The organism is Streptomyces sp. NPDC002265, from assembly GCF_040296125.1.
Lineage (GTDB): Bacteria > Actinomycetota > Actinomycetes > Streptomycetales > Streptomycetaceae > Streptomyces.
In genome coordinates, this window is sequence record NZ_JBEOWS010000016.1 from 1 (window position 1) to 57,671 (window position 57,671).

Annotated in this window: 47 protein-coding genes and 4 pseudogenes; 25 read left to right on the forward strand and 26 right to left on the reverse strand. The window is 72.2% G+C overall.

All coding sequences use genetic code 11. The annotated features are described in order from the left end of the window. Nucleotides 1–77: 77 nt before the first annotated feature. Nucleotides 78–1,466, reverse strand: a complete 1,389-nt coding sequence (locus ABT085_RS04850) for an enolase C-terminal domain-like protein (RefSeq protein WP_502982631.1) — start codon at nucleotides 1,464–1,466, stop codon at nucleotides 78–80. 275 nt (nucleotides 1,467–1,741) lie between these two features. On the opposite strand from ABT085_RS04850, the gene ABT085_RS04855 reads away from it, so the two are divergent. Together ABT085_RS04855 and ABT085_RS04860 are read left to right on the forward strand one after the other, a co-directional pair. Further along, nucleotides 1,742–2,455 (forward strand): FadR/GntR family transcriptional regulator, encoded by a 714-nt coding sequence (locus ABT085_RS04855; RefSeq protein ID WP_351602288.1) that lies wholly within the window; start codon nucleotides 1,742–1,744, stop codon nucleotides 2,453–2,455. 157 nt (nucleotides 2,456–2,612) lie between these two features. Further along, on the forward strand, nucleotides 2,613–3,956 hold the full coding sequence (locus ABT085_RS04860; protein WP_351602160.1) for an amidase: 1,344 nt from the start codon (nucleotides 2,613–2,615) through the stop codon (nucleotides 3,954–3,956). Nucleotides 3,957–4,079: 123 nt separating this feature from the next. Here ABT085_RS04860 and ABT085_RS04865 read toward each other — a convergent pair whose 3' ends face one another. Further along, nucleotides 4,080–4,253, reverse strand: coding sequence for a hypothetical protein (locus tag ABT085_RS04865; protein WP_351602163.1), 174 nt, complete (start codon nucleotides 4,251–4,253; stop codon nucleotides 4,080–4,082). A 461-nt stretch (nucleotides 4,254–4,714) separates the two neighbouring features. Here ABT085_RS04865 and ABT085_RS04870 point away from each other — a divergent pair, with 461 nt between their 5' ends. Then, entirely contained in the window at nucleotides 4,715–5,164 is a 450-nt protein-coding gene (locus ABT085_RS04870; protein WP_351602166.1) for a hypothetical protein, read from the forward strand. Nucleotides 5,165–5,265: 101 nt separating this feature from the next. Beyond that, nucleotides 5,266–6,075, forward strand: a complete 810-nt coding sequence (locus ABT085_RS04875; protein ID WP_351602169.1) for an SDR family oxidoreductase — start codon at nucleotides 5,266–5,268, stop codon at nucleotides 6,073–6,075. Here the strand turns inward: ABT085_RS04875 and ABT085_RS04880 are convergent. The 5 genes from ABT085_RS04880 to ABT085_RS04900 form a co-directional block, all read right to left on the reverse strand. Then, nucleotides 6,054–7,547, reverse strand: coding sequence for an SDR family NAD(P)-dependent oxidoreductase (locus ABT085_RS04880; RefSeq protein ID WP_351602171.1), 1,494 nt, complete (start codon nucleotides 7,545–7,547; stop codon nucleotides 6,054–6,056). The two genes, ABT085_RS04875 and ABT085_RS04880, sit on opposite strands and share 22 nt — an antisense overlap. 104 nt (nucleotides 7,548–7,651) lie before the next feature. Then, a complete protein-coding gene (locus ABT085_RS04885) occupies nucleotides 7,652–8,992 on the reverse strand; it encodes a wax ester/triacylglycerol synthase family O-acyltransferase (protein ID WP_351602174.1) in 1,341 nt (446 codons plus the stop codon). A gap of 226 nt (nucleotides 8,993–9,218) precedes the next feature. Next, on the reverse strand, nucleotides 9,219–10,439 hold the full coding sequence (gene glgC, locus ABT085_RS04890) for a glucose-1-phosphate adenylyltransferase (protein ID WP_351602177.1): 1,221 nt from the start codon (nucleotides 10,437–10,439) through the stop codon (nucleotides 9,219–9,221). Nucleotides 10,440–10,548: 109 nt separating this feature from the next. Continuing rightward, nucleotides 10,549–11,709 (reverse strand): glycogen synthase, encoded by a 1,161-nt coding sequence (glgA, locus tag ABT085_RS04895; protein ID WP_351602180.1) that lies wholly within the window; start codon nucleotides 11,707–11,709, stop codon nucleotides 10,549–10,551. A gap of 40 nt (nucleotides 11,710–11,749) precedes the next feature. Then, the gene (locus tag ABT085_RS04900) at nucleotides 11,750–12,613 is read right to left on the reverse strand and encodes a (2Fe-2S)-binding protein (protein WP_502982632.1); all 864 of its coding nucleotides are present in this window, start codon (nucleotides 12,611–12,613) and stop codon (nucleotides 11,750–11,752) included. 252 nt (nucleotides 12,614–12,865) lie between these two features. Here ABT085_RS04900 and ABT085_RS04905 point away from each other — a divergent pair, with 252 nt between their 5' ends. Further along, on the forward strand, nucleotides 12,866–14,263 hold the full coding sequence (locus ABT085_RS04905; protein ID WP_351602183.1) for a DMT family transporter: 1,398 nt from the start codon (nucleotides 12,866–12,868) through the stop codon (nucleotides 14,261–14,263). On the opposite strand, the gene ABT085_RS04910 is transcribed toward ABT085_RS04905, so the two are convergent. Continuing rightward, entirely contained in the window at nucleotides 14,253–15,500 is a 1,248-nt protein-coding gene (locus tag ABT085_RS04910; RefSeq protein ID WP_351602190.1) for a transglycosylase family protein, read from the reverse strand. The genes ABT085_RS04905 and ABT085_RS04910 overlap by 11 nt on opposite strands. Before the next feature lie 299 nt (nucleotides 15,501–15,799). On the opposite strand from ABT085_RS04910, the gene gnd reads away from it, so the two are divergent. Beyond that, nucleotides 15,800–17,239 carry an NADP-dependent phosphogluconate dehydrogenase gene (gene gnd / locus ABT085_RS04915; protein ID WP_351602193.1) on the forward strand — a complete coding sequence of 480 codons (1,440 nt, stop codon included), beginning with the start codon at nucleotides 15,800–15,802 and terminating at the stop codon, nucleotides 17,237–17,239. Nucleotides 17,240–17,398: 159 nt separating this feature from the next. Here gnd and ABT085_RS04920 read toward each other — a convergent pair whose 3' ends face one another. The 4 genes from ABT085_RS04920 to panD all read right to left on the reverse strand — a co-directional run bounded on the left by ABT085_RS04920 (nucleotide 17,399) and on the right by panD (nucleotide 20,053). Beyond that, nucleotides 17,399–18,049, reverse strand: a complete 651-nt coding sequence (locus tag ABT085_RS04920) for a LysE family translocator (protein WP_351602196.1) — start codon at nucleotides 18,047–18,049, stop codon at nucleotides 17,399–17,401. 495 nt (nucleotides 18,050–18,544) lie between these two features. After that, nucleotides 18,545–19,183, reverse strand: a complete 639-nt coding sequence (locus tag ABT085_RS04925) for an aspartate/glutamate racemase family protein (protein WP_351602199.1) — start codon at nucleotides 19,181–19,183, stop codon at nucleotides 18,545–18,547. Between the two features lie 7 nt (nucleotides 19,184–19,190). After that, the gene (locus ABT085_RS04930; protein ID WP_351602201.1) at nucleotides 19,191–19,538 is read right to left on the reverse strand and encodes a GNAT family N-acetyltransferase; all 348 of its coding nucleotides are present in this window, start codon (nucleotides 19,536–19,538) and stop codon (nucleotides 19,191–19,193) included. 95 nt (nucleotides 19,539–19,633) lie between these two features. Beyond that, nucleotides 19,634–20,053, reverse strand: a complete 420-nt coding sequence (gene panD, locus ABT085_RS04935) for an aspartate 1-decarboxylase (protein ID WP_162468873.1) — start codon at nucleotides 20,051–20,053, stop codon at nucleotides 19,634–19,636. Between the two features lie 496 nt (nucleotides 20,054–20,549). Between panD and ABT085_RS04940 the strand changes: the two genes are divergently transcribed. The 9 genes from ABT085_RS04940 to ABT085_RS04980 all read left to right on the forward strand — a co-directional run bounded on the left by ABT085_RS04940 (nucleotide 20,550) and on the right by ABT085_RS04980 (nucleotide 28,630). After that, complete coding sequence (locus tag ABT085_RS04940) at nucleotides 20,550–21,626, forward strand: methyltransferase domain-containing protein (protein WP_351602209.1); 1,077 nt, start codon at nucleotides 20,550–20,552, stop codon at nucleotides 21,624–21,626. 921 nt (nucleotides 21,627–22,547) lie between these two features. Continuing rightward, nucleotides 22,548–23,483, forward strand: coding sequence for a PP2C family protein-serine/threonine phosphatase (locus ABT085_RS04945; protein WP_351602212.1), 936 nt, complete (start codon nucleotides 22,548–22,550; stop codon nucleotides 23,481–23,483). Nucleotides 23,484–23,987: 504 nt separating this feature from the next. After that, nucleotides 23,988–24,680 carry a TetR/AcrR family transcriptional regulator gene (locus tag ABT085_RS04950; protein WP_351602214.1) on the forward strand — a complete coding sequence of 231 codons (693 nt, stop codon included), beginning with the start codon at nucleotides 23,988–23,990 and terminating at the stop codon, nucleotides 24,678–24,680. Between the two features lie 44 nt (nucleotides 24,681–24,724). Next, complete coding sequence (locus ABT085_RS04955) at nucleotides 24,725–25,396, forward strand: enoyl-CoA hydratase-related protein (RefSeq protein WP_152890261.1); 672 nt, start codon at nucleotides 24,725–24,727, stop codon at nucleotides 25,394–25,396. Between the two features lie 27 nt (nucleotides 25,397–25,423). After that, nucleotides 25,424–25,837, forward strand: a complete 414-nt coding sequence (locus ABT085_RS04960) for a molybdopterin dinucleotide binding domain-containing protein (protein ID WP_351602217.1) — start codon at nucleotides 25,424–25,426, stop codon at nucleotides 25,835–25,837. 55 nt (nucleotides 25,838–25,892) lie between these two features. After that, entirely contained in the window at nucleotides 25,893–26,336 is a 444-nt protein-coding gene (locus tag ABT085_RS04965) for a PaaI family thioesterase (RefSeq protein WP_351602220.1), read from the forward strand. Nucleotides 26,337–26,419: 83 nt separating this feature from the next. Beyond that, nucleotides 26,420–26,599, forward strand: a complete 180-nt coding sequence (locus ABT085_RS04970; RefSeq protein ID WP_351602223.1) for a hypothetical protein — start codon at nucleotides 26,420–26,422, stop codon at nucleotides 26,597–26,599. 194 nt (nucleotides 26,600–26,793) lie between these two features. Then, nucleotides 26,794–27,471 carry a hypothetical protein gene (locus ABT085_RS04975; protein WP_351602226.1) on the forward strand — a complete coding sequence of 226 codons (678 nt, stop codon included), beginning with the start codon at nucleotides 26,794–26,796 and terminating at the stop codon, nucleotides 27,469–27,471. Between the two features lie 76 nt (nucleotides 27,472–27,547). Continuing rightward, entirely contained in the window at nucleotides 27,548–28,630 is a 1,083-nt protein-coding gene (locus ABT085_RS04980; protein WP_351602229.1) for a DNA polymerase III subunit beta family protein, read from the forward strand. A gap of 215 nt (nucleotides 28,631–28,845) precedes the next feature. On the opposite strand, the gene ABT085_RS04985 is transcribed toward ABT085_RS04980, so the two are convergent. Further along, complete coding sequence (locus ABT085_RS04985) at nucleotides 28,846–31,611, reverse strand: ADP-ribosylglycohydrolase family protein (RefSeq protein ID WP_351602232.1); 2,766 nt, start codon at nucleotides 31,609–31,611, stop codon at nucleotides 28,846–28,848. Between the two features lie 541 nt (nucleotides 31,612–32,152). On the opposite strand from ABT085_RS04985, the gene ABT085_RS04990 reads away from it, so the two are divergent. After that, entirely contained in the window at nucleotides 32,153–32,614 is a 462-nt protein-coding gene (locus ABT085_RS04990) for a restriction endonuclease subunit S domain-containing protein (RefSeq protein WP_351602235.1), read from the forward strand. An 18-nt stretch (nucleotides 32,615–32,632) separates the two neighbouring features. Here ABT085_RS04990 and ABT085_RS04995 read toward each other — a convergent pair. The 7 genes and pseudogenes from ABT085_RS04995 to ABT085_RS05025 all read right to left on the reverse strand — a co-directional run. Further along, nucleotides 32,633–32,794 (reverse strand): annotated as a pseudogene (locus ABT085_RS04995) (DUF2398 family protein); the annotation flags it as partial. A gap of 55 nt (nucleotides 32,795–32,849) precedes the next feature. Further along, on the reverse strand, nucleotides 32,850–33,824 hold the full coding sequence (locus ABT085_RS05000; RefSeq protein WP_351602238.1) for an antibiotic biosynthesis monooxygenase: 975 nt from the start codon (nucleotides 33,822–33,824) through the stop codon (nucleotides 32,850–32,852). 6 nt (nucleotides 33,825–33,830) lie between these two features. Then, nucleotides 33,831–36,548 (reverse strand): molybdopterin-dependent oxidoreductase, encoded by a 2,718-nt coding sequence (locus tag ABT085_RS05005; RefSeq protein ID WP_351602241.1) that lies wholly within the window; start codon nucleotides 36,546–36,548, stop codon nucleotides 33,831–33,833. After that, a complete protein-coding gene (locus ABT085_RS05010) occupies nucleotides 36,545–37,372 on the reverse strand; it encodes an FAD binding domain-containing protein (RefSeq protein ID WP_351602244.1) in 828 nt (275 codons plus the stop codon). The genes ABT085_RS05005 and ABT085_RS05010 overlap by 4 nt, the downstream gene beginning before the upstream one ends. Before the next feature lie 325 nt (nucleotides 37,373–37,697). Beyond that, nucleotides 37,698–38,390, reverse strand: coding sequence for an HhH-GDP family DNA glycosylase (locus ABT085_RS05015; RefSeq protein ID WP_351602247.1), 693 nt, complete (start codon nucleotides 38,388–38,390; stop codon nucleotides 37,698–37,700). A 255-nt stretch (nucleotides 38,391–38,645) separates the two neighbouring features. Beyond that, complete coding sequence (locus ABT085_RS05020) at nucleotides 38,646–38,954, reverse strand: hypothetical protein (protein ID WP_351602249.1); 309 nt, start codon at nucleotides 38,952–38,954, stop codon at nucleotides 38,646–38,648. Further along, nucleotides 38,944–40,167 (reverse strand): RNA-guided endonuclease InsQ/TnpB family protein, encoded by a 1,224-nt coding sequence (locus ABT085_RS05025; RefSeq protein WP_351602252.1) that lies wholly within the window; start codon nucleotides 40,165–40,167, stop codon nucleotides 38,944–38,946. The genes ABT085_RS05020 and ABT085_RS05025 overlap by 11 nt, the downstream gene beginning before the upstream one ends. 191 nt (nucleotides 40,168–40,358) lie before the next feature. On the opposite strand from ABT085_RS05025, the pseudogene ABT085_RS05030 reads away from it, so the two are divergent. After that, a pseudogene (locus ABT085_RS05030) lies at nucleotides 40,359–40,742 on the forward strand (transposase); the annotation flags it as partial. A 123-nt stretch (nucleotides 40,743–40,865) separates the two neighbouring features. On the opposite strand, the pseudogene ABT085_RS05035 reads toward ABT085_RS05030, so the two are convergent. Together ABT085_RS05035 and ABT085_RS05040 are read right to left on the reverse strand one after the other, a co-directional pair. After that, nucleotides 40,866–41,510 (reverse strand): annotated as a pseudogene (locus tag ABT085_RS05035) (amidohydrolase family protein); the annotation flags it as partial. 206 nt (nucleotides 41,511–41,716) lie between these two features. Continuing rightward, nucleotides 41,717–42,661: an Lrp/AsnC family transcriptional regulator gene (locus ABT085_RS05040; RefSeq protein ID WP_351602255.1), complete on the reverse strand. Its 945-nt coding sequence runs from the start codon at nucleotides 42,659–42,661 to the stop codon at nucleotides 41,717–41,719. A 244-nt stretch (nucleotides 42,662–42,905) separates the two neighbouring features. On the opposite strand from ABT085_RS05040, the gene ABT085_RS05045 reads away from it, so the two are divergent. Together ABT085_RS05045 and ABT085_RS05050 are read left to right on the forward strand one after the other, a co-directional pair. After that, nucleotides 42,906–43,913, forward strand: a complete 1,008-nt coding sequence (locus ABT085_RS05045) for a C-terminal binding protein (protein WP_351602258.1) — start codon at nucleotides 42,906–42,908, stop codon at nucleotides 43,911–43,913. Next, nucleotides 43,910–44,704, forward strand: coding sequence for a class II aldolase/adducin family protein (locus ABT085_RS05050; RefSeq protein ID WP_351602261.1), 795 nt, complete (start codon nucleotides 43,910–43,912; stop codon nucleotides 44,702–44,704). Before ABT085_RS05045 ends, ABT085_RS05050 begins: the two co-directional genes overlap by 4 nt. A gap of 52 nt (nucleotides 44,705–44,756) precedes the next feature. On the opposite strand, the gene ABT085_RS05055 is transcribed toward ABT085_RS05050, so the two are convergent. Next, a complete protein-coding gene (locus ABT085_RS05055) occupies nucleotides 44,757–46,775 on the reverse strand; it encodes an ABC transporter ATP-binding protein (RefSeq protein WP_351602294.1) in 2,019 nt (672 codons plus the stop codon). A gap of 171 nt (nucleotides 46,776–46,946) precedes the next feature. On the opposite strand from ABT085_RS05055, the gene ABT085_RS05060 reads away from it, so the two are divergent. Further along, complete coding sequence (locus ABT085_RS05060; RefSeq protein WP_351602264.1) at nucleotides 46,947–47,879, forward strand: lysylphosphatidylglycerol synthase transmembrane domain-containing protein; 933 nt, start codon at nucleotides 46,947–46,949, stop codon at nucleotides 47,877–47,879. 115 nt (nucleotides 47,880–47,994) lie between these two features. Further along, a complete protein-coding gene (locus ABT085_RS05065; protein ID WP_351602267.1) occupies nucleotides 47,995–48,759 on the forward strand; it encodes a crotonase/enoyl-CoA hydratase family protein in 765 nt (254 codons plus the stop codon). Between the two features lie 67 nt (nucleotides 48,760–48,826). Here the strand turns inward: ABT085_RS05065 and ABT085_RS05070 are convergent, their stop codons facing one another. Together ABT085_RS05070 and ABT085_RS05075 are read right to left on the reverse strand one after the other, a co-directional pair. Next, nucleotides 48,827–50,140, reverse strand: coding sequence for an NAD(P)/FAD-dependent oxidoreductase (locus ABT085_RS05070; RefSeq protein WP_351602270.1), 1,314 nt, complete (start codon nucleotides 50,138–50,140; stop codon nucleotides 48,827–48,829). After that, nucleotides 50,137–51,591, reverse strand: coding sequence for an FAD-dependent oxidoreductase (locus ABT085_RS05075; protein ID WP_351602297.1), 1,455 nt, complete (start codon nucleotides 51,589–51,591; stop codon nucleotides 50,137–50,139). Before ABT085_RS05075 ends, ABT085_RS05070 begins: the two co-directional genes overlap by 4 nt. Before the next feature lie 21 nt (nucleotides 51,592–51,612). Here ABT085_RS05075 and ABT085_RS05080 point away from each other — a divergent pair. After that, nucleotides 51,613–51,846, forward strand: a pseudogene (locus ABT085_RS05080) (pentapeptide repeat-containing protein); the annotation flags it as partial. A gap of 85 nt (nucleotides 51,847–51,931) precedes the next feature. On the opposite strand, the gene ABT085_RS05085 reads toward ABT085_RS05080, so the two are convergent. Beyond that, the gene (locus tag ABT085_RS05085; RefSeq protein ID WP_351602273.1) at nucleotides 51,932–53,371 is read right to left on the reverse strand and encodes an FGGY family carbohydrate kinase; all 1,440 of its coding nucleotides are present in this window, start codon (nucleotides 53,369–53,371) and stop codon (nucleotides 51,932–51,934) included. Between the two features lie 301 nt (nucleotides 53,372–53,672). On the opposite strand from ABT085_RS05085, the gene ABT085_RS05090 reads away from it, so the two are divergent. From ABT085_RS05090 to ABT085_RS05100, 3 genes are all read left to right on the forward strand, one after another. Beyond that, nucleotides 53,673–54,656: a hypothetical protein gene (locus ABT085_RS05090; RefSeq protein ID WP_351602276.1), complete on the forward strand. Its 984-nt coding sequence runs from the start codon at nucleotides 53,673–53,675 to the stop codon at nucleotides 54,654–54,656. Between the two features lie 54 nt (nucleotides 54,657–54,710). Then, a complete protein-coding gene (locus ABT085_RS05095) occupies nucleotides 54,711–56,303 on the forward strand; it encodes an amino acid permease (protein WP_351602279.1) in 1,593 nt (530 codons plus the stop codon). Nucleotides 56,304–56,543: 240 nt separating this feature from the next. Beyond that, a complete protein-coding gene (locus tag ABT085_RS05100) occupies nucleotides 56,544–57,635 on the forward strand; it encodes a mechanosensitive ion channel family protein (protein ID WP_351602282.1) in 1,092 nt (363 codons plus the stop codon). The last annotated feature ends 36 nt before the right edge of the window (nucleotides 57,636–57,671 follow it).

Genomic DNA, 57,671 nt, shown 5'->3' on the forward strand with positions numbered 1-57,671 from the left:
GGCGAGGAGTTCCGCGGTGGCCCGGCCGATGCCGGAGGCGCCGCCCGTCACCAGCGCCTTGAGCCCGTCGAAGTCGTTCATACGGCCTGCCCCTCGCGCGCGCCGGGGTCGGCGGCCCAGAAGGTGCCGCCGGGGTAGGTGTACCGCTCGATCGAGCCGGGCCGCAGGGCGGCCGAGAAACCCGGCGCGGTGGGTGCCGTGTAGTGGCCCTCGCGGACGGCCACCGGGTCGACGAAGTGCTCGTGCAGATGGTCGACGTACTCGATGACCCGGTCGTCGGTGGTGCCGCAGAGCGCGACGTAGTCGAACATCGACAGGTGCTGGACGAGTTCGCACAGCCCGACCCCGCCGGCGTGCGGGCACACCGGCACCTCGAACTTGGCCGCGAGCAGCAGCACGGCAAGGTTCTCGTTGACACCGCCGACCCGGGCCGCGTCGAGCTGCACGATGTCGACGGCGCCGGCCTGGAGCAGCTGTTTGAAGACGATCCTGTTCTGGACGTGCTCGCCGGTGGCCACCTTCACCGGGGCGACGGCCCGGCGGATCGCCGCGTGGCCGAGGATGTCGTCGGGGCTGGTGGGCTCCTCGATCCAGTAGGGGTCGAACTCGGCCAGCGCCTTCGTCCAGGCGATCGCCTCGCCGACGTCCCAGCGCTGGTTGGCGTCGATCGCGATCCGGATTCCGGGGCCCACCGTCGCGCGGGCGACCCGGCAGCGGCGTACGTCGTCCGCCAGGTCCGCGCCGACCTTCAGCTTGATCTGCCGGAACCCGTCGGCGACGGCCCGCGCGGCGAGCCGGGCGAGCTTGTCGTCGTCGTAGCCGAGCCAGCCCGGGGACGTGGTGTAGGCGGGGAAACCGCGCTCCAGCAGGCGGGCCCGGCGCTCGTCCGCGCCCCGCCTGCCCCGGCGCAGCAGTTCCAGGGCTTCGGCGGGGGTCAGCGCGTCCGAGAGGTAGCGGAAGTCGATCTGGTCCACGAGCCAGGCCGGGTCCGCGTCGGCGAGGAGCCGCCACAGCGGCTTGCCCGCGCGCTTGGCCGCGAGGTCCCACGCGGCGTTGACGACGGCCCCGATCGCCATGTGCATCACGCCCTTCTCGGGCCCGAGCCAGCGCAGCTGGCTGTCGCCGGTCAGGTCGCGGCTGAGCGTGCCGGGGTCGGCGCACAGATCGGCGACGTCCCGTCCGACCACCTGGGCGCGCAGCGCCTCGATGGCGGCGACCTGGACCTCGTTGCCCCGCCCGATGGTGAAGGCGAATCCGTGGCCCTCGTCGCCGTCGGCCGCGTCGGTGCGCAGGACGACGTACGCCGCCGAGTAGTCGGGGTCCGGGTTCATCGCGTCGGAGCCGTCGAGCTCGCGCGAGGTGGGGAAGCGGATGTCGTAGGTGTCGACCGCGGTGACACGGGCGCGGAACGGGGGCGCGGGGGACGATGGGGACGCCGGGGACGCCGGGGACGACGCAGAGGACACGGCGGGCCTTTCGGTCGGCTGCGGGACGGGGAGCACGAGGGACGCGGTTCGGCTCCTGGCGGTGTGCGGTCGAGCGGCTGCCCGCATAATTATCGGACCACTCCGGGAAAAAGACCCCTTGTGGTGCCGGATGTCCTTGTTTTCGAGCCACAGTGGTCGGACCACCTCCGTGGTCGGATCGCGGCGCGTACGACAGGAGGAGCGGCGTGGACGAGACCGGGGAGCGGCCCGGCGTACCGGAGACGGCGGCCGGGGCGCAGGAGGCGGGGGCCGCGGTGCGGGAGACGGCGGCCGGGGCCGGCCGCTCCCGGGGGACGGTGACCCAGCGCGCCATCGAGCGGATCAAGGCGATGATCGGCCAGGGCCTGCTGGAGCCGGGCCAGCGGCTGCCGACGGAACGCGATCTCGCCGCCGAGCTGGGCATCTCGCGCAGCTCGATGCGGGAGGCGATCCGCGCGCTCACGGTCATGGGCGTGCTGGAGGCCCGGCACGGCTCCGGCATCTACGTCACCCGGCTGGAGGCCGGCGACCTGCTGGAGACCTTCGGTGTCGTCGCCGGTCTCTCCCGCGGTCCGCGGCTGGTGGAGCTGCTGGAGGTGCGCCGGGTGCTGGAGTCCACGGCGGCCGCGCTGGCCGCCGCCCGGATCACCCCGGACCGGCTCGCCGAGGTCGAGCGGCATCTGACCGCCATGGACGCCACCGACGACCCGGAGGAGATCCTCGCCCACGACCTGGCCTTCCATCGCGAGATCGCGGCGGCCGCGGGCAACGACACCATGGCCGCGATCCTGGAGGGCCTGTCCTCGCGCACCTTCCGCGCCCGGGTCCGGCGCGGCTGCCAGGAGGAGGGGGCCTTCGCGCGCACCCGCCGTGAACACGCGGCGATCCACCGCGCGCTGGCCGCCCGGGACCCCGAAGCGGCCCGCGCGGCGGCGGCCGCGCACGTGGCCGAGGTCGAGCAGTGGCTGCGCGGACAGACCGGGAGCTGAGCTCCCGGCGGGAACTCGATCACCACCTCTCGACGCGGGGCCCACGCAGGTGCATTGTTCTCCCAGAGTTCTCCCTCGGTACTCGAAGTTCCGCCTCGGTACTCAAGGTTCTCCCTCAGTTCTCGCAAGCAGCACCACTCCGCACCAAGGAGCGCCCGTGACCAGCTGGGTCGGCCGGACCGCCACAGAGATCGCCGCCGCCGTACGCGAGAAGCGGGCCGTGCCCCGCGAGGTGGTGGCCGAACATCTCGCCCGGATCGAGCGGCTCGACGCCGGTGTAGGGGCCTTCCGCACCGTACGGACCGAGGCGGCGCTGGCCGAGGCCGACGAGGTGGCCGGCCGGGCCGATCTGGCCGAACTGCCGCTCGCGGGCGTGCCGGTGGCCGTCAAGGACAACCTCGCGGTACGCGGCGAGTCCAATCGGATCGGTTCGGCCGCCACCCCGGACACGCCGGCCGCCGAGGACCATGTCACCGTGGCCCGGCTGCGGGCGGCGGGCGCGGTGGTCGTGGGTCTGACGAACGTGCCGGAACTGTGCATCTTCGGCACCACGGAGGGCGTCCACGGCACGGCCCGCAATCCGTGGGACCCCTCGCGCACGGCCGGCGGTTCGTCGGGCGGCAGCGCGGCCGCGGTCGCCGCCGGGATGGTGCCGATCGCCCTCGGCAACGACGGCATGGGCTCGTTGCGGATCCCGGCGGCCAACTGCGGCCTGGTCACCATCAAGCCGGGCCACGGGGTGGTGCCCGCGGGGATCAGCGACGGCGACTGGTTCGGCATGTCCGAGAACGGTCCGCTGGCCACCACGGTCGAGGACGCCCGGCTGATGTTCTCGGTGCTCGCGGACACGGAGATCCGCCGCGAGGAGGAGCCCGGCAGGCGCCGGATCGCGGTGTCGGTGCGCAGCCCGCTGGCCGGGGTCACGATCAGCGCGCCGTACACGACCGCCGTACGGGAGGCCGCCCGGCTGCTGGCCGGTGCGGGGCACGAGGTACGCCGGGCCGAGCCGCCGTATCCGCTCTCGCTCGGTGTCACCTCGCTCGCGCACTGGACGGCGGGCTCCGCGGTCGACGCCCGGGGGCTCGACCGGCGGCTGCTGGCCCGGCGCACCCGGGTGCACGCCACGGTCGGGCAGCGGTTCCTGGACGGGGTGCGCACCGGTGAGGGCCGCGAGCGGCTGCGGCGGAGGCTGGAGCCGTTCTTCGCCGAGCACGACATACTGCTGACCCCGGCGCTCGCCCGGCGCTCGCCCAGGTCGGCGCCCTGGCACGAGCGCGGCTGGCTGCACAATGTGCTGGTCAACACGAACTACTCGCCGCTGACCCCGCCGTGGAACCTGACCGGCTGGCCGGCGATGGCGGTGCCGCTCGGCACGCTGCCCTCGGGCGCCCCCACCGCCGTACAGCTGGTGGGACCGCCCGGGTCGGAGGGGCAACTGCTGCGGCTGGCGGAGCAGTTGGAGGAGCTGCGCCCTTGGCGGCGGACGGCGCCGCTGGACTAGAAGGAGCCCCCCCTCGCTTCGCCGAGCGGACCGGAAGGAGTCCCCCGCTTCGCTGATCTGCATGGGCGTGGGTCGGACACGCCCATGCGTGCGGCGATCGCGACGGTCCTGCTCCGGGCGGAGTCAGTCCACGCTGGGCAGGATGTGGGGCTCGGCGAGGTCGTCCTCGTAACCCGCCAGGCGGATCGGGGCGGACCGGGCCCACACGTCGAGGCTGCCGATCTCCCCCGGCCGGCGGCCCGGGCGCTCCGGGCGTTCCTTGGGGCGCTCCTCGCGATTCGTCTTCTCTGGTGTCACCGCGCACTCCTTATGTGTCGGTCACCCTCGGGACGTACCGGCCGATTCTCCGGCCCTTTCTCGACGCCCGCTCGGGTCATTGCCGGAAGCGGTTCGGACGCGGTGGCGCCGACTGACTCGCAGTGAGAGCAGGCCGCTGTGGACCGGCTTGTCCCATGACGGACTTCGGGTGCGGGTGGGACCCCTTACTGCTGTCCGTCGGCTACAGATTAACCAAATGAGCGGGGCAGTGCTCACTAGGTGATTAAAACTTGGGGTAACTCTCGCAAGTCACCCCGGCGCATCACCCTTTGATTTAAACCTATTTGCGTCCTTCTGCGCCTTTTATCTATCACTCGTTCGGCCTACTGCCCGGAAAGTGACGTCGAGGGGCCGGGCAGTTCAGGTGCCGTTGGCCCAGTGGCAAGCAGGCCATGATCTGCTGATGTACCGCAACGGCTGTCTCGCGGGAGGACCGGCGCATGGAGCTGCACAGCGTCGAGGAGCTGATGGACCTGCTGTACGCCTGCCGGGGTGTCCGCGACACCCGGGGGCCCACCCGGACCCCGGTCGACCTGCACGAGCACGCGCTGCGCACGGCGGCCCTGCTGCGCCGAAGCCGCCCCGCCGACAAGGAACTCCAGGTGACCGGCCTGGTGCACCCCATCGGGCAGCTGCTGCGGCCCGGCGACCCGGCCGGGCAGGCCGCCCAGGCCGCCGACGCGGTGCGTCCGCTCCTGGGGCAGCGGGTGTCCCGACTGATACGCCGGCACCCCTGGCTCGGCGGCTCCGCCGAGGACGATCTGGCGAGCCTGCGCCAGGCGGCCGAGGAGAGCCGCGGCGCCGGGTTCGACGCCGGGGTCCTGGAGGACTGGCGGACCGTGCTGGAGCTGGTGGCCGAGCGGCACTCCACCCTGCGGACGGTGGACTGACGGCCACCGGTCCCCGGACCGGCTCCCCTCCCCCGTACCGGGTTCCCTGTACTGGGTTCCCCGTACTGGAAACTGACGGACCGTCATGAGACGGTACGCGGATGACCTCGTCCTCCGCACTGACGGGCCGGACCGCCGTCGTCACCGGGGCCACCCGTGGGATCGGGCGCGCGGTCGCCCGGGAGCTCGCCGCCGCCGGTGCGCGGGTGTGCGTCACCGGGCGGGACGCCGACGCGGTGCGGCGGACCGCCGCGGAGCTGGGCGGCATCGGCCTCGCGGGCAGCGTGGCCGACCCCGCGCATCCGCGTGAGCTGACCGAGCTGGTGCTGCGCGAGTACGGGCGCATCGACGTCGTGGTCAACAACGCGGCGACGAACCAGCCGTACGGGCCGCTGATGGACGTCGACCCGGGAGCCTGGCGCGCGGCGTTCGCCGTGAACGTCGAGGCGCCGCTGCGGCTGGTGCAGTGCGCCTGGCACGCGTGGCTGCGCGAGCACGGGGGCGCGGTGGTCAACATCTGCACCGAGGGCGCGGAGCACGTCGGCCCGAACGTCGGCGCCTACGGGACCAGCAAGGCGGCCCTGCTGCACCTGACCCGGCAGCTCGCGGGCGAGCTGGCGCCGGGGGTGCGGGTCAACTCCGTCTCCCCCGGCCTCGTGCGCACCGATCTGGCGCGGTTCGTGTGGGAGCCGGGCGAGGCGGAGGTGGCCGCGGGGCTGCCGGCCGGCCGGATCGGGGAGCCGGAGGACGTCGCGCGGGCCGTGGCCTGGCTGGTGTCCGACGCGGCGGCCTGGATCACCGGGGCCGACCTGCTGGTGGACGGCGGCACCCGGGTGCGGGCCGCGTACTCCTCAGCGGGGTACGCGGTCCACGACCGGCTGCGCGGGGCTCACCACTTGCCCGGCGCGTAGTCCTTCATGAAGACGCCGTACAGGTCCTCGCCCGCCTCGCCGCGCACGATCGGGTCGTAGACGCGGGCCGCGCCGTCGACCAGGTCGAGCGGGGCGTGGAAGCCCTCGTCGGCCAGCCGCAGCTTGTCGTAGTGCGGGCGCTCGTCGGTGATCCAGCCGGTGTCGACCGAGGTCATCAGGATGCCGTCGGTGTCGAACATCTCCTGGGCGCTGGTCCGAGTCACCATGTTCATGGCGGCCTTGGCGGCGTTGGTGTTCGGGTGGCCCGCGCCCTTGTAGCCGCGGCCGAACACCCCCTCCATCGCGGAGACGTTGACCACGTACGCGCGCTTCGCGGACGCCCTGCGCGCGGCCTCGGCCATCTGCGGCCGCAACTTGCTGATCAGGATGAACGGCGCCGTGTAGTTGCACAGCTGGGTCTCCAGCAGCTCCACCGGCGAGATCTGCTCGATGGTCTGCACCCAGGTGTTGGTGTCGACCACGTCGGGCACCAGGCCGCCCGCGTCGATGGCCGTGCCCTCGCGGTGGCGGACCACACTGGCGTTGCCGGCGACCAGGGCGAGGTCGGCCACCTTCTGCGCGTCCAGGCCGCTGGCCCCGACCGGCAGCGCGGTCAGTCCGTCGACCGCTCCGGAGTTGAAGGCGCCGATGATCTGGCGGGCGGGCAGCTCACCGGCCGGCAACGGGGCGCTCTCGCCCTCGACGAGCGCGGCGTACGCCGCGGGCAGCCGCCGTACGGTCTGGGTCGCGTTGTTGATCAGGATGTCGAGCGGGCCCTGCGCGGCGATCCGGTCGGCGAGCTCCACGGCCTGGGCCGGGTCGCGCAGGTCGATGCCGACGACCTCCAGGCGGTGGATCCAGTCCGCCGAGTCGTCCATGGCCTTGAACCGGCGGACCGCGTCGTTCGGGAAGCGCGTGGTGATGGTGGTGTGGGCACCGTCACGCAGCAGCCGCAGCGCGATGTACATACCGATCTTGGCGCGGCCGCCGGTGAGCAGCGCGCGCTTGCCGGTGAGGTCGGTGCGGGCGTCGCGGCGGTCGCGGTTCAGGGCCGCGCAGCTCGGGCAGAGCTGGTGGTAGAAGTAGTCGACCTCGACGTAGCGGGTCTTGCAGGTGTAGCAGGAGCGCGGGCGCTGGAGTATCCCCGCGATCTGGCCCTGCTCCGTGACCGACGACGGCAGGATGCCCTCGGTCTCGTCGTCGATGCGCTGGGCGGAGCCGGTCGCGGTGGCCTCGGTGACCGCCTTGTCGTGCGCGGTCTTGGCGGCCCGGCGCTCCTGACGGCGGCGCTGCTTGACCGTGCGGTAGATGGCCGCGGTGGCCCGGCGCACGGTGATCGCGTCGGGGTGGTCGACGTCCAGTTCGTCGAGCTCCTCGAGCACGCCGAGGCAGACGGCCATTCGCTCCGGGTCGATACCGGGCCCGTACACCACGTCGTCCGTGGTCGTCGTGCCGTGCTCTGTCACCGTCATCGCGCTGCCGTTCCCTGGGGTCCCGTCGCGGCGCTCCGACCGCGCTCGCTTTCGAACGGGGAATTCTACGGAGCGCCCGACGCCGGGACAAAACCGCTGGGCGGTCAAGGGCCGCAGGCCGTGATGAGCGTCTCCACCTCCTCGGCCAGCGCGTGGGCGAAGCGGTCCAGGTCCGGTACGGCCTTGGCGTCGGCGACGAGCCCGTAGTGGACCCGGCCGCGGTAGGTCGAGACGGCGACCGCCAGGGACTGGCCGCGGGCGAGCGGGGCCAGCGGGTAGACCTCGGTGACCGGGTTGCCGCCGAGCTTCAGGCCGAGGCTGGGCAGCGGCACGCTGGTGACCAGGATGTCGAACCAGAGCCGGGCCGCCTGGCTCACCAGCGGTCCGCCGAGCCGGTGGCCGAGCGCGGGCACGTGGTCGGCGAGCAGGGCGACCGCGCCCGCGCCGCGGTGCGGGCCCGCGTCCTTGTTGCGGTCCATCTGGGCGCGGACCGCGCCGAGCCGGCCGAGCGGGTCCGGATCGTCGACGGGGAGCCGTATCAAGTAGCCCGAGAGCCGGTTGCCCTGCGGGTGCGCGGTGCGCGGGCGGCGCCGGGAGACGGGGATCAGCGCGCGGGGCGCCACACCGGCGCTGCCGTCGCCGCGTTCGTCGAGCCAGCGGCGCAGCGCCCCGGCGACGAGCGCGATCAGGACGTCGTTGACGGTGCCGCCCACCGTCTTGCGCACCCGGTGCACGTCGTCGAGGTCGATCACCACTCCCGCGATGCGCCGGGTGCCGGTGGGTTCGGCGGTCAGCGCCGGAACGGTTCGCCCGTTGAGGGTGGACACGGCGACGGAGGCGCCGATGTCCAGGGCCCGGCCCGCGTCGGACAGCGCGCCGCGCAGCAGCCCCGGCAGTCGGCGCACGTCGGGCAGCAGACCGCGCTCGGGCGGCTGCGCCGGGCGCGCACGGGGCGCGGGCAGGTCCAGGGGGTCGAGCACGGCGGCGGCGAGCGTCAGCGCGCGCAGCCCGTCGGCGAGGGCGTGGTGGAACTTGAAGAGCACGGCGAAGCTGACGCCGTCCTCGCCCGGCAGCACGTGCGCCTCCCAGGGCGGGCGGCCGCGCTCCAGCGGACGCTCCATCAGCCGGCCCGCCTCCGCGTGGAAGTCGGTCGTCGGGGCGTGCAGCAGGACGTGCTGGAGCGGGTCGAACTCCGGGTCGGTCTCCCGGGCCGCACCGCCGAAGGCCAGTGGCCGGCGCAGGTCGAGCGGCTGCCACACGTCCCGGATCCGCATCCGCAGCCCCGGTACGACGGCCGCGCGGGCGGCGAGCAGATCGGCCGCGTGGGCGCCCGCGGTGGGCGAGCGGGCCGAGAAGACGCCGAGCGCGCCGAGGTGCATCGGATGCTCGGCGGACTCGATGTTCCAGAACGCCAGGTCGAGAGGGGCGAGCAGGTCGGAAGTCAATGGCTTGCCTCGCGTCGACGTGGGGACGGTTGAGCAAGCAGTCAAGCGCCATGAATGATTACGGTCAAGCGTGATCAGGCTACGCTCAGTAAATAGCGGATTAAGTCCCGGTGACGGCGCCTCAGCAACCCCGCTGGTCACAGGCGTTGCGAGGCGCCACCGGAGACGACTAGCGCGGTCCACACACCGGTGATCGGTATCGTGTCCGATTTCTGCCGGACGGACCCTACGGAACCGGCTGCCCCTTGCCCAGGGCGATCACGCCGTTCCTCGAGACGGTGTACAGCTCCGCGTCCCGCTCCGGGTTCACGCCGATCGTCGCGCCCGGCGGGACCTCGACGTTCTTGTCCAGGACGGCCCCGCGCACCACCGCACCCCGCCCGACATGGACGTTGTCGTGCAGGACCGAGCCCTGGACGACCGCGCCCGGATCGACCACCACGCCCGGCGACAGCACGGACCGCGTCACCTGCCCGCGGATCAGACAGCCGGCGCTGATGATCGACTCGCCCGCGATGCCCCCGGCGTTGAAACGGGCCGGCGACAGCTGGTTGGAGTGGGTGTAGATCGGCCAGCTGCGGTTGTAGAGGTTGAAGGCCGGACGCTCGGCGATCAGGTCCATATGGGCGTCGTAGTACGCGTCGAGGGTGCCGACGTCCCGCCAGTAGCCCCGGTCGCGGCTGGTCTCGCCGGGCACGTGGTTGGCGCTGAAGTCGTACAGCTGCGCCTCGCCCCGGCTGGTGAGCTGGGGCAGGATCGAGCCGCCCATGTCGTGCGGCGAACTCTCGTCCTCGGCGTCCCGCTGGAGTGCCTCGATCAGCGTCTTGGTGGTGAAGAGGTAGTTGCCCATCGAGGCGAACACGCAATCCGGGTCGCCGGGCAGGCCAGGCGGGTCGGTGGGCTTCTCCAGGAAGCGCTGGACGCTCTGGCCGTCCGAGCCCGGGGTGATCACGCCGAACGACGCGGACTCGGCGCGCGGCACCCGGATGCCCGCCACCGTCACGCCCGCCCCGCTGTCGACGTGCTGGGCGAGCATCTGCCGCGGGTCCATGCGGTAGACGTGGTCGGCGCCGAACACCGCGACGTACTCCGGCTGTTCGTCGTAGACCAGGTTCAGCGACTGGAGGATCGCGTCGGCGCTGCCCAGGTACCAGCGCGGGCCGAGCCGCTGCTGCGCCGGGACGGGCGTGACGTAGTTGCCCAGCAGGCTGGACATCCGCCAGGTGGTGGTGATGTGCCGGTCCAGCGAGTGCGACTTGTACTGCGTCAGGACGCAGATGCGCAGGATGTCGGCGTTGACGAGGTTGGACAGGACGAAGTCGACGAGGCGGTAGGTGCCGCCGAAGGTGACCGCGGGTTTCGCCCGGTCCGCGGTCAGCGGCATCAGGCGCTTGCCCTCACCGCCCGCCAGCACGATCCCGAGCACCGAAGGTCCTCCACGACGCATGGCCGCTCCCCTCACCCTGGTTGCCACAGATCTGCCCCGCACCGCTCGCGCTAAGCCTGTCCGGGGATGTCCGCATCGGCCCGCCGGGCCCCACTTCCGTACCGAGCTCTCAAGCCTCCTTGAGGATCTCCTCGTACAGCCGGACCGTGCGCCGGGCCACCGCGTCCCAGCCGAACTCGCCCACCGCGCGCTCCCGTCCGGCCTCGCCCATCCGGCGGGCCGTCGCCGGGTCGCCGAGAACGGAGTCCAACGCCCGCGCCAGGCCCGCCTCGAAGACCTCGTCGGCAGGGTCCACGGGCACCAGTACGCCCGTCGTCCCGTCCGCCACCACCTCCGGGATGCCGCCGACCCGCGAGGCCACCACGGGCGTACCGCAGGCCATCGCCTCCAGGTTGACGATGCCCAGCGGCTCGTACACCGAGGGGCAGACGAACACGGAGGCGTGGGTGAGGAGTTGGATCACCTCGGGACGCGGCAGCATCCGCGGGATCCAGTGCACGCCGTCGCGGGCCCGGCTCAGCTCCTCGAAGAGTTCGCGGAACTCCCGGTCGATCTCGGGGGTGTCGGGCGCGCCCGCGCACAGCACCACCTGCGCCGCCGGGTCGATGTCCCGCACCGCGCGCAGCAGATGGGGCACGCCCTTCTGCCGGGTGATCCGGCCGACGAACAGCACGTACGGACGGCTCGGGTCGATCCCGGCCCGGACCAGCGCGTCGGTTGCGTGATCGGGCCGGTAGAGGGCGGTGTCGATGCCGTTGTGCACCACGTGCACCCGCTTCGGGTCCAGCGCCGGATAGCAGGAGAGGATGTCGTCGCGCATCGCGCCGGACACCGCGATCACCGCGTCGGCCGCCTCCACGGCGGTGCGCTCCGCCCAGCCCGACAGCGCGTACCCGCCGCCGAGCTGTTCGGCCTTCCAGGGGCGCAGCGGCTCCAGCGAGTGGGCCGTCAGCACGTGCGGGATGCCGTACAGGAGCTTGGCGAAGTGGCCGGCGAGGTTGGCGTACCAGGTGTGCGAGTGGACGAGTTCGCGCCCTTCGGCGGCCGCGGCGATCGACAGGTCGGTGGAGAAGGTGCGCAGCGCGTCGTTGGCGCCGTCCAGCGCGGACCAGGAGCGGTGCCGGGTGACCCCGTCCGCGCGGCCCTCGCCCCAGCAGTGGACGTCGAGGTCCACGAGGGTGCGCAGCTCTCTGGCGAGGAACTCGACATGGACGCCCGCGCCGCCGTACACGTCCGGGGGGTACTCCCGGGTCAGCAGTCCCACTCGCACCCGGATCCCCCTGGCTCGATGGCTGGTTCCCTCCTCATGGTCACCCAGATGTGTGCCGCGCGGAAGACCGCGGTGGCCGCGCGAAGCAGCAGTCGCCGCAGACGCCCCCGCCCGGCACCCGGTAGTACAGGCAGCAGCTGCGGCGCCGGAACGCGGTGCCGGTGAGGGTGCCGGTGTCCGTGAGGAGGGGGTGGCGCAGGAGTGCTGCGGTCAGGGAGTGTGCGCTGGCCGCGACGTCGGTACGTCCGTTCGCCCGCGCCCAGCGGTCCAGCTCCCGGGCCGCCCCGGCGAGCGCGGATCCGGCGTTGCCCCACAGCAGGCCCTCGGCGACCCGGTAGCGGGTGTGCACGAGCGCCGTCAGCGGCCGGAGGTGTCCCTCCAGTACGGCGTCGGCGACGGTCGCCGCGTCCCCCGGCAGCGGGCGCACCTCGGAAAGCCACAGGTCGGCGGGGGCACCGGCGTCGGCGTCCCAGCGCAGCAGCCGCGGGTCGAGGTCGGGGATCCGCCCGTACAGCGCGGCGCACCCCAGCGCGGCCGACCACAGCCGGGCCGCGAGCCCCTGGTGTGCCACGGACGCCCCGACACGCACCTCGGCGGTCCGCAGACTCCGGGTGACCTTCCGGACACGGAAGGCCAGCGGGTCGGTGTGCCCGTCCGCGTCCGGTGCCGGGCTTTCGGGCGCGCTCGCGGGCGGGTTCTCGACCGGGCTCGCGGTCGGACTTTCGGCCGCGCTCACGGCCGGGCTCGCGGTCCGGCTTTCGTAGACGTCGTGCAGCGCGGGCGGCGGTCCGGCGGGGGTTCCGGCGGGTGTCCCGGACGGGGCCGGGAGGGTGCGCAGGACGAAGAAGCCGCCGAGCGGGCGGAGCGCGGCGAGGCCGGGGTCGAGGTGCTGGTCGTGGTCCACGACCAGCAGTACTACCAAGTCCGGCGACCAGCAGTGGCACCGAGTCCGGCAGGAGCTGTGATCAGCCGGTTCCCCTCCGTGTCACCCACCCTGGGGAGGAGCGTCCGCCTTCCGTACTCCATCGGCAGTAGGACCCATTGCCTGCTCAGGGACGACGACGGGAAGAGATCTACCGGGCAGGGTGTTGGCTATGAACGCCGACCGTTCGCCGCGCCGCGCCCCGTGCGCGCGCCTCACGCAGAGGAGCCACCGATGAGTGCCCTCGCGCTGTCCGTGTTGCTGTCGCTGGTCTCCGCCGTGGCGTACGCGGGCGGTGCGATCGTGCAGGAGCAGGTCGCCGTCTCCTCCCCCGACGAACAGTTCGCGCCGCTGCGCCGGGCGAGCTGGTGGGCTGCCGTGGCGCTGAACGGCCTCGGCGGACTGCTGCACGTGGTGGCGCTGGCCTACGGCCCGCTGAGCCTGGTCCAGCCGCTGGGCGCGCTGACGATCGTGTTCGCGCTGCCGATGGCGGCCCTGTTCGTCGGCCGCAGGGCCGGTGCCACGGCCTGGCGCGGCGCGATCATGGCGACGGTGGGACTGGCCGGCCTGCTCGCGCTGGTCGGCACGGCCGACGCGCAGTCTCTCGGCACGGCCCAGCGGGTCGGCGCCGCCGTGGTCACCGGCGCCGCGGTGGTGGCGCTGATGACGGCCGCGCGGGCCGCGCACCGGCACCCGGCGGTGCGCAGCGTGCTGCTCGCCACCGCCTCCGGCATCGCGTTCGGCATGTCCTCGGTGTTCACCAAGACGGTGGCGGTCGACTGGACGGATGGCGTGGTGATGGGCGACCTGCCGTCGCTGGCCGTCATCGCGGTCCTGGCGACGGCCGGCATGCTGCTGTCGCAGGCCTCCTACCGGGGCGCGGGACTCGCGGCCCCGCTGGCGACGCTGACGGTCGTCAACCCGGTGGTCGCGGCCGCGGTGGGCATCACGATGTTCGGCGAAACCTTCCGTCATGGCACCACCGGCACCGTGCTCGCGCTGAGCTGCGCCGTGGTGGCGGCGGGCGGCCTGATCCTGCTCACCACCGAGCGTCTCGCGCGCACGCCGGAGCCGACGGCACCGGCGGAGCTCCGCGAGACCCCGCGGCTCCCGATCCCCCGACAGGCGGTCGGCGGACAGACGATCCCCGGGCAAGCGGTCGGCGGGCCGGCGGTCCCCGAGCAGGCGCTCGCCGGGCAGGCGGTCGGCGGACAGGCGGTCCCCGGACAGGCGGTCGCCGCCGGGCCGGAGGACGCCGCCCCGGTGCTCTCCCGGACCCCCGCCCTCGCCCCGCCCCGGGACGCGCCGGACGGCGCACCGAGCGGTGCCCCGGACCTCGCCGCGGAGCTCACTGCGGACCTCGCCGAGGACCTGGCCGAGGACCTTTCCTTGGACCTGCCCAAGGACCTTGCCGAGGACCTGGCCGTGGACCTCGCGCCGGACCTGGACACGAGCGGCAGCCCGGACACGGGCGACCGGGATCCGAACGACGACGAGTCCGGCGACCTGCCGCACCCCGAGCCCTGGAGCGAGCCCCAGGACGAGGAGCCGCGCTATTACAGCTCCTTCTACGGCGGCCCGTTCGTGGTGATGCCGGTGGTGGACCGGCATCACACCCGCGTCAGATCCTGACGCCGCCGGCCCTCAGATACGCCACCGGATCGACGTCCGTACCGAACTCGGGCCCCGTCCGCACCTCGAAGTGCAGATGCGGGCCCGTGGTGTTGCCCGTGGCGCCCGACCGGCCGATGCGCTGGCCGCCGCCGACCGACTGCCCGGCCTTCACCGAGATCGCCGACAGATGCGCGTACTGGGTGTAGCGGCCGTCGGCGTGCCGGATCACCACCTGGTAGCCGAAGGAACCGCCCCACCCGGCGTCGACCACCCGCCCCGGCGCGACCGCCTTGACGGCCGTGCCGGTGGGCACGGGGAAGTCCACGCCGGTGTGGTAGCCCTTCGACCAGTGCGAGCCCTCCGCGTGGTAGGCCGTGCCCATGGCCGCGTGGACCGGGGCGACGAGGTCGTGGGCGCCGGACGGGTGCGCCTTGGCGGCGTCCGGCGCGGACCTGTGCGGGGTCTGGCGCGCGGGGGTGTGGGCCGGGGCGGCCGACTTGCCGACGGACTTACCGGCAGACTTGCCTGCGGCCTTGGCTTCGGCACGCAGGTTCAGCCGCTGGCCCGGCAGGATCAGGTCGGGGTCCGCGCCGACGGTGGCGCGGTTGGCGCTGTACAGCCGCTGCCAGCCGCCCCGCACCTGCTGTTCCTCGGCGATCCCGGAGAGCGTGTCCCCGCGCACCACCGTGTACATCTCGGCCGTCCCGGCCCGCGACTGGGGCGTGGTCTGCGGCTGCACGTCCGGTGCGGAGGTACGCGCGGCGGTGTGGGCGGAGTCCCGGACGGCGGCCGGCCTGGCGCCTGTGGAGCCCTGGGCGCCCTGCGCGGCGGCCCGGGTGGAGGTGGCGCCGGTCGGGTGGATGTCGGGCGTGTCCCCGCCCCGGGTCAGCCCCGCCCGGACGGAGCACACCGGCCAGGCGCCGGGCCCCTGCCCCTTCAGCACCTGCTCCGCGACCGCTATCTGCTGGTCCCGGGTGGCCAGATCGGCTCGTCGCGCGTACGCCGTACCGCCGTACGCCTCCCAGGTGGACCGGGTGAACTGGAGGCCGCCGTAGTAGCCGTTGCCGGTGTTGATGCCCCAGTTGCCGCTGGACTCGCAGGCGGCGACCTTGTTCCAGGTGTCCACGTCGGCCGCCTGGGCGCTGCCCGCGCCGATGAGCGGGATCGCGATACCGGCACTTCCCGCCGTGACGGTGAGCGAGGCGCGGTTGATCCTGTTCGGCTGGTACCGGCGGTGCCGGCCGCGTACGGCCATGGAGAGCCCCCTCGACGCACGTCAGGAGGGGCAAAAGTAAGCGCCCCGAACAGGCCATGACAAGACGGCAATCAGCCGCCCTGGCGCACAAGTGGCGAGGAATCCGACCGACTTCCCGAACGGCTGAGGCGGGAGGGGGTTCCGGCGCGTATCTGCGTACGCGACATGGAACAGCCCGGACGTGCGGTCGGCGAACCGGAACGTCAGGATGGTCGATGCGGCGATACTGAGCGCGACAGCGGCAATACTGACGGACACGACCGGCACGACCGATATCAGGATGCTTAGGAGCCAACCGTATGAGCACTACAGCCCAGATCGGCGTCACGGGTCTCGCGGTCATGGGCCGCAACCTCGCCCGCAACTTCGCGCGCAACGGGTACGCGGTCGCGGTCCACAACCGGACCTCGGCTCGCACCCACGCGCTGGTCGAGGAGTTCGGGCACGAGGGTGAGTTCGTCGCGGCCGAGACCGCGAAGGACTTCGTGGCGGCGCTGGAGCGGCCGCGCCGGCTGGTCATCATGGTGAAGGCCGGTGAGCCGACGGACGCGGTGATCGAGGAGTTCGCCCCGCTGCTGGAGCCCGGCGACATGATCATCGACGGCGGCAACGCGCACTTCGCGGACACCCGGCGCCGCGAGCGCGCCCTGCGCGAACAGGGCATCCACTTCGTCGGCACGGGCGTCTCCGGCGGCGAGGAGGGCGCGCTGAACGGCCCGAGCATCATGCCGGGCGGCTCGAAGGAGTCGTACGAATCCCTCGGCCCCATGCTGGAGAAGATCTCCGCGAAGGCGGCGGACGGCGCCCCCTGCGTGACGCACGTGGGTCCCGACGGCGCCGGGCACTTCGTGAAGATGGTCCACAACGGCATCGAGTACGCCGACATGCAGCTGATCGGCGAGGCGTACCAGCTGCTGCGCGACGTCGCCGGTTACTCCCCCGCGCAGATCGCGGAGATCTTCCGCACCTGGAACACGGGCCGGCTCGACTCGTACCTGATCGAAATCACCGCGGAGGTCCTGTCGCACGTCGACGCCGCGACGGGCAAGCCGTTCGTGGACGTCGTCCAGGACCAGGCGGAGCAGAAGGGCACCGGCCGCTGGACGGTCCAGATCGCCCTGGACCTGGGCGTTCCGGTGTCCGGTATCGCGGAGGCCGTCTTCGCCCGCTCGCTGTCCGGGCACAGCGCGCTGCGCGAGGCCTCGCGGGGCCTGGCCGGGCCGAAGGCCACCGCGCTGTCGGAGTCCGAGGCCGCGGCCTTCGCGGACCGGGTGGAGCAGGCGCTGTACGCCTCGAAGATCGTGTCGTACACGCAGGGCTTCCACGAGATCGCGGCGGGCAGCGAGGAGTACGACTGGGACATCGACCTCGGCGCGGTCTCCTCGATCTGGCGCGGCGGCTGCATCATCCGCGCGGCCTTCCTGGACCGCATCCGGGCCGCCTACGACGCCCGGCCCGACCTGCCGAGCCTGCTGTCCGACGAGACGTTCGCGCAGGAGATCGCGGCCGCGCAGGACGACTGGCGCGAGGTCCTGATCGCCGCGACCCGCGAGGGTGTCCCCACCCCCGGCTTCGCCGCGGCGCTCGCCTACTACGACGCCCTGCGCGCCGAGCGGCTCCCGGCCGCGCTCACCCAGGGACAGCGCGACTTCTTCGGTGCGCACACCTACCGGCGGGTCGACCGGGAGGGCTCGTTCCACACGATGTGGGGCGGCGACCGGTCCGAGGTCGAGGCGTAACCGCTCGACGACGTCAGGACGGACCGTACGACCGCTGCCCGCCGCACCGGCGGGTGACCACGGCGGGCGACCACACAGGTCGCCCGCCGTCGGCGTGTCCGGCGTCGGCGCACATGGTCATGGTCAGGGCAAGCAGCGCCCCGGCAGGTGGGCCCGGGCTCAGTCGCCGAATGCGAGCCGGATGCCGAACGCGCCGACGACCGTGCCGGTCACCCGGTCGAGCAGGCGCCGGGTGGAGTGGCGGCGCAGCCGGTCGCGCAGCAGGTGGGCGCAGCCGACGAGGACGGACGACCAGAGCGTCCCCAGCACGACATGGGTTCCGGCGAGCAGGACGCCCATCGCGAGATGTGAGCTGCCCGCCGGGACGAACTGCGGGAGCACGGCCACGTAGAACGCGCCGACCTTGGGATTGAGCAGGTTCGTCAGCGCACCCTGCCGCCAGCCGCCACGCAGCGTGTCCGGGGCACCGTCGGCCTCCTGCGGCTCTCCGGTCGGCTCGCCTTCCGGCAGGCCGGCCCGGCGCCGGGTGGACCAGATCATGCGTCCGCCCATCCAGACGAGGTAGGCGGCACCCGCCCAGCGGACGACGGCGTAGGCGAGCTGGGAGGCGGTCAGCAGGGCGGTGACGCCCAGCGAGGTGAGGACGCCCCAGGTCAGGGTCCCGGTCTGGATCCCGAGGACCACGCCCCAGGCCCGACGCCGGTGGCCCAGCGCGGCGGTCCGCAGCACGAGCGCGGTGTCCAGTCCCGGTGTGAGGGTGAGCAGGCCGACGATCACGGCGAAGCCCCAGAGGGCGGAGAAGTCGATCACGCGACGACCCTAGGGCTGGAGGGCGCCCTGAAGCCATGATCGTGCCCGCTATCGGGCAGCGGTGAACATCTATGGATGTCCGTCAGGTGAGCGGGGGTCCCGGTTCGGGGTTCGGTACCGGCTCGGGGCCCGGCGGGATCGGCGAGGGCGAGGGGTCCGGAGGGCCCGGTGCCGGGGGTGTCGGCCCGGGCTGCGGCGGCTCCGGCGGAGTCGGCACCGGGGGCGGTGCGGGGACCGGGGACGGAGGCTGCGCGGGGTCCGGGAACGGTGCCGGCGGCTGTCCGGGGTCCGGAGCGGGCTCCGGTGGCTGCGGGTCCGGGCCCGGCGTCGGTCCGGGCGGGACCGGATCGGGGTACGGTGCTGGCTGCTGCATGGCGTCCTCCGGCGAGTCGGTGAACCTCGGCTCTGGACCACTCCCCGCGTACCCGGTGCCCGAGCCGCCACTCACCCGAAGGGGCCCTGGGGCCGCCGGGCCCCGCTCTCGCTTCGGAGCCCTCAGGCGACCCGCGCGGCCTCGACCGCGGCCGTGAGGCCCGGCCGCGGGCTGGCGAGCACGGGGACCGACGTGGTGGCGAGCTCCCGGGCCGGGGCCATGGAGGCCTGGGCCAGGACGATCGCGTCGGCGTCGGTGACGGCGTCGGCCGCCTCCGCCACCAGGCGGACGTACCTCTCGCCGTCGCCGGCCTCGAAGCACGCCCAGGCGCCGTCGACCAGCACGGTGCGGACCGTGACGGGCCGGGCGGCGCCGCGGGCCTCCTCCTCGATCAGGTCGGCCGTCGGGCCGAGGGTGCTCGCCAGGGCCGCGAGGACGACGACCCGCGACCCGGCCGCCACCGCGGCCGCCGCCATCGGACGGTCGACCCGCAGGACCGGGACGCCGGCCTCGGCGCCGTACGCCTCCGCGACGGCGCCGATGGTCGAGCAGGTGCACAGCACCGCCCGCGCGCCGCCGTCCACGGCACGGTCTACGGCGGCGCGTACGTCCGCCGCCACGGCGTCCGGGCCCGTGGCACGGGCCCGCTCCAGCAGCCCCTCGTCGACGAAGTGCCGCAGCTCCAGTCCCGGATGTGCCTCGTCGCGCAGGGCGTCGAAGACCGGGACATGGACGGGCGAGGTGTGCAGGAGCGCGAGCACGAGCGGTTCAGAACCTTCCGGGGTGCGCGATCAGCCAGTCCTTGGCCGCCCGCAGCAGCTCCGGGTCGGCGGCCGGGGCCTCGTCCGGGTGGCGTTCGGCCCACTTGACGACGTACGGGCACAGTGGGGCCACCGGGACGCCCTCGCGGGCGGCGATGACGTACAGCTCTCGCGCGAGCGAGCCCGCGATGCCCTTGCCCTCGTGGGCCGGTTCGACGATCGTGTGCACAGGCACCAGGGCTCGCGCGGGGGCCTCCAGCACGAAGTACTCGATACGGCCGGCCACTTCACCGTCGGCGGCCAGCGCCTCCAGGCGCCCGCCCGTCCGGTCGTCACGGATCGTGATGTCACTCATGGGTTCCCCCTCCAAGTACGGCTCGAATGTACGGCTCGAATGTACGGCTCGAAGTACGGTTCGGAATACGGTCGGATGCTCCGGCGTCCCCGCGGTCAGACTCCGACCGCCTGCGGGCTGCGCTCCTGGTCCGAGCCCGGCACCGGCTGCGACGGGTCGGCGCCCAGCGCCACGATCCGGTTGTCGCCGTCCACGTGCACGACCCGCGGACGCAGGGTGCGGGCCTCGGCGTCGGTGACCTGCGCGTAACTGATGAGGATCACCAGGTCGCCGGGGTGCACCAGATGGGCCGCGGCCCCGTTGATCCCGATCACCCCGGACCCGCGCTCCCCCTCGATGACGTACGTCTCCAGGCGGGCACCGTTGGTGATGTCGACGATGTGGACCAGCTCACCGGGCAGCAGATCGGCCGCGTCCAGAAGATCGGCGTCGATGGTCACGGATCCCACATAGTGCAGGTCGGCCTGGGTGACGGTGGCTCGGTGGATCTTGGACTTGAACATGGTTCGCAACACGTGAGCGCTCCCGGTATTCGGCTCCCTGCCTGCTGTTGCAGGTCAAGGGCGTTTTCCACTTTACAACTGCAGACCTCGCACTGATTTTCCGCCTGCTGTTCAGGTACCGGCGCTGACCGATCGCCGGGATTCCTGACGCAGTGCCAGGCAGACGTGGAGGCGTCCAGGTGCATCCACTCCGCCCTTGAGGGCAACAGGCGGATCCAGACTACGGAACAGCGCTTCGGAGCACATTGAGAGCCCCGTCACGCGGAGATGCCGTGATGTAGGCACAGGGTGACGCCTGCTGGGCATCGAGTTCTGGCTGCCCAATGACGCGTCATCCGCATTCCCTCTCCGCCCTCGTCGGTGGAGCGCGGCTCGTCCGCCCGCGATCTGCTGTGTTTTGCGCGACTTTCTTCCCTGGGCCCGAGGTAGCGTCAGGCGCACGAAGGGCGAGAGGAGGTTCCCTCCGCCACAAACCGTGGGTCCGGCCGGATCGATCGGAGGTGTGGTCGTGTCGGTCGACATGAGCATCGTGGACGAAGCGAAGTTGAACGAGCTGCTCGGGAAGGTCCTGACCGATCTGGGCGCGGTCGCGGCGGCACCCCTAACCCTGCTCGGGGAGAGGCTCGGGCTCTTCCAGGCCCTCGTGGACGGCGAAGCCGTGACCCCGGGGCAGCTCGCGGAACGCACCCGGACCACCGAGCGCAACGTCCGCGAATGGCTGGCCGCGATGGCCGCCGGCGGATACCTGACCTACGAGGGCGATGACCGCTTCCGTATGTCACCGGAACAGCGTGCGGTCTTCGCCGAGGAGAACAGTCCGGTCTTCGCGCTGGGCGGGTACCAGTCGTTCCTGTCCTGCGGCTCGGCCGAGGAACGGGACAGGCTGGAGCGCGCCTTCCGGGACGGCCACGGCGTCGGCTGGCACGAACACCACCCGGACTTGTTCGCGGGGACGGCCCGCTTCTTCCGTCCCAGCTACGCCGCACACCTGGTGGACGAGTGGCTGCCGACGCTGACCGGCGTGGTGGAGAAGCTGCGCACCGGCGGCAGGGCGGCCGACGTGGGCTGTGGACTGGGCCACTCCACCGTGATGATCGGCAAGGCGTTCCCTGGCGCACTGGTGACCGGCTTCGACAATCACGGGCCCTCCGTCGACGCGGCCCGGGAGCTGGCGGCGGAGAGCGGTGTCAGTGGCCGGGTCTCGTTCGAAACGGCCGGCGCCAAGGACTTCGCTGGCGGGCCGTACGACCTGATCGCGTTCTTCGACTGCCTGCACGACATGGGTGACCCGGTCGGCGCCTTGGCGCACAGCAGAGAGCAGCTGGCCGAGGGCGGCAGCATCATGCTCGTGGAGCCGTTTGCGGGTGACCGGCTGGAGGAGAACCTCACACCGCTCGGCCGCGCGTACTACAGCGCCTCGACCCTGATCTGCACGCCGGTCTCGCAGTCCCAGGAGGCCGGCCGCGCTTTGGGCGCCCAGGCGGGCGAGGAGCGCACCCGTCAGGTCGCATCGGAGGCCGGCCTGGCCCGTTTCCGCCGGGCGGTGCAAACCCCGTTCAACATCGTCTACGAGGCCCGCGTCTGACCACGGAACGCCCGTGGCCCGCTCACGTCGACTGTCGTCGGCTTCTGACGCGATCGAGTGGAGTCGGGCCCTGGCCGGTCGGTCAGGTCCGGTGCAGTCGGCGGGCTTCGGTCCACTCGTCGTTGCGCTCGGCCAGGACAGCGCCGACCGCTTGTCGAGTTTCCAGACGCCCCGTCAGGCGATCGCCGGAGGACTTCACCCCCTCACACGAACCCCACCGCAGCACCGGGGAGTGCCTTCGTGCGGCGGGTCGGCTGCTCGCGCAGGCGCTCCCGCACCGCTCCCGGGAAAGGCGAGGGCGTCGGCCTCGGCCTCAGCAGGCCGGGTAGCCGACGTCCACCCAGGCCGACGGGCCGCCGGCGGCCACGACGAACCGCCCCGTCGGGATGGTCCTCGACGGGGCTCCGCCGCAGCGCTCGCTATCACGCCGCTGTCGCCAACCGTGCGACCCCTCCCGGACATGAAGGCCATGACCTGTGGTTCGTGCCAAAGACGGCCGTGGTCCCAGACCACGTGCGCCCTCGAAGAGAGTGAGGCTCGGCCCGGGGAGGCGCGAGCTTCACCTTGTCGGTCCTTGACGACGGGCTCCGACCCCTGGGCCGCCCACCGCGGAAGGGCCGCTCACAGCCGGGGGCGTTCCGAGGGGGCTGCACGGCGCGGTCCAGCGGCCGGTCGGCGCGCATGGGCGCCGGTACTCTCACGGAACGAAGCCCGTTATGCCCCGTTAAGATGATTTTTGTGATCAGGACACGACGACCCCGGCACCACCGCCCTTCATCCGATGACCCACGCGAGATCGTCGTGCTGTCCCCCGTGATTCTCACCGTCCTCATCACTGGCTTGGCCTTCGCCACTCCCAGGGAGATCGCCTTCAGCCGTCTCCTGCCTGCCGCACCCGCCCTGGCCGCTGCGGTGTGGCCCGTGCTCCCGACGATCGCGCTGGGGGCGTTCTGCCTGCTGTCCATGATCGGGCTCAGCCTCGTGTACTCCGATCTCGGAACGCCCTATACGGCGGCTGCGATCGTCGCGGTCACTTTGGCGGCCGCATATGCGAGTCATCTTCGACTCCAGCGAGAGGAAGCGCTCTTCCAGGTCCGGCTCGTCGCCGACGCAGCGCAGCAGGTGTTGCTGCGCCCGCTGCCGCACCGTGTCCAAGGCCTCGATGTCGAGTCGCTGTATCTGGCGGCTCAGGAGCAGGCCCGGATCGGAGGCGACTTCTACGAGGTGGCCGACACGCCGTACGGGGTTCGGCTGCTCATCGGTGACGTGCGCGGCAAAGGGCTGCCGGCCGTGGGAGCTGCCGCGGCGGTGATCAACTGCTTCAGGGAGAACGCGTACGACCAGCCCGACCTGAGGGGCGTCATCCATCGGCTGGAGACGAGCATAGGGCGCTACAGCGTCGCGACCCTCGACCCGGATCAGCCTGAGCACTTCGCCACTGCTCTGATCGCCGAGATCCCCAGCGGCGGCGGACATGTCAAAATCCTCAATTGTGGACATCCTCCGCCACTGGTGATGCGCAACGGCGAGATCCGCGTCCTTGAGCCCACCGTCCCCTCACCACCCCTCAACCTCGCGACGCTCCTCGGGGACGACTACAACGTCGACACCGTCGCCTTCGCCTCCGGCGACCAGATGCTGCTCTACACCGACGGCGTGACGGAGACCCGGGACCGGGCCGGCACGTTCTTCCCGCTACCGGAGTGGATGCGGCAGCTCGGCCCGGCGACGCCCCGTGAGCTGCTGCACCGGCTTCACCGAGACCTACTCCATTACAGCGGCGGAAGGCTCGATGACGACATCGCGGCCGTCGCCGTCCGCTGTAGGCGCCCCGGGACTCCAGAGCGCTCCGCGTAGGTGACTGGAAGCCGTGTTACGGCTGTGTCTGCTCCCGGTGAGCAGGCGAGCGCGCCAGCGATGCGGCGCACCCTGCGCGGCGACAGGCTCCTGGCCCCTGCCGAGTCGCGCATACGATGCCGCCGGCCGCGAGCCGGCCCGCGCCTTCAAGGACGCAATCACCACGGGGTCGGCCGGGGACGAGGGCGCACGGCTCGCCGCGCGGCACCGCCGCAGCCCGGGCGGTCCGCAGCCCACCCACGCCTGCCGCGCCGACGGGCATCTGCTCTCGACGTCCTGCTCCCGCACAACGTTGTTGACGTTCACTGCCCGGGCTTCCCCGTTTCGCAAGCCGCAGCCCGCCGTCATGACGATCTCGAGAGCAAGGATGTGATCCGCGGCGGTCAGCGCCGTTTTCACATAGTCGAGGGACGGGATGAGCGCCTTCTCGCGGGCGTACTCCGGCTTCTGGACCCCCTTCACCGGGTCGTCCGCGATTCAGTGACCGCCGGCAACCCCTCTTGCATGTTCTATGGCATACACCTTAAGTTACTGACAGGTAGACCGTTTGGTGGGCCGTACGGCCATGGGGAAGCCGGTGAACAGATGAGCCCGCGCAAGAGTGAAAGCCGTGACCGGATGGTCCTCAGTGCTGCAGCTCTGCTGCGTGAATACGGTGCGAGCGCGACCAGCATCGACCGGGTGCTCGCCCACAGCGGAGCTCCTCGGGGCTCGGTGTATCACCACTTCCCCGGCGGGCGGGCGCAGCTCATCGAGGAGGCGCTGGCACTGGCGGGGGACTTCCTCACGGGGCTGATCGACACCGCGATGCAGGTGGATGACCCGGTGGCGGCCGTCGACGCGTTTTTCCGGCTGTGGCGTGACCGGCTCGTGGAGAGCGGCTTCCGGGCCGGCTGCCCGATCGCGGCGGTGGCCGTGGAGACCAACGACGATGCACCCCAGCTTGCCCGCTCGGCCGCCGCGGTCTTCGCCCGCTGGCAGGAGGCCCTCACGGCTTTTCTCGTCCGGCACGGCCTGACCGAGGAACGCAGCCGCCGACTCGGTGCCTTCATGATCGCCGCCGTCGAAGGCGCGGTGATCATGTGCCGGGCCGAACGGAGCACCGCCCCGATCGAGGCAGCCGCCGCCGAGATCCACGACCTGCTCCTCCACGCCCTGCGCGACCGCCCCGGTGCCGAATCCGGTCCCCGGCCATAGCCCGCAGTCGCTTGTCCAATTCATCTCAGCCCGAAGGAGTCGCCATGCCCTCACTCGACCGTCAGGACAACGTCTTCGTCCTCGATCTGGGAGACGGAGAGAACCGCTTCCACCCCGACTGGCTCACCGCCGTCGGCGCCGCGCTCGACGAGGTGGAGAAGGCGGAAGGCCCTCGCGCCCTGGTCACCGCCGCCACCGGCAAGTTCTACTCCAACGGGCTCGACCTGGACTGGCTGTCCGCCCACACCGACCACCACCAGGACTACGTCGTCACCGTCCACGAGCTGTTCGCGCGGATGCTGTCGCTGCCGGTCATCACGGTGGCCGCGCTGCAGGGGCACACCTTCGCCGCCGGCGCGATGTTCTCCCTCGCTCACGACTTCCGCGTCATGCGCGCCGACCGCGGCTACTGGTGCCTGCCCGAAGCGGACATCAACATCCCCTTCACCCCCGGCATGGCCGCCCTCATCCAATCCCGGCTGGCGCCGCAGACCGCGCACGAGGCCATGATCACCGCCCGTCGCTACGGCGGCGCCGACGCCGCGGCCACCGGCATCGTCGACCAGGCCGTCACCGAGGAAGCCGTGCGCTCCACCGCGATCGAGATCGCCCAGGCACAGGTGAACAAGGCCGGCGACACCCTCGGCACCATCAAGGCCCGCATGTACGCACCGGCCCTGGCCACCCTGCGCGACACCACCAACCCGCTCGGCTGACCAGCACCTCACGGACCGCACCAAGCCGTGCCCTGGGCGCCGTCTCCCGGGGCAGGAGCTGCCCCGACCGCCCACCGCATCAGGGCGTTCACCGCAAACACCATCTTCCGCGACAACACCTGGCGCGAGCGCGACCAACAGGACGCCCTGCGCGTCAGCCCGCACGACGCCGAACGGCTGAGCCTGTCCGACGGCGCCCTCGCCCAGATCACCGCGTCGCGCGGCACCACTGAGGCGGTGGTCGAGAGCGACGACCGCCTGCACCCCGGGCACGCGGCCCTGCCGAACGGCTTCGGCCTCGACCTGCCCACCCAAGGCGGCGGCACCGAACGCACCGGCGTCGCTCTGAACACCCTCACTGACCTCACCTGGCGCGACCCCATCGCCGGAACCCCCTGGCACAAGCACGTTCCCGCCCGTGTCCAGCCTCTCCCCGCCTGATGAACACCCCGCCCCTCGGGGCGGCACCACCAGCACCATGCAAGGAGAACGACCCGTGACCACCACCGACCTCACCGCCATGACCGGCCTGGAACTGATGCGCTGGGTGCAGACCGAACGCCCCACTGACATCCCCTCCATCGGCCGCCTGCTCGGCATGCGCTTCGACGAGGTCGCACACGGCCGCATCGTCATCTCCCTCGACACCCGCCCCGACTTCGCCAACCCTCTCGGCACCGTCCACGGCGGCATCGCCGCCACCCTCCTCGACTCCGCCATGGGCTGCGCCGTCCACACCACCCTCCCCGCCGGCACCGGCTACACCACCCTCGAACTCAAGGTCAACTACATCCGCGCCGCCCGCACCGAGGGCCAGACCCTCACCGCCGAGGGCACCGTCATCCACGCCGGCCGCCGTACGGCGACCGCCGAAGGCAGGGTGCTCGACGAGCAGGGCAAACTGATCGCCCACGCCACCACCACCTGCATGATCCTTTAGGTCGCTCGCCGAGGCTCGCTTCACCTGCCGTGAAGGTCACGTTCCGCGTGGGCCGTCGGCGGCCGAGGCTGCGGGGGCAGCGCGTGGACGATGGCAGCGCGCTGCCCGAGCTGCTGGCGCAGGAACTGGTTCTCGACCGTGGCCTGGTGGAGGGCGCCGGGCGGCGCAGGAGGTCACTGCCGCGGGTACAGGTCAGCAAGCCGGACACCGTCCGGCCTGATGCTGATCATTTGCTGACCCGAAAATGGCAATCAAGGCCCTGACCTGCGGAAACACCCAAGCGCTAGATCTTGGACTTGAACATGGTACGAAGCGCGAAGAAACCCCCGAATTGTCTGCTCCCTGCCTGCTTTTGCGGGTCAAGGGCGGCCCACGCCGTACATCGACACGCCTGGGCTCGAAGCCTTCCAGGTCGACGCCGACGTTGACCCAGTCGGCATCGGCGGTCAGGTCGTAGATGCCATACGAAATGGCGGCATACCGGCTGACCTCCGACGAACAGGGCTCGATCTACGCCGAGACGGAGATCGCCCGGTCGATGTGTCTGACGGTGCGGGACGTCGTCCTCCGCCTGCACCCCGACCTGCCGTACCGCACGTATGTCATGGTGAAGGAGCAGCAGGGCCAGGAACTCCGAGTGACATGGCAGGACGACTTCGTCACCAACACCGTCTGCCAGTCGGCCGCCGACAACGGTACCGGGCAGGACACGGACGGTTCGCAGGACTGGCAGCCGAACGAGGACGGCTTGGGGCAGGCGTTGATACCCAGTACCGACAGCGCGGCGATCCGGGTCGCGGACGGCGCTACCCGGAAGATCATCGCGGGGACCAACGGGATGCGTCAGACGCTCGGTACGGATCGTGTGCTCGGCAATGGGCAGATCAAGGTGGGCTTCGACCCCGCCAATTCGGTGATGTACGTCTGGTCGGACTACGTGCAGTGGAACGAGCAGCAGGTCGACGCCTGGGCGGGGCTGGCCGCCGGGGATGCGTGCCGGGCTCTCGTGAGCGAACGGGAGAGTGCGGGAAGCGCCTGGCCGTACTCTCGCTGTGCCGTGGCGGAGATCGGCGGCTCCCACTACATGATGATCCGTTGGGGCACGGCCCTCACGGGAGCCGACTGCCCGGTCTGAGTTGTCGAGCCGGGCCGTGGCCGAGGTTGACCCTCGACCTTGTCGAGGGCCCAGAGTTCCGGGTGTGGAGAACGAGATGCGCAGCATCGGGGAGATGGCCCGGGACGGCGGACTGAGCGTGAGCGCGCTCCGGTTCTACGACCGTGCCGGTGTGCTGGTCCCCGCCTGGGTGGACCCGGTCAGCGGCTACCGCTGGTACGAGCCCGAACAATTGGAGGAGGCCCGGTTGCTGGCCCGATTGCGCCGCGCCGGCATGCCCCTGGCGGACATCCGGCTGGTACTGGCCGGGTGGGCCGGCACGGACTCGGAGCTGGTGCGGGGTCTCCTTGACGCCCACCTGCGCCGTCTCGAACTGGGACTGTCCGATGCCCGCAGTGAGTTCTCCACACTCCGAGCCCTCCTCGACCACAGGGAGAACCCCATGCCCTCGCTCGCCACCGCCACTGTCCGCCTGTCTGTGCCCGCCGCGGAGCTGGCCGCCGCGCTGGACTCGGTCCGATTCGCGGCCGGTACCGACCCGGAGTTGCCGATGCTCGGCGGGATCCTGTTCGATATCGAGAGCGAAGGGCTGAATGCGGTGGCCACCGACCGGTACCGAATGGCGGTCGCGCGGGCCCGTACGACCGGGCACGGCGATTTTCATGTCCGGACCGTCGTTCCACTGCCGCTCGCCGACGCGATGCGGGCACTGCTGGCCGGCGACGAGTCCGTCCACCTCGTCGTGGACGGTGACCGTGTGACGCTGGAGGCGGGGGATCGGCAGACGGCCGGCCAGAGTCTCGGCTCCGAGTTCCCCGACTATCGTCGTCTCGTCCAGCTGTCGGCCGGTCGCCGGGCCCGTGTCGATACAGCGGCTTTCCGAGATGCTCTGGAGACGGGTCCGGTCCGCGCGGGCGAGGCACGCAAGCAGGACGGCGAGCCCTGCGCCCTGAGCGTGCTCCGGGTGACGGGGAACGGGACCGTGATCGTGTGCGAGGACGGTGACGACGACCAGGACAACGTCGCCGTCAACCGCGAGTTCCTGCTGCACGCGCTCGCCGCCGGAGCCCGGGACGAGCTGATCCTGGAGCTGGGCGCTCCCACGGCACCGCTCGCAATCCGCCGGCCCGACGACGCGGACAGCTTCTCGATCCTGATGCCGGTGCGCCTGGAGGACTGAGACCGACCGGCAACAGGTAGCCGCCAGGGTTCGGGAGACGGGCTGGGTAGGGCCTGGGCACGAGTTCACGGAGTTCTCTACGCTCAGCAATCACGGAGGACCGCTGTGCCCGCGTTGCCATAGGCACGGGAAGTGCGACGTCTGTCATCGGCCCGGCCTACGGCCCTGTTCGGGGCCGTGGGCCGGGGCGAAGCAGAACGGAGTTCAGTGACGGGTCACCAGCCGGGGTAGCGGTCCCACCAGTTCGGGTCCCAGCCCGGGTCGTACTCGCTGCCACTGGGTGCGTCCGTGAGTTGGGCGACTAGGTCGCGGGCCAGGGTGTCGAGGACCCAAGCCAGTTCGTGACGGCTGACGAGATCGACGGGCAGGGCCTCGACGCCGTGGGCCGCTCCGAGCAGTGCACCAGCCACGCAGCCGACCGAATCGCCGTCCGGCGCGTCGGCGGCAAAACTCAACGCGGCAGCGACCTGGGCCCGTTCCGGGAAGGATGCGGCGACGTACACGCCGCCCAGCAGGGCCGAAGGCGCGGTAGCGTCCGGCGCGAGCTTCACGAGCCGCTCGGTCTCGGCCGGGTGAGCGACGGCTTCCTCAACCACGGCGGTGAGCCGGTCGAGCTCCTCGGGGGCGGAACCGAGACCGATACCACGGAGGGCACGAAGGCCTTCCCGTAGCGCCTGCCGCACCTGCGTCCGACCGCCGGACGAGGCCTGCGTCTCGGTCAGGCCGGTCAGGCAGTGCTGGGCCAGAACCACCGCTTGGGCAGTCGCGCCCTGCGCGGCGGGGTCGCCGTGGGTGAGGGCTGCGATCCGGCGGGCCGAGTCAGCTGCCGGCTCGGAGCCGTGGGCGGCGCCGAGCACGGCGACCGGAAGGGTACGGGTGAGCGCGTGGCAGCCGCGGCTGGTCGTCGGCATCTCCACGTGGCCGTGCACACCCTTGGCGAGCGCGGCCACGGTCGCCGGTGCCGAGCCGCGCCGTTCGGCCAAGGCGGGCACCCGGGCGAGCCACCCGTCGGGCCACATCTCCTCGCCTGATGCCCAGCGGTGGGCCTGGAGACCTTGTAGGGCCGCCCACCGGCAGTAGGCGTGCCACACCGCCGAGGACGGGGCGGGGGGAAGACTCCTGTGGTGGCCGCGAACCCACGCGCGGATGGTTCCCTCGGTGGTGAAACAGGCCAGCTGGGTGCTCACCCCGGCCCGCAACGGACCGTCGGTCGGGAGCTTGCCCTTGGCGCGGCCGAGCGTGTCGCCGATCGCCAGACCGAGCAGCAGCCCGCGTACCCGGGAGATCGCGTGCTTCTCCTTCAGGAACTCCCGAGGCATCCGGTCCACGTCGGGCTCCACGGAGAACGGCGAATCCTGCTCGGCGGCGGCATCGTCGCACAGACCGGTGCTGACGACCGTCGTCCCCACGCCCGCCGTGACGTCGTGCGCCTGATTCCTCCATGAAACGGCTCCGGCCGTCTCCCCTCCAGTGGCTGCCGGGGTGGTCAGCTCGTACACCGCGCTGCACAGTTCGGGGTGTGCCGACAGGTGCCAGCCGTTCACGAGCGCGGCGCGCAAGTCCTTCAGTGCGGTCTCGGGGTCGGTGCCGGTGGCCAGGCGGCTGTAGACGGCGGCAACGGCCGGGGTGCGGCTCTGTCCGGCGTAGCAATGCAGAAGGACCCGCTTGCCTTCCTGGCGCAGCCGCAGAACTTCACGGGCAGCCTGGTCCACGACGTAGTGGAGGTTGGCATTGTCTCCCTGCTGGTCCACGAGCCAGACGCGGACGTGCTCGACGTCGGTACCGGGCAGGACCGGACCCGTGCCCATACGGCACAGCGACACCACGGCGTCGACGTCGACCGGTTCGGCGCCCTGGGCCGTCGTCAGGTTGCCCAGCACCACCCCGGGGTCGTGCGGGTGCGGTATGGCGAAGCGGGAGTGGGAGGAGGGCAGCTGCGGCGCCGAGGGCCAGCCGACGGCGTCGTCGCTGCCTCCGCGGGCGGTGAGCAGAGCCAGCCGGACCAGATCGGCCCCGTTCAGGCCCGGCCAGCCATTGACGGCCCGCTGCCATTCCAGCGGTACGCTGGAGCAGCCCCAGCGTGCGCCGAGCAGGGCGCCGGCGATAGCCGCGACGGTGTCGGTGTCCGTTCCGGCGCGTACCGCTGCCTCCAGGGCCAGCTGCAGGTGCTGGGCGGGGAAGCCGCCCTCGGCGGGGTTCAACTCCGGTACGGCGGTGCGGTTGATCGCCGACCATGCGGCCTGGAGTGCATGGACGACCCAGCCGTTGTTGGTGAAGTGGTGCGGCGGGTGGGCCTCGGCCTCGTCCAGCCTCTCGGCCCATATGTCCCGGCGTTCGGCGGGGAGGAGGTCCAGGCCGGCGCGTACGCCGTCGAAGTTCCCGTCCAGCACCGCGGTGCGGATGCCGGAACACCACAACACGCAGGCGTCGGCGCAATCGGGGTCGGGGTGGGTGAGCGCGCTGACTGCGACTGCGGCCTCGGCCATGGCCGCGGCGTCACCGAGGTGGGCGAGGGCCACGATCCCGGTGCGCATCAGGGAGCCGTTGCCCGCGCTGCGCGCGTTGCCGGCGGTGTACTCGCGGGCGGCCTCCCGCATCGCCGTGCCCGCCGACCCGGGTGCGCGGACGGCGATGCTCAGGATCAGGCTGGTCTGGTTGCCGACATCGCTGGCGCCTTCGCCCAGCCAGTCCTGGAAGTTGGCGGCGATCGCGTCCAGGGCTTCCCGGTCGCGCAGATCCGCTCCGGTCGCCGCCACCTGGGCGATGCAGACCTGCATCTGGGTGTCGTCGGAGTACTCACCGGGTTCGTACGGTCCCAGGCCACCGCCGATCATCCTCGGCTGCTGATCATCGCTGAGCGTCGCCTTGAACTCGTACGGCACGCCCAGCGCGTCGCCCACGGCCGCGCCGAGCAGCACTCCGGCGGCCCGGTCGGCAGCCCGCGCGTCCAGCTTGGGGTTGGGTATGGGGATGCGGGCCATGAGGACTCCAAGTGGCGTGACGGCCCGCGTACACCGAGCCGGGCGGGTCGCGTGATGCGGGAACGAAGTGGTCATTCGTCCTGAGGGGAGCGGCCAAGGAGGCAGGGACACCGCCAGACGCTCGTGAGGGCATCACCGGTGTGACGGCTGCTCAGCCTCGCACGACGACACACTTATCGTCAATGGGACGCTTATCAATGCCCGGGGCTTGCCTTCGCCATAGCCGCGGTCGAGCCGAACCAACCGGCTCGAGCCCTGGGGCGGCGCGGGCGGACAGCGCGAATCATGTCGCCTGGCCGTTACATGCCGGCGAGCGCCGAACCGTCCGGCCTCGAACTCGCGACGTCCTGGGCGAAGTTGGAGACGCGGCTCGCCGATCTGGCCTGTCGAGCCCAGCGCCTGTCGGAGCTCGGTTTCGGCACCGGCAGGTCGCAGACCATGGCCGGTGTGGGCGACCTCGTCAAGGCCGGCGCCCTGCCCTTGCGCGTGGGGCAACAGCCGGTGGACGGCGCGACGGCAGCCGGCAGCCGGCAGCTCCACAGTGCCTCTCCTCACCATCGCCGACCTGCTGGCGAACGGCACTGCCAGCGGTCTCGTCGACGCCGCATCGGCATCCGCGATCGCCGAGAAGGGCGACGTCGTGGTCGCCGGTGTCGTGCGTGCCTTCAAGGCATGGGTGCACGACGGGCCTCCGACGGCTCTCGGGTCACAGCTCTACGCCCTGCGGGTGGACCCCGCGAAGCTGGACGCCCACTTCCTCGCCGGCTGTCTGCGCGCGCCCTCCAACGGACGTCAGGCAGGAACCCACGCCTCCAGTTCCTCGCGGGTCGACATCCGGCGCCTGCAGGTCCTCCAACTCCCTCTGGAGGAACAGGCGGCGTACGCCGAGGTCTTCCGCGGTCCCAGGACCTTCGAGACGCAGCTCTTCGACGCCGGCGGCATGGGCAGGGGGCTGGTGAGCGACGTGATCGATCTGCTCGCGGCAGGCGGGCTGAGCGTCTGATCCGGACCGGCCGGGGTCTTCGGGACGCAGCCGGCCGACCAGCCGCTCCACGAGGAGCAGTGCGGCTTGAGCCACCGTCCCGGTGCCTGGCAGGTACAGGTCGGTGAGTTCGTCGTCGGTGTCGACCGGGGCGATGCCCTCGGCGCGGATCTCGGCTTCCAGGCTGAACAGGAACCCCAGGCCCGGAAGACGGCTCGGCGAACTCCCGCGCGGCGGCCACCGGTGCCCTCGTCGGTCACGGCAACGTCCACCACCGGACCGTGATCAGGTAGAAGACGAGCGCCCAAATAGCCATCACCAAGGCAACGGTGCACAAGCCCCGGACGTTGGTTCTTCTCGGGGGTTCGTCCGGGGGTGGGCGGAGCCAGCGGCCCAGGAGGGGGTTCACGTAGTAGGGCATCGTCAGGAAGCTCATGATGAAGCTCGACAGGAGGTTGCCGATCAGGAGGTTGATCCAGAGGGGCAGGTGGGCCGGGGACAGGGCCAGGGAGAGCAGGACCACGGTCGGGTAGAGGCCTACCCAGACGGCGAGGGAGGTCCTGGTCTCGGAGGGGGGCGGCGGTGCCTCCTTGCCGTTGCCCTCGAAGGCGAACCAGCTGCCGAACGAGTTGTCGATCGTGTGCAGCTTGTAGTCGCTGAACTTCTCGCCCTCCGCCAGGATCCGCTGTCGCTGGGGCGAGGTCAGCCAGGCGTCGAGGTGCTCGGCGTTGTCGTAGCGGTACAGCGTCGTCCATTCCTCCTGGAGTCCCTCGATGGGGCGGAAGAGCTCGGTCCCGCGGAATCCGTCGAACCTGCTCTCCTCCTCGACCATGCGGCGCTGCCAGTCGAGGAAGCTGTCGATCTGGTGCGGCGGGACGCGGTGGGTGACCACCACGGTGACCAGCGGATCCAGTGACTGGGAGCCGCTGCTGACCACCTGCTGGGTCGCCGGGCCGTCGAAATACTGCGCGCCGACGTCGAGAAACGTCTGTCTGGTCCCGCTGTTGATCCACGCCTGGAGGTGCGCCACCGAGTCGAACCGGTACACGACGACCCAGTCCGGCTGCAGCTGTGTCGGCGCGGAGATCTCGGCGCCGAGGAAGCCCGGGTAGTAGGCGGCCGCGGCGTTGAGGTCCTCCTGCCACGACCGGAACGGCTCGTCCATCCCGGGCAGGACCTTCTGCCCGATGATCGCCGTCGCCGCGGCGGCCACGTTCCGCTCGGTGTCCATGGCGGCTCAGCCTGCCGACACCGACTGTTCCGCGGGAAGCCGGCCGTAGATGCGTTCCGGGGTCAGCGGCAGCGCGCGGTAGCGGACGCCCGTGGCGTCGTGCACCGCGTTGGCCAGCGCGGGGGCGACCGGGTTGATGCAGCACTCGGCCATCCCCTTCGCCCGCATGGGCCCCACCGAGTCCGCCGATCCCACCAGGAGGACCTCGGTACGGGGGATGTCGGCATAGGTGGGGATGCGGTAGTTGCGCAGGTTCGGGTTGACCATGACGCCGTTGCCGTCGACGTGATGGTTCTCGGTCAGGGCGAAGCCGATGCCCTGGGCGACACCGCCCTCGATCTGGCCGCGTACCTGTGCCGGGTTGATGATCAACCCGACGTCGGCCGCCTGCACGCTGTACAGGATCCGGATCTCGCCCGTCACCCGGTGCACGGCGACCCGGAACCCGTGCGTGTTGGAGGTGACGCTCCGGGGCGAGCCGTACGCCTTGCGCGCGGCCCGGAACCGGATGCCGCGCCTGCGGGCCAACGCGACGAGTTCGGCCAGCGACACCCGCCGGTCCCCGCAGCTGACACCGTCGTCGTCCATCGAGCACATCACCACATGGACGCCGGTGTGGGCCGCGGCGAACTCCAGGATACGGTCGCGCACGGCGTTCGCCGCCCGCAGCACCGCGTTGCCCGCCACGAAGAGGCCGGCGCTCGCGAAGGCACCGGTGTCGAATCCCGTGCGGTCGGTGTCGGACTGCACCAGACGGATCCGGGACGGTGTCGTGCCCAGTTGGTTCGCCGCGATCTGAACGTGGGCCGTGGAGGTTCCCTCGCCGAACTCGACGGTACCGACGGCGACTTCGTAGATGAGATCGTCGCCGAGGGTGACCCAGGCCTCGGAGAGGTGTTCCGTCGGGGGCGCGGTCTCGTGCAGGGAACTCGCCGCACCCGCGCCGACGAGCCAGTCGGGGCCGGGAGGCGGCCGGTCGGCCGTACGGGCCAGGGCGCCGTCCACCAGGTCGATGCACTTGGCGAGTCCGTCCTCCGTGAAGGTCACGTCGTCGGGGCCGTCGTGCAGGGCGACCAGGGGCTCGCCGGGCCGCACGATGTTGCGCCGTCGCAGTTCCAGCGGGTCCAGGTGCAGGGCTCGGGCCAGTTCGTCCATCGCCGACTCCACGGCGAAGGCCGGCTGCGTCATCCCGTACCCGCGCAGTGCCCCGCTCGGCACGGTGTTGGTGTAGACGGAGTACGCGTCGTACTTCTTGTTGGGGCAGCGGTAGATCATGACCGCCGCGCCGCCCGCGAACAGCGTCTCGCCGCCGTGGTTTCCGTAGGCGCCGGTGTTGGACACGTTGCGCACCTGGAAGGCGGTGAGGGTGCCGTCGGACTTCGCGCCCAGCCTGACCGTCAGGGACATGGGATGCCGCGGCGAGGCGGTGGTGAACTCCTCCTCCCGGGTGAGCTCCAGGCAGACGGGCCGCCCGGTGTCCAGGGCGGCGAGCGCGACCAGGTCCTCCGTGATCACCTCCTGCTTGCCGCCGAAGCCGCCGCCGACGCGCTTGCAGAACACCCGCACCTGGTCCGGGCGCAGCGCGAACAGGTACTCCAGTTTGACCTTCGCGATCGACGGCGACTGCGAGCTGGTACGGACGTTCAGCCGGCCGTCCTCCATCCAGGCGATCGAGCCGTGGGTCTCCAGATGCGCGTGCTGCACCCGCGGTGAGAAGTAGGTGCCTTCGTGGATCACGTCGGCCGCGGCGAACCCCGCGTCGACGTCACCGATCTGCGAGTGCAGCTCGATCAGGATGTTGTGGACGGGGTCGCGGACGAACGGGTCGTGGGAGCCGTGCAGTTGGGGTGCGTCGTCGGCCATCGCCGCCTCCGGGTCGAAGACCGCGGGCAGCACCTCGTACGCGACGTCGAGACGCCGGCAGCCCTCCTCGGCCGCCCCGACCGTGTCGGCCAGGACCGCGGCGACGCGCTGACCGGCGAAGCGGACCGTGTCGTCGAGGATGTAGGTGTCGTCCGGGTCGACCAGGTGGTCGGTGTGGATCGCCGTGGTGAAGCGTCTGCGGGGCACGTCCTGCCAGGTGTAGACCCGGTGCACGCCGGGCACCGCGAGGGCGGCGCGCTTGTCGATGGAGCGGATCCGGGCGTGCGCGTGGGGCGAGTGCAGCACCTTGAGGTGCAGCATGCCGTCGATGTGGGTGTCCATGGTGAACTCGGCATGGCCGGTCACCACGTCGTGTCCCGCGGGCGCGCCGACGCTCGTGCCGACGGCCTTGCCCGGTGCGGCGGTCTCCACCGCGCCGACGCCTTTCACGGCGTCCTCGATCGCCCGGTAGCCGGTGCAGCGGCAGAGGTTGCCCTTCAACGCCCTCGGCAGGTCTGCCTTCTGCTCCTCGGTGAAGGTCGCCGAGGTCATGATCATCCCGGCGGTGCAGAACCCGCACTGGAACCCCGGAGCGTTCTCGAACTGCCGCTGCATGGGGTGCGGGGCGCCCGGCCGTCCGAGGCCCTCGATCGTGGTCACCGCACGTCCGTCCGCGCGGAACGCGGGGGTGATGCAGCTGTGCACCGGTGTGCCGTCCAGCCACACCGTGCAGGCACCGCAGTCGCCCGCGTCGCACCCCTTCTTGACGCCGAAGTGGCCGAGTTCGCGCAGGAAGGTGCGCAGGCACTGGCCGGGAGCCGGCTTCCGGTCGAACGACCTGCCGTTCACGCGGTAGCTCATGTCAGGTCACCCGCCGTCAGTTCGCGGCGGATCTCCTCGGCGAAGTGCCGGGTCAGATGCCGACGGTGATCAGGGGATCCGTTGGGGTCGTCGAACCAGACGTCGGCCGGCACCGCGTCGATGCTGCGCCGCAGGGTCCGGGCGTCGGGCACGGAGTCGAAGGCGATGCGGACCGGCCGGGTGGTCCCGGCGGTGATGGTGAGCAACAGGTCGTGCCTGCCCGGCTGTTGGGTGCCGACGAGGAACACGGTCGAGCGGCCGAGCCGGGTCAGCGTGAAGCGGCGGTGCGCGGCGCGTGCGCGCAGCGCGTGCTCCGGTACGGTGACGCGCCGCAGGATCTCGCCGGGCGCGAGGATGTTGCGGTGGTCGCCCGTGACGAAGTCGACGGCGTCGACGAAGCGCACGGAGCCGTCGGGTGCCCACAGTTCGTACCGCGCCTCCAGCGCGACCGTCAGCGTGATCATCGGGCCTGCGGGCAGGGACATGCAGATGTTGCCGCCGACGGTGGCCGCGTTCCAGACCTTGAACGAGGACAGGAATGCCTCGCAGCTCCGGCGGAAGAGGACTCCGGCGGTCCAGCGCACCGGCCACGGGAAGGCGTACAGATCGCGAACGGTGCAGGTGGCGCTGATCTCCAGGCCCCGGTCCGTCGGGACGAGGGGTTCCCAGCCCAGCGCCGTCAGGTCGATCAGCCGTCGCAGGTCCGGTTGCTCCATGGAGTAGAGCCATGTCCCGCCCGCGAGCCAGGCGTCGCCCTCGCGCCAGTCCGCGCCCGGCCGCTCGGACGGTCGGCGGACTACTTCGGTGATGGTGTTGAGGTCCATGAGAACCGACCTACGGGGATGCGGACACGCGGGAAGTCAGCGGTCCCCGGGCGATGTTGGAGTCGATTTCCTGCTGATCGCGCAGTTGTCGGCCGCCGTCCCGCACCGTTCGGGGCGGCTGCGCCACGAAGGACCGACGGACCCGGACACTCTTGTCCCAGTTTATCGCAGTATGGGGGCGTGAGCTCGGTCGAGGACGGCCACCTCGGGTGTGCCGCGGCGGCTCGGGACTGCCGCAGCGGCTTGGCGCGTGGCTGCCGCGGCGGCTCGGGTCTGCCGCAGTGGATATGGCCGAACCCGCCCGCGGCCCCCGGCCGTTCACGGCTCACGCGGGCGGCCGGGTCGCCGTGGCCGCGGCGAGGACCTCGCCGGCCAGTGGCTTGTCGAGCGCCGCGTGGACCAGGCCGTCCGCCAGCCGGGTGAGGTCGCGGTCGGGAGCGAGGCCGCCGAGCTTCCCGGGCGAGGCCGGCAGTCCGAGCCGCCGGGCCCCCTCCAGGGCCTTGCGGTCGATGTACGGCGCGAGCTCCGGCCACACTCCCTGTACGTCGCGCAGGAAGATGTCGGCGCCGGTGGGCCCGATCCCGGGCAGGTCCAGCAGGGCCTGCTTCGGATCGGGTTCCTCGCGCAACCGGCGCAGGTCACCGTGCCAGCGGTCGAGCAGCAGCGCGGCGCCGTTGCCGAGCATGGTGGCGGTGCGCTCGTCGTAGCGGCGGTAGCCGCTCCGGCCGAGTGCGTCCACGCGGTCCTGCCACGAGGCCTCCAGCATCGCCCTCGGGGTGCGCAGCCCCGCCTCGAACAACGCACGGGCGGCGGCTACGGCGGTGTCGGCCCGGATGGGGGCGCTGAGAAGGGTCGCCAGCACCAGCGTCTGGTAGAGGGGGGCCGGGGTGTTGCGCAGCCGGATGCCTGCCTGCTCCGCGTAGGTCCGCTGCTGGCGGTCGAGCAGTGCGCGGACCACCGCCTCGTCGGTGGCACGGGCGGTCCGTCCGCCGGACTTCGGATCGTTCTCGGTGGTCATAGCCCTGTCACCCGCCCTGTCACCCGCCGTGATCGGCTGTCACCGGGTCGGCGAGGGCTCCAGGGCCTGTTCGACCGTTCCCGCTTGCCGCGCGGCGCCATGCAGGCCCCGGAACCGTCCACCGTCCCCGTTCAGGGCACGCGAGTACCCGTGGGGGTGCGCTTCATGCGGCGGGGCGCGCCGCGGCACACACACCGCGGCCCGGTCCGCGCCGCGGGAGCGGGGAGGACCGGGCCGGTTCCGGGGGACTGCGGGTCAGGCGCCGGCGGGCACCGGGGTCCGCTCGGCGGTCGTCGTCGCGGCGACGGCCCGCCGCCGGTGGTAGGTGCGCAGCCGCAGCGTGCACCAGATGCCGATCACGGAGACGGCCATCAGCGCGACCGCGGGCGGCCAGTAGGCGCCGCCGGCCAGTGACGCCAGCCAGACCGCGGCGACCGGCGCGAAGCCGCCGAAGACCAGGTTGCAGATCTGGTAGGAGAGCGAGATGCCGGTTTGACATGCTCCTCGCCCTGAAGGGCAAGGATTCTGGCCTTCTCGACTGGTTGCCGTGCCGCTACGCGGCACGGTTTCCGGTCGGGAATCCGTGGCTTCCTGTTTCTTCGCGCTGTGCCAGAACAGGCTCTGGTCTTACCGGCGCTCCGCAGGCCGATGCCGCCAGTCCGGCGGCCTGTCTGACGTTGATCGCGGCGTTGGTGTCCCGGTTGTGGAGGGTGCCGCAGGCGGTGCAGGTCCATTCCCTTACGGACAGGGGTTTGGGCCCGTCGACCGCGCCGCAGGTGGAGCAGGTCTGCGAGGTCGGTGTGAAACGCCCGATCTTCACCAGCGTGCGTCCGTACCGTGCCGCCTTGTACTCCAGCATGGCCACGAACTGCGACCAGCCGGCGTCGTGGACGGACTTGGCCAGCCTGGTGCGCGCCAGTCCCGCCACCGACAGGTCTTCCACGGCGATCCCTTGGTTCTCGGAGATCAGCTTCGTGGAGAGCTGGTGGTGGAACTCCCGGCGGGCGTCAGCGACCTTGGCATGGGCGCGGGCGACCTTGAGACGGGCCTTGGCACGGTTCTTCGATCCCTTCTGCTTGCGGGACAGCTCCTTCTGCGCCTTCTTCAGCTTTTTCTCCGCGCGCCGCAACAAGCGCGGGGAGTCGATCTTCGTGCCGTCGGACAGGACAGCGAAGTGCGTGAGGCCGAGATCGATGCCGATGGTCTGCCCGGTGTCGGGCATCCGTGCGGCGTCCTCGGCGGGGTCGGTGTCGATGACGAAGGACGCGAAGAATCTGCCTGCCGCGTCCTTGATCACGGTGACCGACGACGGTGTGGCGGGCAGGGTGCGCGACCACTTCACCTTCACCGCGCCGATCTTCGGCAGGTTCAGACGGCCGCTGTCGGTGATCTTCCAGCGGGCGTTGACGGTGAAGCGGATCGACTGCCGGGCGTCCTTGCGGGACTTCAGGCGGGGCGGGCCCAGCTTCGGTCCCTTGCGGGTGCCCTTGAGGGAGGTGAAGAAGTTGCGGTAGGCGGCCTCGGCGTCACGCAGGGACTGCTGGAGCACCACCGCGCAGACCTCGCCCAGCCAGGACCGTTCCTTCGTCTGCTTCGCCTCGGTGATCAGCTGTCGGGACAGCTGTCCGGCCGTCGGGAACGGCAGCCCGGTCCTGCGGGCCTCCTCACGGGCGCGGACCGCGTCGTTGAACACGACCCGGGCGCACCCGAACGCCCTGGCCAGCGCGGCCTGCTGAGCGGCATCGGGGTACAACCTGAAGGCGTACCGGAGCTGCATGACGATCACACTAGGCATATCGAACCCGTGCCGTCACCGGGAACACACACGCGATCCGTCACCGTCACCGAGCACAGTCCGGCTCCGCCGGAACACCACCGCGACGCTCCGCGTCGCCACCACAGGATTCGCTTCACCCCCGGCCTGAAGGACTCTGCTGAGAAAAGCGTGATTCGAGCTGGCGGGTGTCGTTGGTCCACCACGGTCGCTGTGATCGTGGGAGGGGTGAGAAGGATGTCGTTGGAGCCTCGGGCCGATGTGGGGTGCCGGAGCTTAAGGCTCGGGTGGTGCGGGCGGCGTTTCCCAAGGGGACGCTCGCGGTGCGGATCCGTGAGGAGTTGGGCCCGCTGTTTGAGGATGCGGCGTTTGCCGGGGCGTTTTCGTCGCGGGGGTGTCCTGCGGTGTGGTCGGGGGCGTTGGCGCTGGTGTCGGTGTTGCAGTATGCGGAGGGGCTGACCGACAGGCAGGCCTCTGACCAGGTGCGGGCTCGCATGGACTGGAAGTTCCTGCTCGGCCTTGAGCTGGATGACCCGGGGTTCGACGCCTCTGTCCTGAGCTTGTTTCGGGCCCGCCTGATCGAGCACGAGCTGGAGCAGAGGAGCCATGATGTCCTCGGGCTCGGACAGGTGGAAGTTCGGGCCGTGATTGCCGATCTTCACTCCGGCCGGGCCGGTGAGCAGGTCGCAGGCGGCGTCCCAGAGCTGGCCGTCGGGCTCCCCGTTCTCGAAGTGCCCGATGCTGCCCCCCTCGGGCGAGGGGGTGCCCGCGGTGACGCGGCAGGTGCGCAGGGTGTGGGAGTTGACGACGCCGCCGTGGCCGGAGGCGTTCATGACGTACACCTCGCGGTCGTCGGCGACACGGTCGAGGTCGTGGCAGTTCGGGTGGCGGCCCTCGGCCAGGCGCCGGTGCTCGTAGCCGAAGCCGCGGACCGGGACGCCGGCGGGCATGTCGCGGGCGGCCTCGCGCAACACCTCGACCATGGTGTCGATGTCGCCGACGCGCTCGGGCCGCAGGTCGACCCAGGCGAGGGCCTGGCCGTACATCACCGGGTGGCAGTGCGCGTCGACGAATCCGGGGTGGACCAGGCCGCCGTCCAGCGCCAGTTCCTCGTCCGCCCGGCCGCCGAGCGCCTCGCGGGCGTCCTCGGCGGTGCCCACGTGCACGATGCGGTCGCCACGCACCGCCAGTGCCTCGGCTCGGACCGGGGTGCCCGCGGCGGCGACGTCGGCGCCGGTGACGAGCAGCGTGCGGTCGGGGTTCTGGGGGTGTCGGGGCATGGGGGCCTGCTTTCGACCGGGGAGGTACGGGAGATCGCCGACAGACGATTCGGCATGCAGAACCATAGATAGCGAACGACTGATTGACCAGATGAGACGTAGAGGAATGTTTGTTACGTCGATTCGCTCACCTGATTCCGTATCGTCGGTGGAGCGTCCGGTCCGCGGCCGATCGGGGCGCCCGCACTCCCCCGCACCCCCCGGGACCGCCCCCGCACTCCCGAGCCGCCGGACGCCGCCCGGTGTCGTCAGCCATGCCGACAGGCGCACCGTCAGGCCGTGCGCGGCCCCAGGTCGTACCGCTCCTTGATCAGTTCCAGGTGGAGCCAGCTCTCCACCTCGCGCACCGCGGGCAGCGCGCGCATCTCCTCCAGCGTGGCGCGCACCGCGCCGAAGGACTCCGCGGTGATCGTGCCGACGAGTTCGGCGCGGCCCAGGCAGGTCGACAGGAACGTCACCCGCGCGAACCCGGCGACCCGCTCCGCCACGGCCGCCGCCTCCCCGGCCACCCGCAGGCTGAAGCCGCACAGGTAGCCCATGCCGAGCACCTCGGGCCGCACCAGCGCGACGACCTTGGCCACGCCGCCGTCGAGCAGTCGCAGGGTGCGCGAGCGGGTCGCCCCCGGCGACAGGCCGACCCGGCCCGCCAGCTCGGCGAACGGCAGCCGCCCGTCCTCCTCCAGCTCGGCGAGGATCCGTTCGTCCATCGCGTCCTGCAGCGCGACGGTCGGCTCCTCGGCCAGCAGGTACGGGTCCTTCACGTGCCGGGTCGCGATCAGCGGGTCGACGGTGCGCACGCCCGGCAGCGCCCGGATGTGCTCGATGGTCCGCTCCAGCTCGCCGAAGCCCGCCGTGCGCAGCTCCGTCATGATGGCCCGCCGCCCGCTGGTCAGGGTGACGAACGGCGCCTGCGGGAGGGCGGCGATCTCGCGCGCCACCGGGGCTGCGGCGCCGCGTGTGTCGATGGCCAGATGGGCGGAGGCGGACAGGCTGCGCACGGCCGGGTGCACGATGGCCACGACCCGCACGGCACCGGACTCCTGCAGCCGCTGGGCGCGCATCCGGGTGGCTGGACGCGACAGGCCCACCCGCTGCGCCAGCGTCTCGTAGGCCAGCCGCCCGTCGGTCTGCAGCTCCCGCACGATCGCCAGATCGGTGTCGTCGAGCGCCACCTGTTCCACCGGCCCTGCCTGGCCGACCTGCTCCACCCGCTCCACCTGCTGATCTCCTCCGTGGTCGGACCCGCCACCGGGCCCACGGCCCGGACGCCGCCCATTCTCGGCCAGCCCGCCTGCCGCCTCGACGGCGGGGACTCGGCCGCCCCGACGGCGGGGACTCCACCGTTCGGCACCCCGCCCCTGGATCGACATCCGCAATCTTCTCGTCCGGGCTGGACAAGTTGAACGGTCGAAACGTAACTTCACTACCCGTAAAGCAACCGAATCATTCTTGGAGGACGGCGTGCCGCGACCTGTCGTCGTGATCACCGATACCGAGGAACTGGATCCCGCGCCCGGCGTGGCCCTGCTGGCCGAGGCCGGCTTCGACGTCAGGGTCGTCGGCAGCCGCGACCCGGAGACGATCGCCGGGGCAGCACGGGACGCCGACGCGCTGATCGTCGGCTACGCGCGGATCGACGCGGCCCTGCTGGACCGGATGCCGCGGCTGCGGATCCTCGCGACCATGTCCGCGGGCTACGACATGATCGACACCGTCGAGGCCGCCCGCCGGGGCCTGTGGGTGGCGAACCTGCCCGGCTCGGCCACCGAGGAGGTCGCGGTGCACGCCCTCGCCTCGGCGCTCGCCCTGACCCGGCGGCTGCCGCAGGCCGACGCCGTGGTCCGGGCCGGCGGCTGGAACACCGACTTCACCGAAGTGCCGCGCCGCGCGAGCGAGATGACGCTCGGTCTGCTCGGCTTCGGCCGGATCGCCCGCGCCCTCGCCCGACTCGCCGCACCCGTCTTCGGCCGCGTCGTCGCCCACGACCCGCACACCACCGACTGGCCCACGGGCGTCGAGCGGGTCGACCTGGACACCCTCGTGGCGAGCGCCGACGTCCTGTCGCTGCACACCGCGTCGACCCCGCGGACCCGGGGCATGGTCGACGCCGCGCTGCTCGCCCGCACCCGACCCGGCGCCGTTCTCGTCAACGTCTCCCGCGGCGACCTCGTCGACCCTGCCGCCCTGCTCGCCGCGCTCGACAGCGGGCGGCTCGCCGGTGCCGCGCTCGACGTGTTCCCGGTCGAGCCGCCCGCCGCCGACGACCCGCTGCGCAGCCACCCGCGGCTGCTGCTCTCGCCGCACAGCGCCTTCCTGTCCGACGCCTCGCTGCGCGCCTACGCCACCGAGCCCGCGCGCAACGTCATCGCCTGGTGGACCACCGGCCGCCCGCACACGCCCGTCGTCGTCCCGGAACCGGTTCCGGCGTCCGCCGCCTCACCCCGCCACACCCAAGGAGCATCCGCGTGACCGACACCCTCACCGCCCCCGTCACGGTCGGCACCGACGCCTCCGCGGCCGCGGAGGAGCTGCGCCTGCGGCGCGAGCTCGCCGCCGTGTACCGCCTGGTCGCGCACTTCCGCATGACCGACCTGATCTTCACCCACATCTCGCAGCGGCTGCCCGGCCCGGACCACCACTTCCTCATCAACCCCTACGGCCTGCTCTTCGAGGAGATCACCGCCTCCAGCCTGGTCAAGATCGACCTGGACGGCAACGCCGTCGAGCCGAGCCCGCACCCGGTCAACCCGGCCGGCTTCGTGATCCACAGCGCGATCCACAAGGCGCGCCCCGACGCCCATTGCGTGCTGCACACCCACACCAAGGCGGGCTGCGCCGTAGCCGCCCAGCAGGGCGGGCTGCTGCCGGTGAACCAGATGTCGATGGAGTTCCACAACCGCGTCGGCTACCACGACTACGAGGGCGTCGCCCTCAACCTCGAGGAGCAGGAACGCCTGGTCGACGACCTCGGCGCCCACCCGGCGCTGATCCTGCGCAACCACGGTCTGCTGACCGTCGGCGACAGCGCCAAGCAGGCGTTCCTGCGCATGTACTACCTGGAGAAGGCCTGCGAGATCCAGGTCACCGCACAGGCCGGCGGCGCCCCGCTGATCCTGCCCTCGGAGCAGGTGTGCGAGTACACCGCCCGGCAGCTGTCCGGCGAGGCCGCCTCCGACTTCGAGGACCACGACGCCTACGACCTCGCCTGGGCCGCGCTGCTGCGCCTGGTCGAGCGCATCGCACCCGACTACAAGAACTGACCGCGTCCGGGGCCGGAGAACCCGCCGCGCTCCGGCCGGGCGCCGGCCGCTCTCAGCCGACGGGAGCGGCGGAGAGCGGCCCGTGTCCCCCGGCTGTCCCGGCGGAACCCGGCGCGGCGGAGTCGGCGGGGCCGGTGCCCGTGGCGGCGGAACCTGCGGGGACCGCGTCCCCGGCAGCCGGGTCCGCCGCAGCGGCGTGCGCGGCCGCGTCCGCCGTCCCGTTCGCGAACTGGGTGCGGTACAGCTCCGCGTAGCGGCCCTCGGCGGCCAGGAGCTGGTCGTGGGTGCCGCGTTCCACGACCCGGCCCGCCTCGATCACCAGGATCTGGTCCGCGGCGCGCACGGTGGACAGCCGGTGGGCGATCACGATCGCGGTGCGGCCGGCCAGGGCCTCGGTGAGCGCCTCCTGGACGGCCGCCTCCGAGGTGTTGTCGAGGTGGGCGGTGGCCTCGTCGAGGATCACGACGCGCTGGCGGGCCAGGAGCAGCCGGGCGATGGTCATGCGCTGGCGTTCGCCGCCGGAGAGCCGGTAGCCGCGTTCCCCGACGACCGTGTCGAGGCCGTCGGGCAGGGATCGTACGAGGGTGTCCAGCCGGGCCCGGCGCAGCGCGTCCCACAGTTCGTCCTCGGCGGCGCCGGGGCGGGCCAGCAGCAGGTTGGCCCGGACCGAGTCGTGGAACAGATGGCCGTCCTGGGTGACCATGCCCAGGGTCTCGCGCAGCGAGGCGGCGGTGAGGTCGCGCACGTCGACGCCGCCGACGCGCACCGCGCCCTCGTCGACGTCGTAGAGGCGCGGCAGGAGCTGGGCGATGGTGGACTTGCCGGCGCCGGACGAGCCGACCAGGGCGACCGTCTGACCGGGCTCGGCGCGGAAGGAGACGCCGCGCAGCACCTCGGCGCCGCCTCGGGTGTCGAGGGAGGCGACCTCCTCCAGGGAGGCGAGCGAGACCTTGTCGGCGGACGGGTAGCCGAAGCGGACGTCGTCGAACTCGACGGCCACCGGACCGTCGGGGACCGGACGGGCGTCCGGCTTCTCCTCGATGAGCGGCTTCAGGTCGAGCACCTCGAAGACCCGCTCGAAGCTGACGAGCGCGCTCATCACCTCGACCCGGGCTCCGGCCAGCGAGGTGAGCGGGGCGTAGAGGCGGGTCAGCAGCAGGGCGAGGGAGACGACCGCGCCGGGCTCCAGGGTTCCGCGCAGGGCGAACCAGCCGCCGAGGCCGTAGACGAGGGCCAGGGCCAGGGCGGAGACCAGGGTCAGGGCCGTCATGAACACCGACTGGGCGGTGGCGGTACGCACCCCGATGTCCCGCACCTGACCGGCGCGGACGGTGAACTCCTGCGACTCCTCCTCGGGCCGGCCGAAGAGCTTGACCAGGGTGGCGCCCGGAGCGGAGAAGCGTTCCGTCATCCGGGTGCCCATCGCCGCGTTGAGGGTGGCCGCCTCCCGCTGCATCCGGGCCATCCGGCTGCCCATGCGCCTGGCCGGCACCACGAACACCGGGAGCAGCACCAGGGCGAGCAGGGTGATCTGCCAGGACAGGGTCAGCATGACGGCGAGCGTGAGCAGCAGCGTGACCAGGTTGCTGACGACTCCGGAGAGGGTGTTGCTGAACGCGCGCTGGGCGCCGATCACGTCGTTGTTGAGACGGGAGACGAGCGCTCCCGTACGAGTACGTGTGAAGAACGCGACCGGCATCCGCTGCACATGATCGAACACCGCCGTCCGGAGATCGAGGATGAGTCCTTCCCCGAGCATCGCCGACAGGCGCCTGCCGAGGATGCCGAGCGCCGCCTCCAGCACCGCGATCAGCGCGATCAGCAGGGCGAGCCGTACGACGGTGCGCCGGTCCCCGTGCGACACGATCGCGTCCACGACGTGGCCGGCCAGGACCGGCGTCGCCACGGCGGTCAGCGCGGTCACCACCCCGAGGACGACGAACAGCGCGATACGGCGCCGGTGCGGGCGGGCGAACGCGCCGATGCGGCGCAGGGTCGCGCGGTCGTAGGGGCGGCGTTCCTGCCGGGCGTTCATGACGCTGTACAGCTGCGTCCAGGCGGTGGTTTCCATGCTCATGGGACAGAACCTAGGACCTCAAGCTTCGTTGAGGTCAATGTCCGTCCGGAATTCCCGCAGACGAAGGATCCGATGACCCTTTCTCCCCATCCGCTGCCCGTCCGTAAGCCCCCGTCCCCACAGCCGCAACCCGTCGTTGACGTGGTGCGGAAAACCTCTCCCACTGTGACCCGCGTCCCCGTCCGCCAGATTCTCTGCCTGCTTCCGCTGCTGCTGCTCGGCGTGGTCGCGGTGCAGCACCGCTCCGTACTGGCCGAGGGCATCGGCCACCTGCGCGGCGCCGAGTGGCCCTGGCTGCTGGCCGCGGCCGGGGCGACCTGCCTGACCTGGGTGGCGGCGGCCTTCACCCGCCAGGGCGCGCTCGTCGAACGGCTGCCCAGACGGCGGCTGCTCCTCACCCAGTTCGCCGCGGGCGCGGCCAACCACCTGCTGCCCACCGGACTGGGCGCGAGCGCGGTGAACCTGCGCTTCATGACGGTCTGCGGGGTGCCGCTGGCCCGGTCCTCGGCCGCCCTCGCGCTGTATCTGCTCGCCGAGAGCGTGGGGCGGTTGGGTCTGCTGGCCGCGCTGCTCCTGGCCTTCCCGCACGCGCTGCGGGTCGGCACCCTGCTGCCGCACGGGGCGCTCGGGCCCCTGCTGTGGGCCGCGGGCGGCGTCGTGGCCGTGGCCGCGGTCGTGCTCGCGACGATACGCAGGCTGCGCAACGCCGTGCTCTCCTTCCTGCGCACCGCACTCGGCGAGGCACACTCGGTGCACACCCGTCCGGCACGGGCGTTCGCCCTGTGGGGCGGTTCGCTGGCGTTCCCGGCGCTCCAGGCCACCGGTCTGGCGGCGGTCGGGCAGGCGCTGGGGCTGCCGGTGCCGCCCACGCACATCGCGGTGGCCTATCTCGCGGCGACCGTCGCCGTGGCCCTGGTGCCCACCCCGGGCGGGCTCGGCTCGGTCGACGCGGCCCTGATCGTGGCACTGGTGGCGGCGGGCGGCCCGGTGGCGGTGACCACGGCAGTGGTCCTGGCGTACCGGATCATCACCGTGTGGCTGCCGCTGCTGCCGGGGGCGCTGACGCTGGGCGCGCTGGTACGGCTGAAGGTGATCTGACCCGGCAGGACCCGGGTCCCCGGTCGAGCCCGGAGCGCGCCTGCGAGACTCGCCCCAGCGAACTCGACGGACGCGACGGACGCGACGAGCCCGTCGTACGGAAGGGGATCCCACCATGCCGATCCGGACGGAACGCCGGGGATACGTCACGACTGTCGTGCTCTCCCGGCCCGAGGCCCGCAACGCGGTGGACGGTCCCACGGCCGCCGAACTGGCCGCCGCCTTCCACGAGTTCGAGGCGGACGACGAGGCGCGGGTGGCGGTGCTCTGGGGCGAGGGCGGTACGTTCTGCGCGGGCGCCGACCTCAAGGCGGCGGGCGGGGAGCACGGCAACCGGGTCGCGGAGGACGGCGACGGCCCGATGGGGCCGACCCGGATGCGGCTGTCCAAGCCGGTGATCGCCGCCGTCGCCGGACACGCCGTGGCCGGAGGGCTGGAACTGGCGCTCTGGTGCGATCTGCGGGTCGCCGAGGAGGACGCCGTCTTCGGGGTGTTCTGCCGCCGCTGGGGCGTGCCCCTCATCGACGGCGGCACGGTACGGCTGCCCCGGCTGATCGGTACGAGCCGCGCCCTCGACATGATCCTGACCGGCCGCCCGGTCCCGGCCCGGGAGGCCTACGAGATGGGGCTGGCGAACCGGGTGGTCGCCACCGGCACCGCCCGCGCGGCGGCCGAGGAACTGGCCGCCGCGATCGCCCTCTTCCCGCAGGCGTGCCTGCGCTCCGACCGGGCCTCGGTCCTGGACCAGGAGGGCCTGGACGAGGCGGCGGCGATCCGGGGCGAGCTGCGCCACGGCATGGGCGTACTGGCGGAGGGACTCGAGGGCGCGGCCCGCTTCGCGGGGGGTGCGGGGCGGCACGGGGCGTTCGGGGACCTCTGAGGGGACCCTCCGAACCGGCTGACCCGCCTCGTGAGCGCTGTCGCGGACGGTCGGATGAGTGCCGCGGTCAGGCGAGTGACACCCGTACCGGGCCGCCCTTCGGATCGACCCGTCCGGTCCAGTGGGCGGTGAGGGTCAGGGTGCGATGGGGCACGGCGGTACGGGTGCGCGGGCGCTCGGTGTGCAGGAGGCGGTCGTCCTGGCTGACGTGCAGGACCGGGCGGGCGACCACGATCGAGGTGCGCAGGACGTACGGACCCCACCCGCCCGGCATGCCGTCGGCCGGGACGACTCGGGTCGGGACGACTCGGGTCGGGACGACTCGGGTCGGGGCAACTCGGGTCGGGGCGACACGGTTAGGGACGACTCGGTTCGGGGCGATCCAGCGCAGCGGCGGGTCCACGAGCAGGGGGATTCCGTCGGGCCAGCCGCCCGTGGCGAGCCAGTCCCGGACCGTGCTGCCCGCGTACGCGCCCTCGCGGGCGGCCGTCGCCGCGCTCTCCACGGCGTGCAGCACGCTGCCGGCGGCGAAGACGCCGGGCCGCGAGGTGCGCAGGCCGCCGTCGACGGCGGGACCGCGGGTGCCGGAATCCAGCAACAGCCCGCCGCGCCGGGCCAGTTCGTGGTCGGGGACGAAGTCGCCGGTGAAGACCACGGTGTCGCAGGCGAGCGTGGCCGTGCGGCCGTCGCGGTGGCGGACCCGGACGCCGGAGAGCCGCCCACGGCCGAAGAGTTCGGTCACCGAGGTGCCGGTCAGCAGCGGCAGCCGGTGCCGCAGCCGGGCGTCCGCGGCCCGCGCGGGCGCCGTCTGGGCGCGGGGCAGGTCGGTCACCATGGCCGCCACGACGACTCCGGCGGCCCGCAGGGTCGCGGCCGCCGCGTACGAGACGTCCTCCGCGCCGACGACCACCGCGCGGGTGCCGATGTGCTGCCGGTACAGGTGCACCGCCTGCTGGAGTTCGCCGGTGGTGTACACGCCGGCCGGGCGGGTGCCGGGCATCAGCCGTGCGGCGCGCGGCCGTTCCCGGGCCCCGGTGGCCAGGACGACCGCGCGGGCCTCGATCGTCTCCGGCCCGTGCGGGCCGACGGTGTGCAGGGACAGCGGTCCGGCCCAGTCGAGGGCGGTCACGCCGGTACGGACGCTCACCCCGGCCCGGTCCGCCGCGTCGAGCAGCAGCCGGGCGTACCCGGGGCCGGTCAGCGGGTGCAGCCAGGTGCCGTAGCCGCCGTGGGCGCAGTGCCGGGGCACTCCCCCGGCCTGTTGCTCGCGGTCCAGTACCTCGACCCGGCCCGCGCCCGCCGTGGCCAGCCGGGCGGCCGTCGCCAGTCCGGCCGGGCCGGCCCCGACGACGAGGACGTCGACCCGGCGTACGGCCGTCACGTCCCGGCCTCCTCGGCCCGTGCCCGTCCGGCCGTGACCGCTGTGCCGCCTCGCTGTGCCTCCTCGAACAGCGCCCGTACCGCCGCCCCGCAGTAGAAGCCCTGGCAGCGGCCGGCCCTGGCCCGGGTCCTGCGGCGCAGCCCCTCCAGGGTGCGCGCGGGGACGGTGGCGGTGAGCGCGTCGCGGATCTCGCCGCGGGAGACGCGTTCGCAGTGGCAGACGAGGCGGCCGTACTCCGGGTCGGCGGCGATGAGTTCGGCCCGCTGGTAGGGGCGCGGGAACGCCTCGCCGAGGTTGGGCATGCGGACCGGTTCCAGGTCCCGGGCCGGGGCCGCGTCGAGTCCGTCGGCGGTGAGCAGGCCTACGACGTGCTCGGCGATGGCGAGGGACGCGGTCAGCCCGGTGGAGCGGATGCCGCCGACGGTGACGTACGCCTGCCCGGGGTGGGCGCGGATGCGGTAGTCCTCGTGCTCGGTGGCGGCGCGCAGGCCCGCGTAGACGGCCGTGACCTCCTCCGCGAGCAGCTCGGGCAGGATGCGGCGGCCCTGCTCGCGCAGCCGGGACAGACCTTCGGCGGTGGACTCGGTGGCCCGTCGGTCGTGCAGGTCCTCCGCGGTGGGGCCGAGCAGGACGTTGCCGTAGACGGTGGGGGCGACCAGGACGCCCTTGCCGAGCGCGGTGGGGACGGGCAGCAGGATGTGCCGGACCAGGTCGCGGGCGGCCTTGTCGAAGACGAGGAGCTGGCCCCGGCGCGGGGTGACGGTGAAGTCGTGCCGGCCGAGCCGCCGGTCGAGGGTGTCGGCGTGCAGGCCGGCCGCGTTGACCAGCCGGCGGGCGCGCAGTTCGCCCCTCGCGGTGCCGAGGACATGCGTGCCGCCCTGCCGACTTGCCCGCTCCACGGGCGAGTTGAGATGCAGGTCGACTCCGTTGCGGACCGCCTGGGTGGCGTAGGCGAGGGTCGTCGTCCAGGGGCAGATGATGCTCTCGCCGGGTATGTGCAGGGCGCCCAGGGCGTCGGGGCCCAGGCGCGGTTCGCGGGCGTACAGCGCGGCGGGATCCAGCTGCCGGGCGTCGTGGTAGCCGTTGCGCACCGCCTTGTCCGCGAGGCGGGGCAGCGCGGCGAGCTGTTCCTCGTCCCAGGCGACGAGCAGCGCGCCGACGGGTTCGACGGGGATGCCGCACTCGGCGGCGTACGCGGCCAGCAGCCGGGCGCCCTCGCGGACCAGGCGGGCCTCCAGGGAGCCGGGGACGGCGTCGAAACCGCTGTGCAGGATGGCCGTGTTGGCCTTGGAGCTGCCCTGTCCGACGTCGTCCTGCGCCTCGACGAGCGCGATGCGCAGCCCGGGGCGGCGGGCGAGTTCCCGGGCGATCGCGCAGCCGACGACTCCGGCGCCGACGACCGCCACGTCGTAGGTCGCCGCGGGCAGGGGCCCGTGCGCGGTGACCGTCATCCGCACGTCCGGCCCGGGGGCGTGCGGCGGCCCGCGGGCGCCCGGCGGGCGGGCGAGCGCGTCACGGACGTCCGGCATACGGGCGTACGCCTCACGGTCGCACCGCTGACGCGCGTACGGCTTACGGGCGTAAGCCTCAATGGCGCACGGCTCACACGCGTACGCCTCACGGGTGCACCGCTCACGCACGTACGGCTCGCCCGCGCACCGCTCACGCACGCACCGCTCACGCACGTACGGCTCACGGGCGTACGGCTCACCCACGCACGGCTCACGGGCGTACGGCTCACCCACGTACGGCTCACGCGCGTCCCGGCGCGGAAGGCGGCCGCCGGGTGTGTCATACGGGTGCCCCGTCCAGCAGCGCGGCCACCGCCGCGCGGAAGGTGGCGCGGCGTTCGGCCGCCTGGCCGGGCGAGATGCGCGGCTCGTAGACGGCCGCGGGCTTCCACTCCGGCAGGGCGTCGGCGACCGTCGTCCCCGGCACGGCGCCGAGCAGGGCCAGGGCGCCGGTGCCCAGGGCGGTCGCGTCGGGCAGCGCGGACACCTCGACGGGGCGTTGCAGCAGGTCGGCCTGGGTCTGCATGAGCAGCGCGGAGCGGGTCAGGCCGCCGTCGACGCGCAGTTCGGACAGGGGGACGCCCTGGTCGGCCGCGGCGGCCTCGGCGAGTTCGGCCACCTGGGCGGCGAGGCCCTCGCACAGCGCGTGCACCACGTGCCCGGGGCCGGTGTCGAGGCCGAGCCCGGTGAGCGAACCGCGGATGTCGCCGCGCCACCAGGGGGCGGCGAGGCCGGCCAGCGCCGGTACGAAGGTGACGCCGCCGCTGTCGAAGGCGGTGCCGCCGACCCGGTCGAGGTCGGTGGCGCCGGTGATGACGCCGAGGTCGGTGAGCCAGCGGACGGCGGAGGCGGCCGTGTAGACCTGGCCGTCGAGGCAGTAGGCGGTGCGTCCGCCGAGCCGCCAGGCGACGCAGCTGACCAGTCCCGAGGTGCCGCGCATCGGGGTGTCGCCGGTGTGGGCGAGCAGGAACGCGCCGGTGCCGTAGGTGCACTTGGCGCCGCCGGGCGCGGTGACGCGCTGGGCGAGCAGGGCGGCCTGCTGGTCGACGACGAGTCCGGTGAGCGGGATCTCGGGGCCGAAGGCGGTGGTGGTGCCGACGGGGGCGGCGTTGTCGACGACGTCGGGGAGCCGTTCACCGGACAGCCCGTACAGGTCGAGGGCGCGGGGCGACCAGCCGGCCTGGTCGAGGTCGAGGAGCTGGGTGCGCCCGGCGGTCGCGGCGTCGGTGACGAAGCTGCCGGTGAGCCGGTGCACGAGCCACGCGTCGCTGGTGGTCACCACCCCCTCGCGGGTGAGGTGACGTCGTATCCAGGCCATTTTCGGCGCGGCGAAATAGGGGTCGAGCGGAAGGCCGGTGAGGTGACGTAACTCATCGGCGTGTTCGGCCAGTTCGGTGCACACGCTCTGGGCGCGGCGGTCCTGCCAGACGAGCGCGTCGGTCAGCGGGCGGCCGTCGGCGGGGTCCCAGGCGAGCACCGTCTCGCCCTGGTTGGCGAGGCCCACCGCGATGACGGGTTCACCGGCCTCGGCCAGGGCGCGGGTACCGGCCTCGACCACCGAGGCGTACAGCTCGCCCGGGCCGACCTCGACCAGGCCGCCGGGCAGATGGCGGGGACGTACGGCCGTGAACCCGGTGCCGATGACGCCACGTTCGGGGCAGATCACCAGCGCCTTGGTGCCGGACGTGCCCTGGTCGACGGCGAGTACCGGACCTGTCATCTACACCTCTTCCGCAGGTGATCCGGAGGTGATCACAGCCCGACAGCCTGCCGTCGTCGCCGGTACCGCGTCAAGCGCCGCCCACCTGGCGCCCCGCCCGACTCTTCGTTGGCTGAGGGACAGTCAACTAACCGCGTAGATAACGAAGTTCGAGACGAACTGGAATCCGGGGGTGATGCCCAACAAGCACCTCTATAGTGACCGCCGTCCCGGTGCGATCTCCTCGACTGCCGCCCAGAGGAGGGCTGTTGTTACTCCGCCCTGCCGTCATGCCCCGCCCTCGTCCCGGGGCGGTCGGCTGATGGCCAGAGAGGGAGCCCGACCCTCCTACGACCCCGCAGGCCACGATTCCGCGCTGCGTGCCGCCCTCCAGGAGCTGCGTGCCGGACGCTGGATGTCGATGCGCGGGCTGCTCGACGAGACCACCCAGTGGTGGCAGTGGACGCAGCGCACCCAGGTGCTGGCGGCGGCCGCCGCCGGCAGCGACGTGGTGCGCGCCTGGCTGGCCGAGGAGCCGTCCAGCGTGCCGGCGGCGGTGATGCACGCCCGGGTGGCCGTGGAGCGGGCCCTGCGGGCGCACCGCGAGGGCCACCGCCGCGCCCATGAGCTGTGGATCGAGGCCTGGGACGCCAGCCGTACCGCCGCCGACCGCGCGCCCGCGGATCCGGTCCCGTGGGTGTGCCTGCTGTCGCTGGCGCAGCTGGACCGGCAGCTGCTGTGGGACGAGCACCGGGTGGCGGCGCCGGAGCCGACGCTGCCGCCGGGTCCCTGGGGCCTGCTGGGCGAGGCCGACCGGCGTGATCCGTTCAACCGCGAGGCCCACCACCGCATGGTGCAGTTCCTGTACACGCGGGCGGCCTCGGAGCGGCTGGCGGAGGCGACCGGCTACGCCCACCGGGTCGCCGGGGACGCACCGCAGGGGTCCCCGCTGCATCTGCTGCCGCTGTACGTGCGGGCCGAGCGCTACCGGCGCGGCGGTGGCCGCGACGCCGCCCTGGACCTGCACTGGGTGGCGGAGGACGCCAGCCGTGAGGCGCGGCGGGCGCTGGTGACCTGGTTCGAGTCGAGCGTCCCCGAGCAGCGTTCCCCGCAGGACCTCAACCATCTGGCGCACGCCCTGTGGGGCGCGCTCAGGTTCCCGGACGCGGCCCGGGTGTTCGATGCCATCGGGCCGTACTACACGCCTGTGCCCTGGGCGTACCGCGCCCCGGACGGCGGCCGGGCCATGGAGGTCTTCCTCCAGGCCCGCACGCGTTCCCGGGCGGCCTCGCACGATCCCGACTGACGCACCCCCTCGACGCACCCCCGTCGATGTCCCCCATCCCCCCGGAGGTTACGCATGTCCCGCACCTCTGATCCGTCCGATCCGCCCCGCACGAAGGAGAGTTCCGTGGCCGGTCCGCTCGTGGACGCGCCGGACGGTCCGCACGGCCCGAGCAGTCCGCACGACGAGGAGCAGCGGCTGCGCGAGCTCGGCTACCGGCCTGTTCTGGCCCGTCGCATGGGCGGCTTCGGCAACTTCGCGATCAGCTTCTCGGTGATCTCGATCCTGTCCGGCTGCATGACGCTGTACGGCTTCGGCCTGGGCACCGGCGGGCCCGCCGTGATGCTGTGGGGCTGGGCCGGAGTGGGTCTGTTCGTGCTGTGCGTGGGGCTCGCGCTGGCCGAGGTGACCAGCGCGTATCCGACGTCCGGCGCGCTGTACTACATGGCCGACCGGCTCGGCGGCCGCCGCTGGGGCTGGTACACGGGCTGGCTGAATCTGCTCGGTCTGCTCGGTGCGATCGCGGGCATCGACTACGGCGCCGCCCTGTTCGCCGGCGCCTTCGCCAATCTCCAGTGGGGCTTCGAACCGACGCCCGGCAAGACGATGCTGATCTTCATCGCGATCCTGCTGCTGCACGCCGTGCTGAACCTGTTCGGCGTGCAGCTGGTCAGCGTGCTCAACTCCATCAGCGTCTGGTGGCACCTGGCGGGCGTCGCCCTGATCGTCGGCGCGCTGGCGATCGTCCCCGACCACCACCAGTCGCCGTCCTTCGTGTTCACCAAGTTCGTCAACGACACCGGCTGGGACAACCCCCTGTACGCGGCGGCGCTCGGCCTGCTGCTGGCCCAGTACACCTTCTGCGGCTACGACGCCTCGGCCCACCTGTCGGAGGAGACCTCCAACGCCTCGGTGTCGGCGGCCCGCGGCATCGTGCGCTCCATCTGGGTGTCGTGGATCGCGGGCTTCGTCCTGCTGGCCGGTCTCACCTTCGCCATCCAGGACTACGACGCCACCCGCAACAGCGCGACCGGGGTGCCGCCCGCGCAGATCCTGCTCGACGGCCTCGGCACGGACGGTGCGAGCGCGCTGCTCATCGTCGTGATCATCGCGCAGCTGTTCTGCGGCAACGCCGAGGTCGCCGCCGCCAGCCGGATGGTGTTCGCGTTCAGCCGCGACGGCGCGCTGCCCGGGTCCGACATCTGGCGCCGGGTCAGCAGCCGCACCCAGACCCCGGTCGCCGCCGTGTGGCTGTCGGTGGGGGTCGCCGCCGTGCTGGCGCTGCCGTCGCTGTACTCGGCGACCGCGTACGGCGCGGTCACGGCCATCAACGTCATCGGCATCACCCCCGCGTACGCGATACCGGTGCTGCTGCGGCTGCGCGCGGGCGACCGTTTCCGGCCGGGTCCCTGGAACCTGGGCCGGTGGAGCAAGCCGATCGGCTGGATCGCGGTGGTGTGGGTGGCCGGTGTGACGGTGCTGTTCTGCCTGCCGCAGGCGTCGCCGGTGACGGTGGACACGATGAACTACGCCTCCGTGGCGCTCGCCGTCGTCCTGGTCCTCGCCACCGTGTGGTGGTTCGTCGCCCGCCGCTCGTACGGCACGCCCACGACGGCCGCGTACGGCTCCGACCGGGAACAGGCCGAACTGGCCGAGGGGATCGTCTGAGACCTGCCGGTCATACGGTCCGGCAGCCGCCGAAATCGGTCTGAGCTGCACGGCCTTGCGCCGGGTCCGGTACGAACTGCTCTACCGGATACGGCAGGATGAGCGATCGCGCCGTCCGCGCGGAAGACGCGGGCGGCGCGTTCGCGCTTCCCGGAATCGAGCAGGTGACAACGTGACGAGACTTCACACCCGGCCGTCGGCGGCGGCTCACGCCGCAGACCGTTCCTCCGGAGGCGGCCGGTGAACCGCGCAGTGACGCTCGACGACCTGATGCTCGCCGGGATCGCCCTGGCGGCGGGGCTGCTGGGGGCCTTCCTCTCGCGCACGCTGCTGCGCTGGCTGGCCAAGCACGCCAAGCGCACCCGCTGGAGCGGCGACGACGTGATGGTGGACGCCCTGCGGACGGTGGTGCCGTGGGCCTCGATGGCGGGCGGCGCGGCCGCCGCGGCGGCGGTGCTGCCGCTGACCCACACGGTGCAGCGGCACGTCAACCAGTGTCTGACCGTGCTGCTCATCTTCGTGGTGACGCTGTCGGCGGCGCGGGTGGTCTCCGGGCTGGTGCAGACCGTCACCCAGTCCCGCTCCGGCGTCGCCGGATCGGCCACGATCTTCGTCAACATCACCCGGGTGCTGGTGCTGGCGATCGGCTTCCTGGTGGTGCTCCAGACGCTGGGCATCTCGATCGCCCCGATGCTCACCGCCCTGGGTGTCGGCGGTCTGGCGGTGGCGCTCGCCCTTCAGGACACCCTGGCGAACCTCTTCGCCGGCGTCCACATCCTGGCCTCCAAGACCGTCCAGCCCGGGGACTACATCCGGCTGACCAGCGGCGAGGAGGGGTACGTCGTCGACATCAACTGGCGTCAGACCACCGTGCGCCAGCTCTCCAACAACCTGGTCGTCATCCCCAACGGGCAGCTGGCGAAGACGAACATGACCAACTACACCCGGCCCGAGCAGCACCAGACCGTGCTGGTGCAGGCCGGTGTCGGCTACGACAGCGATCTGGAGCACGTCGAGCGGGTGACCATCGAGGTGGTCGCCGAGGTGATGACCGGGGTCGCCGGCGCCCTGCCGGACCACGAGCCCGCGGTGCGTTTCCACACCTTCGGCGACTCGCGCATCGGTTTCACGGTGATCCTGGGCGTCGGCGAGTTCAGCGACCAGTACCGGATCAAGCACGAGTTCATCAAGCGTCTGCACCGCCGCTTCCGCGAGGAGGGCATCCGCATCCCCGCGCCGACCCGGACGGTGGCCTTGCAGCAGGGGTCGGTGGTGATACCGCACCAGCGCGGCCACGAGGTCGTGCAGGGGGGGGGGCCCCAGCACGTGTGAGAGCTCGGGGGTGCGGGTGCGGGCCGCGGGGTTTGA

Excerpts from the sequence above, each read along its gene's own strand:
- gnd (WP_351602193.1), top strand. The coding sequence starts at position 15,800 with ATGAGCACTACAGCCCAGATCGGCGTCACGGGTCTCGCGGTCATGGGC.
- ABT085_RS04950 (WP_351602214.1), top strand. The coding sequence starts at position 23,988 with ATGTTCTATGGCATACACCTTAAGTTACTGACAGGTAGACCGTTTGGT.
- ABT085_RS04875 (WP_351602169.1), top strand. The coding sequence starts at position 5,266 with ATGACCTCGTCCTCCGCACTGACGGGCCGGACCGCCGTCGTCACCGGG.
- ABT085_RS04880 (WP_351602171.1), bottom strand. The coding sequence starts at position 7,547 with ATGACGGTGACAGAGCACGGCACGACGACCACGGACGACGTGGTGTAC.
- ABT085_RS04980 (WP_351602229.1), top strand. The coding sequence starts at position 27,548 with ATGCGCAGCATCGGGGAGATGGCCCGGGACGGCGGACTGAGCGTGAGC.
- ABT085_RS04930 (WP_351602201.1), bottom strand. The coding sequence starts at position 19,538 with ATGAGTGACATCACGATCCGTGACGACCGGACGGGCGGGCGCCTGGAG.
- glgC (WP_351602177.1), bottom strand. The coding sequence starts at position 10,439 with ATGCGTCGTGGAGGACCTTCGGTGCTCGGGATCGTGCTGGCGGGCGGT.
- ABT085_RS04905 (WP_351602183.1), top strand. The coding sequence starts at position 12,866 with ATGAGTGCCCTCGCGCTGTCCGTGTTGCTGTCGCTGGTCTCCGCCGTG.
- ABT085_RS05000 (WP_351602238.1), bottom strand. The coding sequence starts at position 33,824 with ATGGACACCGAGCGGAACGTGGCCGCCGCGGCGACGGCGATCATCGGG.
- ABT085_RS05065 (WP_351602267.1), top strand. The coding sequence starts at position 47,995 with ATGCCGATCCGGACGGAACGCCGGGGATACGTCACGACTGTCGTGCTC.
- ABT085_RS05085 (WP_351602273.1), bottom strand. The coding sequence starts at position 53,371 with ATGACAGGTCCGGTACTCGCCGTCGACCAGGGCACGTCCGGCACCAAG.
- ABT085_RS05075 (WP_351602297.1), bottom strand. The coding sequence starts at position 51,591 with ATGACGGTCACCGCGCACGGGCCCCTGCCCGCGGCGACCTACGACGTG.
- ABT085_RS04975 (WP_351602226.1), top strand. The coding sequence starts at position 26,794 with ATGCCATACGAAATGGCGGCATACCGGCTGACCTCCGACGAACAGGGC.
- ABT085_RS05010 (WP_351602244.1), bottom strand. The coding sequence starts at position 37,372 with ATGGACCTCAACACCATCACCGAAGTAGTCCGCCGACCGTCCGAGCGG.
- ABT085_RS05055 (WP_351602294.1), bottom strand. The coding sequence starts at position 46,775 with ATGGAAACCACCGCCTGGACGCAGCTGTACAGCGTCATGAACGCCCGG.
- ABT085_RS05015 (WP_351602247.1), bottom strand. The coding sequence starts at position 38,390 with ATGACCACCGAGAACGATCCGAAGTCCGGCGGACGGACCGCCCGTGCC.
- ABT085_RS05025 (WP_351602252.1), bottom strand. The coding sequence starts at position 40,167 with ATGCAGCTCCGGTACGCCTTCAGGTTGTACCCCGATGCCGCTCAGCAG.
- ABT085_RS04985 (WP_351602232.1), bottom strand. The coding sequence starts at position 31,611 with ATGGCCCGCATCCCCATACCCAACCCCAAGCTGGACGCGCGGGCTGCC.
- ABT085_RS04955 (WP_152890261.1), top strand. The coding sequence starts at position 24,725 with ATGCCCTCACTCGACCGTCAGGACAACGTCTTCGTCCTCGATCTGGGA.
- ABT085_RS05095 (WP_351602279.1), top strand. The coding sequence starts at position 54,711 with ATGTCCCGCACCTCTGATCCGTCCGATCCGCCCCGCACGAAGGAGAGT.
- ABT085_RS05090 (WP_351602276.1), top strand. The coding sequence starts at position 53,673 with ATGGCCAGAGAGGGAGCCCGACCCTCCTACGACCCCGCAGGCCACGAT.
- ABT085_RS04910 (WP_351602190.1), bottom strand. The coding sequence starts at position 15,500 with ATGGCCGTACGCGGCCGGCACCGCCGGTACCAGCCGAACAGGATCAAC.
- ABT085_RS05005 (WP_351602241.1), bottom strand. The coding sequence starts at position 36,548 with ATGAGCTACCGCGTGAACGGCAGGTCGTTCGACCGGAAGCCGGCTCCC.
- ABT085_RS04870 (WP_351602166.1), top strand. The coding sequence starts at position 4,715 with ATGGAGCTGCACAGCGTCGAGGAGCTGATGGACCTGCTGTACGCCTGC.